The following is a 57,671-nucleotide window of genomic DNA, read 5'->3' on the forward strand; positions in this document are numbered from 1 at the left end:
GCCGAATAGCCGCCCCCGCAGCAAGCGCAACGCGTGAGGCCGGAAAAGAGATACCTGGGTCGGCGGCGATAGTTCATCTTGCGGATATCGGCGACACCGCTCTCGTCCCTCTCCGTCCGGTTTTCGCCCTGTCGCGCCTTCACGGCCTTCCAGAGATCGTCGTCGAGTATGCGCAGCTCCGGCGCCTCCTGAACGACCCAATCGGATTCGGGATTGGGGCGAGCCTGGCGCTTGCCTGTATCGGGGTCCTTCACGAAGCGCTGGCGGTTCCAGACGATCTTGCCGACATACATCTCATTGTTGAGGATGCCGTTCCCCCGCTTGGGGTTGCCGTTGATCGTGCTGAAGCCCCAATCTCCGCCGGACGGGGCGGCGATACCCGCCTTGTTCAACGCGAAGGCTATGGTCTTGGCCGACTTGCCGGCGGCATAGTCGCGGAAGATGCGGCGGACGACTTCGGCTTGAGCCTCGTTGATCGTGCGGTCTCCGCGGATCGGTTCGCCGTTGGCGTCGAACCTCTTTACCACGTCATAACCGTAGGAATTGCCGCCGCCCGATTTTCCGGCCTCAACACGGCCACGCTGCCCGCGGCGGGTCTTGTCGGCCAGATCCTTCAGGAAGAGCGCGTTCATCGTGCCCTTGAGCCCGACATGCAACTCGCTGATCTCGCCCTCCGACAGGGTGAGCATCTTCACGTCGGCATAGCGCATGCGCTTGTAGATGCCGGCGATGTCTTCCTGATCCCGGCTGATCCGATCCAGCGCCTCGGCCATGACCAGGTCGAAACGGCCGCGGCTGGAATCCATGATCAGCGCCTGGATGCCAGCGCGCTGGATCATGCTGGAGCCGGAAACGGCGTGGTCAGAGTATTCCTCGACAATGGTCCAACCCTGCTTCTCAGCATGAAGGCGGCACATCCGAAACTGGTCGGCGATGGACGCGTCGCGTTGACTGTCGGACGAATAGCGGGCGTAGATCGCGATCTTCAATGCGCGTCTCCTCTCTGCATCAAGAGGCGCGCTTCCCCCGTCGCCTCGTCGCCTTCACTTCCTCCGCGTAGCATTCCCGCGCAGCTTGCCGCGCCAAAAAGTCCACCAAACGCAAAAGCCGCGGGTCGGGATCGCCACGAGGAGTAAAGGTAAGTTCCGGTTCGTTGAGCAGAAGAGATTCGAGCAGCTCTTCGCGCTCGCTTCTCTTCATTTTCGCCGGAGTATGGGTTGATCGCACGCTCATGCCCGGTAGAGTTTGCCGGATATGAAGTATAAGCAACTGAAAACACGATAGAATGCTCGGCGACTATTGCTGTGTTCCGGCGTATGCTGGCGCGGCGCGGCGTACGTCCGCGCGCTGTGGCATAGCGAAATAACCTGTTCGCTTTTGTCTCCGAACCGACCATCGGTCGCACCGAGATGGCATTTTTCAGATCGCTCAACATGAACGCCATCGTAGCGTATTGCGTTTTACGATACAATCTCTTATCATGCGGTCAAGGAGAAAATTTATGGCCGCCAATGCCGAACGTAAGGAATATCCAATCTCGATGCGACTGCCGGAAGCGGATGTCGCGATGATCGATCGCGCGGCAACGCTGCGTGGGCGCTCGCGAACCGACTTCGTGCGTGACGCTGCGGTGCGTGCGGCCGAAGAAGTCGTCATGGAACAAAGCCTGATCCGCATGAGCCCGCAAGGGTTCGCCGGATTCATAGAGGTTCTCGCCGCCCCGGCAGCTCCGGTTCCCGAAATGGTCGAACTGGCCAGGCGGCCGGCGCCCTGGGAAGCCGGTTATGAGCCCAAGCGGTAAATCGTGGCGCTATCGGCTCCCGAACCACTCACCGCCACGCATGACGTGTCGGAGTTCTCCTGTGGAAACCCGACGCTTGATCACTGGCTGAAGACACGCGCTCTGTCCAATCAGCAGAAGGGTTTCACGGCCGTTCTCGTTGTTCACGAGGCTGGACGTGTCGTCGGCTACTACGGTCTTGCTCCGACCGCCGTTGTCCCGGGAGTGCTGCCGCGCTCGATCCGCACTGGTCAGCCGCCCGATCCGGTCCCCTGCCTTCTTCTCGGCCAGCTTGCCACCGATACGGAATGGTCGGGGCGCGGCATTGGCACGGGCCTGGTAAAGCATGCGCTTCAGCGCTGCGTTCAGGCCGCAAGTCTGATCGGCGGGCGCGCGCTGATGGTCAACGCCGTGGATAATGAAGCCGCGCAGTTCTGGCAACGGCGTGGTTTCCTTCCCACGCGGGACGATCCGCTTGTTCTTTTCCGCTCGATGGCCGCGATCGCAGCCTCACTCGCTGACGCCCAAACCGGCATTTAGCGGATGCGGGGACGCGCACCATCACGGTACTCCGGCGCCAGATCCGCGCGGCCTGCTGCCGAGCCCGTTCCGGGGCCGGACCTTGTCGGACGGTCACGCCAACATCGGCGAGATAACGGTGAAAGGCAAGAATTTCCGGTGAAATCACATTCTGTACTTGTTATCGTTTGAGGTAATATCGCGAAATCGGCTTAATACAGTACATGACGTCAAACCCTCCAACGAAGCATCACTATATTCCAGCGTTTTACCTGAGAAGATGGGCGGGTGGCGACGGCAAGGTCACGGAGTTCACCAAACCGCGTCATGACATCGTCGCGAGAAGGATCATGCCTGATCGCACCGGGTATCAGGAGCGCCTGTATGAACTGAAGGGCTTTGAGCCGAGCCTTGCGCAGCAGGTTGAAGAAAAGTTTTTCAAGCCGCTCGATACCTGGGCGTCCAACGCGCTCACCATGCTCGAACGACACGGCCACCAGGCGCCTTGGGACAGCCATAGCCGCTCGGCGTGGACGAGGTTTCTCCTGTCGCTGCTGCTGCGTTGCCCCGAGGATATCGAGGCTTTCAGGGAATGGTGGCACGAGGATTTCAGCCGCACCGACGCTGACGCTGAAGCGCGCTATCAGGCTGCGCGCGGCGCTGAAGATCCAGAGACCTTTGCCGAGTTCCTCGCCGGCCAACCGCTAGGCATCAAGGAACGCCATCAGTTCCAGGTCTTCTATTCCCTGGTCGACCACGACAGCGTTGGCGGCAAAATCAACGAAATGGACTGGCGCGTGCTGCAATCACCGCCAGCCGCCCCCGCATTCCTGACCTCCGACCGCCCGATAATCAGGACGAATGGCCTCGATCAGGAGGGTGACCATATCGCGCTGCCGATTGGTCCGCGCCTTCTCTTCATCGCCTCCCATGATCGCGGCTTTCTCGATGGAGTCCTGCGCACAAACCAGATCGCTCTCGTGAAGGAATGCAATCGGCAGGTCGTCGAAGGCGCATCGCGGTTCGTCTACGGCATGGATCAGAATCAGGCGCGCTTCATTCAGAACCGCTTCGGCAGGACGCCACAGCCGCGTCTGATGGAAAGCATCGTTCAACGGCGACGAGACGAAGCGGCGCGTCAGGCCAAATAGCGTGTTCGAACTAGGAGTGTCATAATGGGGGGAACAACAAGAATGAATTTCCTGAATCTGGACGACAAGGAACTCGATCAACACATCTATCGCATCATGCCGCAGGAGTACGTTTTCACGCTGTTCAGCGACAGCCAGAACGTCCTGAGCAAGATCAGCAATTGGAAGGATAAGTTTGAGAATTTCCAGCTCAACCTCGGCGGAACGTTGGATGGAGAACGGTTCGATTACGGTTTCAAGGATGATTTCGTCGGCCAATGCTGGACGCGGCACAGCCTCTCGGAAGCGATGTGGGGAATTTATGCGAACGATCCGAGTAAGAGGTATCTGCGTATCCGTTCGACGCCACGCAAACTGCTGACATCGCTTGCCGCAGCTCACCCTCGCATGCCTCAAGACACCTGTTTTGTAGGCGCCGTCAGCTATGAAACCGAGCCGGTCCTGAAGGAATATCTGGCCAACAACGGACGCCTGGAAATCTCGGCACGAGGACTCGTCCGATCGCTTCTTCTCAAGCGTCGGGCCTTCAAGCACGAGGCCGAAATACGCTTGCACCACTTCGGCGATGCGGGCAACTGCGATCCCCGCGGTCTTTATCGGTATCCGGTCGACCCTCACGATATGATCACACAGTGTTGGTTTCCACGCAGAACTGAGCCGGTTAGGCGCATAATTTCCATTGAGAATTGAGCCATGTGAACCTTCCCCAACGCGGAGAGCGACGGGGGCAACGGAGTGATCCACATGGGACTTTTAAATATCATTCGTCGGATGGCGCTGCGTGAGAAGCAGTCGATCCGCGAGATCAGCCGGCGAACAGGGCTGTCGCGGAACACGATCGCGAAGTATCTGAACGCTGGTACAATCGAACCAACATTCACCGTACCGGAACGACCGAGCAAGCTTGATCCGTTTGCCGACAAGCTGGCGGCCTGGCTGAAGACCGAGGCCGGGAAGTCGCGCAAACAGCGACGAACACTGAAGCAGGTTCATGCCGACCTGGTGGCTCTCGGCTTTACCGGCTCCTATGGTCGGGTTGCCGCCTTCGCCCGTGATTGGCGAGCGGAACGACAACGTGAGCAGCAGACGACGGGCCGCGGCATATTTGTTCCGCTGTCTTTCCGCCCAGGCGAAGCATTCCAATTCGATTGGAGTGAGGACTATGCCGTCATTGGCGGCGAGCGCACAAAGCTGCAGGTCGCGCATATCAAGCTATCGCACAGTCGCGCGTTTTTGGTCAGGGCGTATCTGCTGCAGACGCACGAGATGCTGTTTGACGCCCATTGGCACGGCTTCCGTGTGTTCGGCGGCGTCCCTGCTCGCGGCATTTACGATAACATGAAAACCGCGGTCGATCGCGTCGGTCGTGGCAAGGAGCGACAGGTCAATATCCGTTTCCTCGCGATGACGAACCACTACGTCTTTGCGCCTGAGTTTTGCAATCCTGCCGCGGGCTGGGAGAAGGGCCAGGTCGAGAAGAATGTCCAGGATGCCCGGCCGCGACTGTGGCAACAGATGCCGGACTTTCCTGATCTGGCGGCATTGAATGCCTGGCTGGAACAGCATTGCCAGGACCTGTGGCGCGACACAGCACACGGCACCTTGCCCGGCACGATCGCGGACGTCTGGTCCGCGGAACAGCCAGCATTGATGGCGCTCCCCGCTGCGTTTGACGGCTTCGTCGAGCAGGGCAAACGTGTCTCTCCGACATGCCTGATCACCTTCGAGCGGAACCGCTATAGCGTGCCTGCATCGTTTGCGAACCGGCCTGTCAGCTTGCGAATCTATCCCGAGCGACTGGTCGTTGCGGCCGAGGGTAATGTCCTATGCGAACATCCGAGGGTGATTGAGCGCAGCCACGACAAACCGCCGCGGACGATTTACGACTGGCGACACTACCTTGCCGTCATTCAGCGCAAGCCCGGTGCCTTGCGCAATGGTGCGCCTTTCCTGGAATTGCCGCTGGCCTTTCGACAGTTGCAGGACCAGATGCTGCGTCGCCTGGGCGGCGATCGTGAGATGGCCGATATCCTTGCTCTGGTGCTTCATCACGACGAACAGGTCGTCGTCAGGGCTGTGGAGCTGGCTCTGGATCAAGGCGTCGCGACCAAGACGCATGTGCTGAACCTGCTGCATCGTCTGATCGATGGGAAGACGACTGACGGCCCCGACATCGACACGCCACAGGCGCTGACCTTGTTGCGTGAACCCAAGGCCAACGTCGAACGCTACGATGGCTTGCGTGTCCGGATCGTGGGAGGTCGCCATGCGTCATGATCCCGCAAGTGCCGCCGTCGTCATCATGCTGCGGAGCCTGAAGATGTATGGCATGGCCCAAGCCGTCACAGACCTGATTGAGCAAGGGGCTCCAGCTTTTGATGCGGCCGTGCCGATCCTGTCCCAGTTGCTGAAAGCCGAGATGGCCGAACGTGAGGTTCGCTCGATTGCCTATCACATGAAGGCTGCTCGCTTCCCAGCCTATAAGGACATCTCCGGGTTCGACTTCGCCGCCAGCGAAATCAACGAAGCGACGGTGCGCCAACTGCACCGATGCGAGTTCATGGACGGGGCGCAGAATATCGTGCTCGTCGGTGGGCCGGGCACAGGAAAAACACATGTCGCGACTGCCCTTGGGGTCCAGGCGATCGAGCATCACCGCCGGAAGGTCCGCTTCTTCTCGACCATCGAATTGGTCAATGCGCTCGAGCAGGAGAAGGCAAAGGGCAAGGCAGGTCAGATCGCCGAGACGCTGGTCCGTCTCGATCTGCTGATCCTCGATGAACTAGGATACCTTCCGTTCAGTGCTTCCGGCGGAGCGCTGCTCTTCCACCTGTTGAGCAAGCTCTATGAGCGCACCAGCGTCGTCATCACCACCAACCTCAGCTTCAGCGAATGGGCAACCGTCTTCGGCGACGCCAAGATGACGACAGCTTTGCTCGATCGCCTGACCCACCGTTGCCACATCCTGGAAACCGGTAACGACAGCTTCCGCTTCAAGGCCAGCTCGGCCGCAGCAGCACAGAAGAGAGGAGAAAAGGCCAATCCCTTGACCAAACCCTGATCAGAAAACCATACTCAGAGGTGGCTCACTTCTCGGTGGAAAAACCGGCTCAGTTCTGCGTGGAAACCAACACTTCCAGATCACGGACGCACCTGCTGATGGTTGATTCCTGTATTTCTAACGATTTACCCGCCTTTCGAAAACTCCCTTGCTCCGCTGATGCAACAAAGTAACGCAAATGACGGATTTCAATCCAAGATTCATAGATTTTTCTAGCTTTATTGACCATGTATCCTATTTATAGGTGAGTGGAGCGGCGATAGATTTTTTAATACTATTCCAAGCAATCGTTTCTTATGACATTTTGATGTAGTCGCCTGGCGCGTCTGCAAGCGGCGTAATGACCGTGCTGGCGTTCAAGTGTCGCGCGGATGCGTCGCGCGCTTGAGACCTCTCGGCCATCCAATCCGCCCATTCCGGCCACCAAGATCCTGGCTTGACGGGCGTATTCTCCACCCAATCGTCGGGAGAGACATAGGTATCGCCGCGCGCTCGCCTACTGACCTGATACTGGCGCCGCGGGCGGCCCGGCTCACTGACGATTCCTGCATTGTGACCTCCATTCGTCAGAGCGAAGGTGACCTCCGTCGCTGTGAGAAGATGCAGTTTGTAGACAGAGCGCCATGGCGCAACGTGATCGGTGGTTGTGCCGACGCAGAATATCGGGAGGTTGATATCCCCAAGCGAAATAGGCTTGCCCCCCACCTGATATCGGCCGGATGCCAGGTCGTTCTGCAGGTAGAGACGACGAAGATATTGTGAATGCATCTTCGCGGGCAGACGTGTGCCGTCGGCATTCCAGGCCATCAGATCGTTCATCGGTCTGCGGTCACCCAAGAGATACTCATTGATGATGCGCGACCAAAACAGGTCGTACGAGCGTAGCAACTGGAAGGCCGCCGTCATCTGCTCGGCATGCAGGTAGCCGACTTCGGCCATCTGCGCTTCGAGGAGCGCGATCTGGCTTTCGTCGATGAGCAGACCGAGCTCGCCTGGCTCGCTGAAATCCGTCTGGGCTGCGAGCAGGCTCACGGATGCCAGCCTGTCGTCGAGGTCGCGGGCCATGGCGGCCGCAGCGATGGAAAGCAGCGTACCGCCGAGGCAATAGCCAGCCGCATGCACTCTGGCGCCGGCCGCAATCGTGTTGACTGTGGAGAGCGCAGCGTGGAAACCAAGGTCGAGATACTCGGCCATGCCCATGTCGCGGTCGCCGGGATCCGGGTTTTTCCAGGAGATGCAGAAGACGGTGAAACCCTGATCGACAAGGTAGCGGATCAGGGAATTGTGGGGCGACAGATCAAGAATGTAGTATTTCATGATCCATGCAGGAACGATCAGGATCGGTTCCGGATGGACCACTTCCGTGGTGGGCTCGTACTGGATGAGCTCGATCAGCCGGTTCCTGAACACGACCTTGCCCGGCGTGGCGGCGACGTCCTTTCCTACGACAAAATTCTCCGTCCCGGCCGGGGGCTGATTGGCCATTCGGCGCGCGATGTCGTCGAACAGGTTGGAGAGGCCACGCGCCAGATTGGCTCCGTTTTCATCGAGGCTTTTCCTGATGACGACTGGATTAAGCATCGCGAGATTACTGGGCGAAAGCATCTCCATCCACTGCTCCACACCGAAGGCGACGAGACGCTGATGATGCGGGTCAACGCCCCAGACATCGCGCGTGGCCTCTCCCCACCAGCGACGTTGCATTTCGAAGGACTGTCCGAACAGGTTGAACGGCCATTGGCCCCATGAGGGGTCGGCGAACCGCCGGTCCGACAAAGGTGGCAAGGCGCCAGCACTCTGACCATCGTCACTCTGGGAAAGTCCTGCCTTGATGATGGTCTGGATTCGCTCCAGTTGATCAAGCGCCAATCGCGAGAGTTCGGCGCGCTTACCCGGACTTGTCGCGAGATGGCTTGCCCAGTCCATCCACGCGAGCAAGGGCGATTCCGGTGAAATCGAAGACCATGCACGCGACCACGCTGCGTGCGCCTCTTCGTCCAGTTCCTTGCTCGATTTTTCTTCTTTTCTTGATTCCATCTCAGTCACTTCCACCCGCCGCGACCATCGGCGGGCCCGGCAAACATTTCGGTTCCTAGTTAGTTGAGGCCGCCCGAAGCTCGGGTCACGTCCTCTGGGGGCGTCCACGCCTCGGAGGAGATTTCGCTTCAGATGTGCCGGCGGCCGGCGCTTGCGTCGCCTGGGGGGACGGCGCGGCAGGTTCCGAACCCGTCACTGGCGGCGTTTCGGCCTCAACCGCTTTTGCCTGCCGGGCTTTCTCCGCTGCGCGCCCGAACATCTCCGTCACCTGCGCAAGGGCCGCATTGCCCGCATCCGGGAGCGTGTCGCCGCCAGCGTGCGCCAGTTCCGAGATGATCATTGCGACCCTGTCGATCTCGTCGGCGTCCGACCCTTCGAGCAGCGCAGGGAGCGCTTCGATGGTCGCATCGCCCTTATAGGCAAGCAGCAGGGCCTGTTCGCGCACGAGCCGCCGGAAGAAGCCGGGATCGAAACCGGAATGAGCACCGTCGTTCCAGAACCGGGCAGCGTGGTGGTAGAGACGTTCGTCGATGCTGCCCTGGTGATGGAGGACATGGAACAGGGCGCGAAGGGAGGCCTCCAGCAGCCCGCCCTTGTGCAACTGGTCGTCCAAGCGGGCGACCATCTGCCGGACCATCTCGCGGTGCTCGGGGGTATCACCTGGATGGGGCCGGGCCGGACGCGCGTCGTCCATCGTCTGTCCGGCGAGAGCCTTCAGTCCCGGCGAGCCGTACAGGACATCGAACCACATCGCGTAGATCTGGTCCCGGTGGTCGCGATATCGATCCAAGAAATGCTCGACTGCACGCGACAGGTCCTGCTGCATGACGAGGAACGGATTGTCGGAAGGCACCGGCTGACGGTTCTGGCGAACCTCGCTGGCGAGCTCGCTCACGGTGCTCGCCAGCGGATGGTCGCTCGACCATAGTTCGAACGATGCCCGCAGCGGATGAAGCGCCTGCAGCCATCGGGCGGAGTAGGACGTCGAGAAGGCCCGTATCCAGGGCTGCAGCGTGTTGCGGTAGAGAGCCAGGTTGATGTCGGAGACCCGGGCGGCCGCGGCGAAGCGGCAGTCCGATTCCGGATCCGGACGGACAATGTCGCGAACTTCCCCGATGCTGCTGCGCCTGACCGACATCAGGTGGGAGTCGGCGAAGTCGCGGACGTCCTGGGGCGTGGCGTCGACCGTCGCCCGATAGATGCCCGCGGGGAAGAGGTCGATCTGGTCGATCATGCTCGCGAACTTGCGGTGCTCCTTCTTGCCGACGCTGCTGGAGACGAAGATGCCGAGATGGCCGATGCTGTCATGCGTGGTGTAGAGGATGGTCTGGTCGTGGCTGAGCACCTCGTCGTCATCGCGATAAAGGTCGGTGATCCAGCCCAGGGCCTGCGCAGGCGGGGTGATGTTGTCGCCGTATGAGCAGAAGACGACGATCGGCGAGCGGATGTTGCGCAGGTCGATGCGCAAGCCGTCGGAGGTCATGAGTTGCGCGGTCGAGAGCTTGTTGCCGATGAACAGGTTGTCGACGATGTACTGCATCTCGACGTCGTTGAGGAAGACGTAGCCGCCCCAGTATTTCTCGAAACCGATATAGCGCTCGGCCTCGGTGTCGGCGCTTGCGTAGACGTTGTACTGCTTCGACCAGAGCGTGTTGGCGGGATCGAGGTTCTCGAAGTTCTGCACGAGCCATGCGCCGTCGAATCGGCCGGCGCCTATGTCGCCGGTCAGCGCGGTCAGCCAGCTCCCACCGAGCAGGCCGCCGGCATAGCGCATCGGATTGTTGCCCGCCCAGTAGGACAGCGGCGTGCCGGCTACGATCAGCGGCCCGAACAGGTCTGGCCAGACCGCCGCCGCCATCAGCAATTGCCAGCCGGCCTGACAATTACCGATCACCGCCGGCTTGCCCTTGCTTCCGGGATGCAACCCGCCGACTCGCTCGACGAAGGCCGAGAAGGTGCGCATGACATCCTCGATGGTCTGGCCGGGAACGGGATCGGGCAGGAAGCCCACGAAGTAGCACGGGTGACCAGCCTTGATCGCGGCGCCGATCTCGCTGTCGGGCTTAAAGCCGCCGATGCCGGGCCCATGCCCGGCGCGCGGGTCGATTACGATGAACGGGCGCCGCGTCTCGTCGGCCTTCTGGCCGCCGGACGGTACGATCCGCACGAGCGCATAGTTGGTCGGTCGCGGCAGGTCCGCCCCCGACATGACGGATTCGAAGGGGAAGTTGAGGACGCCGGGACTGCCGTCCCGCAGCTTGTCGCGATACTGGTCGCCCACCTGTCTCTCAATATCCGCATACAGGATCGAGCGCTGCCATGCATCGATCCCATAGGCATAGGCCGCTTGCAGCAGCGCCAAAGGATCGCCATGCAAATCCGACCATTGCGTTTTTGAGGTTGTTGGCTCGGACATGGGTTTCCTCCGATGCATCGCCATTTGACAAGGACAGGACGAAGGCTCGCGCCTCAACCTGACGGTTCAGTTCGCCTCCAGCGCCAGAGCCACGCCCTGTCCACCACCGATGCACAGCGTCGCCAGACCTTTCCGCGCGCCACGTCGTTGCATCTCATGAATGAGCGTCACAAGGATGCGCGCCCCCGAGGCGCCGATGGGATGCCCGAGCGCGATCGCGCCGCCGTTGACGTTGACCTTCGAAGTATCCCAGCCGAGCTCCTTGTTCACAGCCAGCGCCTGTGCCGCGAAAGCCTCGTTGGCCTCGATGAGATCGAGATCGCCGATGGTCCAGCCGGCCCGCTTGAGCGTGCGCTGCGTGGCGCTGACCGGGCCAATGCCCATGATGGCGGGATCTACGCCGGCGCTGGAATATCCTCTGATCCAACCCAGCACGGGCAGCCCGAGGGTCTTCGCCTTGGCCGCGCTGGCGAGTACGAGCAGGGCGGCGCCGTCGTTGATCGTCGAGGCATTGCCAGCGGTCACCGTGCCGTCCTTCCTAAAGGGCGGCTTGAGCTTGGCGAGTCCTTCTGCCGTCGTGTCCGCGCGCGGTTGCTCGTCGGTGTCGAAAACGACCGGGTCACCCCTGCGCTGTGGAATGGTGATCGGTGTGATCTCGTCGCGGAAACGGCCGGAAGCGCTCGCGGTGACGGCCTTGTTCTGCGAGGCGGCGGCAAACGCATCCTGATCCTCACGCGTGATCGAATAGCGCTCCGCGAGGTTCTCGGCCGTGATGCCCATGTGACAATCGTTGAAGGCGTCCCAGAGACCGTCCCGGATCAGGCTGTCCTCGATCTGTGCATGGCCGAGCCGAAGTCCCGTGCGGGCCCTGGGCAGCAGATAGGGGGCAAGCGACATGTTCTCCTGGCCGCCGGCCAGAACGAGATCGGCGTCCCGGGCGCGGATCGCCTGAGCCGCAAGATGGACCGCCTTCAGGCCCGAGCCGCAGACCTTGTTCAACGTGAGTGCCGGCACCGCATGGGGGAGGCCGGCCTTGAGGGCGGCCTGGCGCGCCGGATTCTGTCCGCCTCCGGCCGAAACGACCTGCCCGAGAATGACCTCATCGATTTCTTCGGGGGCGATTCCCGTCTCCTCGAGCACGCTGCGGATCAGCGCGGCACCGAGATCGGAGGCCGGCAGGTTGGCAAGGCTGCCCTGGAAGGCACCGATGCCGGTCCGTGTTGCTGCCAGTACGGCGACGTCCTTCGTCATTCTCAACTCCTTAAGTCGCCGGCACGCACGGGACGACGCGGGACCTTTCGCCCCGTGCGTGCCGGCGCGGCGTCAGTACATGTGCTGGCCGCCGTTCATCGCGATGTTGCTGCCGGTCATGTAGGCGGCGGCGTCACTTGCGATGAAGGCGACGAGCGCCGCGATTTCGTCGGGTTCACCGAGGCGCCCGACCGGGATGGCGCCGACGATCTTGGCGAGAACATCCTCGGGGACCGCTGTCACCATCTTGGTGGCGAGATAGCCGGGCGAGACCGTGTTGACGGTAATTCCCTTCCTGGCAACTTCCTGAGCCAACGCCTTGGTGAAGCCATGGATACCTGCCTTCGCGGCAGAGTAGTTAGTTTGCCCGAACTGGCCTTTGCTCCCGTTGATCGATGAGATGTTGATGATCCGCCCCCAGCCGCGTTCGAGCATACCGTCGATGAGAGGCTTGGTGACGTTGAACAGCGAGTCGAGATTGACCCGCAGGACCGCGTCCCAGTTTTCCTTCTCGAGCTTGCGGAACGTGGCGTCGCGGGTGATGCCCGCGTTGTTGACGAGAATGTCGACCCGATGGCCGTCGGTGCCGATGCGCTCGGCCATGCGCAGACATGACTTGAAATCGGCGACATTCACGTCGTAGGAAACGAAACTGTAGCCTTTGGCTTTCTCGGCGGATAGCCATTCGCGGGCGGAACCCTCGTCGCGTGCATGGGTCACGAGCACCTTGTGGCCTGCGTCGTGTAGAGCCCGGGCGATTGCCTCGCCCAGGCCTCCCATGCCACCGGTCACCAAAGCAGTCCTTGGTTCAGTCGACATCGTTCACGCGCCAGCGGATTTTTCAGAAGTCTTCACGCCCGGAACAGGCCAGAGGTTGGCCCACTGCTTGAAGATGTCCCGGATCGGTTGCGCCGAACCCACGCCGCCCACAGTCTCGCTGACAGCTTTCTGCCAGGTTTCGATCGCCTCCTGGAGGCCACTGGTGAACGCCGCCTGATTGCTGATCGCCACTTGGGTAAGCTCTTGCGTATCTCCGACACGCTGCTGTAACTGCCGCCAGAACGATTCGCCTGGCAGTGTCGCGAGGCTTTGCCAGTTCTCGGCTTTGCGAAGGCCTTCGATCTCGGCCTTGACCTCGGCGATGCCTTCGGCGCTCGCCTGGGAAGCAACATCGACCCACCGCTTGCCGCCCTCCTGGAGGAGGCGGTTGATCTGAATCTGCAATTCAAGGTTGGCTTTGTGCAATTTAAGGGGCACGACGTCGACACTCATGGAAACCTTCCTTCGGTTTTGATTTGCCCGGGGGCGGGATTTTAGACCATCGCTTCGATCGCCCGGCGGAGTCGCTTGCATCTCGCATCGGCGAAGCCGAAAATGGGATGCTGCGGCGAGGCATGTGGGACGAGCTGCCGCGTGATCTTTTGGCTGGACCTGTATTTGGCTCCCAGCAAACCTGCTTTTTGTCGAGATCGTGACAGAAATCTGCGGCTGGCATGTACCAGTCCGGATGAGGGAATGCCCACAAGCTCCTCCAAACGGGCCAGAGACAGACCTAAGTCTGCAGCGCTAAGGGTAGCGAGCCGGGAACAAAAGTTCTATATTTAATTAAGCCCATAAGACTTGTATTACTCGCCGTAGTTCGGAATATGTTTCAATATTAATCGCCTTGATGCTCATGCATGACTCCAGATTCTAAGAACAACTTTAAACTATAGTTACGATCAATTAGATGCCGTTCTTTATCATCGGTAGATGACGACTCAATCATCAGCTGATGACAGTGCGCGAACCATATGTAAATCGGGTTCGGCTTGTCAATAGCGTTCAAAACAATGACCGCTTGCGCATCGGGCGCCGTCGATCCGGGATCGCGGATCGAGGCGGATCAACGAACATTTCGGCGGAGTTAACAGGGTAATCCGTCGACCCGTTACGTTTGACACCAGCTACGACCTCCTACGAGCTTGATCGCGGCGAGGCGGTTTTGTGCGTGCCTGTCGTGCTTGGTTGCGATTCGTCCAAAGCTTTTGATGCGATTGGAAAAGCGCTCGACGAGATCTCGCTGGCGGTAGCGCGGTGCGAGAGGGCATAGGTGACCTTGCTGTTTGCCTTGAGGGGGAAAACGAAATCAGCAAAGGAGGACATTCAGATCGTCAGAATCGTGGAAACTGAAGACGTCCGTCGGGTTAAATCACCATAGTTTCAGCGGCCCTGCATCAGTTTATCACGAGTTATCGATGCTCCGCGCCAATGGGTCTTCGGCTATTTCTCAGGCTAGCGGGGACCTCTGTTCATCAGCGCCGCCGCCGAGATGATTTCCAGCCTCTTTCTGGCGACCGGGAAGGCTGCTCTCAGGGAATGAAACCTAAGGGGCATTGGTGCGAAGGAGGGACCGACTAACCGCCTCCGAACAACCGATCCTGTTGATTTCGACGCCGGAGCGCGATGCAAATATCAGGTGACATACCCGCAGCATCAGCTATCGTCATCAGTCGTTGACCATTGGGTGTTAGAAATATACCGTGCGGTCAGTCGTTCACTCGCGAGTTGTATCGCCAGTGATATTTGCGCAGATCGCTTCCAGTTCTTAAGTCCCAACACGATCTCGCGCTTAGCAACGTGGATGCAACAAGGAACATTATGTCGCTTGATACCAGAAAATTATCGCTAATCGATCGCTACTGGCGTGCGGCCAATTATTTATCCGTTGGCCAGATTTATCTGATGGACAATCCGTTACTCCGCGAACCGCTGAAACCGGAGCATGTCAAACCGCGCCTCCTTGGGCATTGGGGAACGACCCCGGGGCTCAACTTCATCTATGCGCATTTGAATCGGATCATCACCGAGCGCGACGCGGACATCCTCTATGTCTGCGGGCCTGGGCACGGTGGCCCCGGCATGGTTGCGAATACCTGGCTGGAAGGCGTCTATTCCGAAACCTATCCCGAGATAGGTGATGATGAGCCCGGAATGAGACGGCTGTTCAAGCAATTCTCATTTCCAGGCGGCGTTCCGAGCCACGTTGCGCCGGAGACGCCAGGCTCGATCCATGAAGGCGGTGAGCTGGGTTATGCGCTGGTTCATGCCTACGGCGCCGCGCTAGACAATCCCGATTTGGTGGTGGCTTGCGTGGTAGGCGACGGCGAGGCAGAAACCGGACCGCTCGCGGCCGCATGGCATTCTAACAAATTTGTCAATCCGGCCCGTGACGGAATGGTTCTGCCCATCCTGCACCTCAACGGCTACAAGATCGCCAACCCCACCGTTCTTGCGCGGCTTTCCGACGACGAGTTGCAGCATCTTTTCATCGGCTACGGCTATGAGCCGTTCTTTGTCGAGGGTAGCGAGCCCGCTGAAATGCACCAGCAGATGGCCGGAGTGTTCGACACTGTCTTCGATCGGCTCGCTGCGATCCGAGGGAAGGCATCCTCGTCATCGGTGCGCCCGCAGTGGCCTATGATCATTCTGCGCAGCCCCAAGGGCTGGACAGGACCTAAGGTCGTGGACGGCAAGATGGTGGAGAACCACTGGCGCTCTCATCAAGTGCCGGTCGCGAATTGCCGCGAGGACGAAGGACACCGCGCTATCCTCGAGGAATGGCTGCGGAGCTACGGCCCGGAGGACTTGTTCGATGAAAGGGGCGCACTGAAGGCAGAGCTCAAGGCCTTGGCACCCAAGGGTCCGCGGCGCATGGGCGCCAATCCGCATGCCAACGGCGGCCTTCTGCGCAAGGAACTGCGTACACCCGACTTCCGCAGCTATGCCGTGGAGGTCGGCCGGCCCGGCGCGGCGGAAGCGCAGGCGACGAAAGTTCTCGGCGATTATCTACGCGACGTCCTACGGCTCAACGATGACGAGCGGAACTTCCGTGTGTTCGGGCCGGACGAGACGGCTTCCAACCGGCTCGGCAGCGTGTTCGAAGCGACGGACCGGGTCTGGATGGCCGAAACGCTCGAAACTGACGATCATCTGTCGCCCGACGGGCGCGTTATGGAAGTACTGTCCGAGCATCTGTGCCAGGGATGGCTTGAAGGCTACCTGCTCACTGGCCGCCATGGGTTCTTCTCTTGCTACGAGGCGTTCATCCACATTGTGGACTCCATGTTCAGCCAGCACGCCAAATGGCTGAAGGTTTCGCGCGAACTGGAATGGCGCAAGCCGATCTCCTCGCTAAACTATCTTCTGACTTCTCATGTATGGCGGCAGGATCATAACGGGTTCAGCCATCAGGATCCCGGCTTCATCGATCTCGTTGCAAACAAAAGCGCCGACATCGTCCGCGTCTATCTGCCCCCGGATGCGAATACCCTGTTGTGGGTCGGCGATCATTGCCTCAAGACGTGGGATCGGGTGAATGTCATTGTCGCTGGCAAACAGCCCGCGCCTCAATGGTTGACCATGACGGAGGCCGAGCAGCACTGCGAGGCGGGCCTTGGAATATGGGACTGGGCTGGAACCGAGGACGGATTGGAGCCAGACATCGTGATGGCCTGCGCCGGCGACGTGCCGACCATGGAAACGCTCGCCGCTGTCGACCTCTTGCGGCAGGCTCTGCCACATCTGCGCATCCGAGTCGTGAACGTCGTGGACCTGATGGCGCTGCAATCGCCGCAACACCACCCGCATGGTATTTCTAACGAGAAGTTCGACAGCATCTTCACACGCGACCGACCGGTGGTCTTTGCGTATCACGGCTATTCTTACCTTATCCATCGCCTTGTCTACAAACGCGCCAACCATCCAAATTTCCATGTGCGCGGCTTTATCGAAGAGGGGACCACGACGACGCCCTTCGATATGGCCGTCCTCAACGAGTTGGACCGGTTTCATCTGGCCATCGAGGCGATCGAGCGTCTTCCCGTCCTGAAGGAGAAGGGAGCGGAGATCGTTGCAGCACTCCAGGAGAAGCTCGTCCTGCACAAGGCGTATGTGTATGAACATGGAGAAGATATGCCCGAAATCCGGGACTGGACGTGGCCTTAACGCTGACGAAATCATCTCAGGAACCGGAGAATGCTGATACTGTTCGGTGCCTTACTGGAGTTGCCCCCAAAAGACCGGACATGCTCAGGTTTGAGATTGCGAGCTGATGAACTCGCGCGGTGATTGATATCCTAAAGCACTGTGCGGGTGAAGATTGTTGTAGTGCTCGAACCAGAGCGGCAGTTGCGCGATGACGGTTTCGGCATCCGGGGTGGGGTTCACCGCGACGTAGTCGCGCTTGAAGGTTTTGACGAAGGCCTCGGCCATGCCGTTCGATTGCGGGCTGCGCACGGGCGTCGTGCACGGCTCCATGCCGATGTCGCGGAGCAAGGATGCGGTATCCCTGGCGACGAAGCACGAACCGTTGTCGGTGAGCCATTCGATGGGCTCGGACAACATGTTGATGCGACCGAAGCGGTTCTCGACGGCGGTGATCACGAGGTCCTGCACGTCCTGGCTCTTGATGCCCTCCGTGGTGGCGACATGGGCGATTGCCTCACGGTCGCAGCAGTCGAGGGCGAAGGCGACACGGACCTTCTCCTTGTTGTCGCAGCCGATCTCGAAGCCGTCCGAGCACCATCGGATGTTGGAGCGTTCGACAGCGACCTGACCATCGTGGCGGCGATCATCGACCGCTCCGGTGTGGCGCACCAGAAGCAGGTTGTGCAGCTTCATGACCCGATAGACGCGCTTGGCGTTGGGCCACGAACGCCCGTCTTTCCGGGCATTCCGGCGCAGGATGGCATGGACCCGCCGATAGCCGTAGGTGGGCATGTCGGCAATGACGGCCCTGATTTCTTCCACCAGCTCCCGATCCGGGAGTGGCGGCCGTCCTCTGGCTCTGGAAGCGGAACCCGTGGCACGCGCAGCGATATTCGAGCGGGCGACACCCAAGGTTTCGCAGATGGTCTTCATTCCAAAATCCCTCTCGGCAGAGAGATCGAGCGCAACATCCGTTTTTTTGGGCCACCGGCGATTTCGAGGGCTTCCTTGAGGATTTCGCTCTCCATCGTCTTCTTGCCCAGCAGGCGTTGCAACTCCTTAACCTGGGCCTGAAGCGCCCGGTATTCGGATGCCGGAACGACCTCCTCTTCGGCGGCCGTCGCCGTCAGTGCTCCCTGGGATGCCAGCTTGCGCCAGGCGAACAACTGGTTCGGCTGGATGCCGTGCCGACGCGCGACGATGCTCACCGTTGCGTCCGCCTCGTAGGTCTCTTGAATGATCGCCAGCTTCTCTGCCGTGCTCCAGCGCCGCCGACGTTCCGGCCCGGAGAGAACTTCCATCTTAAAATTGCTACCAGTCATATTACCAACATTACTCCTACCCACTTAGCTAAGTGGGGGAGCATGTCCGGGCCTTTCGGGGGCTAATTCACTTACCTTGCATCGCTTCCAAGCCGGGGCGGATCATTCGTGTAGCCACTTGTGCGGCTTGATGACAGGTCGTCACCTGTCTCGATGACATTCTTCCCCACTCGGATGGGCTAAAACGCTCCTTGTGGGCATGAGGTCGATGTCTCCCCAGCAGGCCCGCTGATCAATTGGTTGGTGCCTGCCTGGAAACGAGACATGGAGAGATCACAGAAGGGACTGCTGAATGAAGGGCGACGGAAATCCCTGCGGTCGCGCCCCGCAGACACCGGATGACTACTCGCTCCGCGTCGCGGAGGAAGTCGTAGACAAACTCGCCAGTGACGCCCAGCGCGGTCTGACAAGAACGGAAGCAGCACGCCGGCTGGCAGAAAATGGTCCCAACGAACTGCGTGCGGTGCCGCCGATTCCTATCTGGCAGCGCCTGCTTTCCCAGTTCCGGGATCCACTCGTGTATCTGCTGCTCGGAGCAATTATTATCGCCCTCGCGGCATGGGCTATTGACGGGCATGCGGGCTGGCCTATCGACGCAGTCGTGATAGCCATGGTGGTCCTGGCGAATGCAGCTCTTGGCTTCGTGCAGGAAACAAGAGCTGCTGATGCCGTGGCCGCGCTGGCGCGAATGACCGCCGTTACCTCCTCCGTTCTGAGGGACGGCGAGCGAATCCGCATTCCCTGCGCCGAGCTTGTGCCGGGCGACATCCTGCTGCTTGAGGAGGGTGACGCCGTCGGAGCCGATGCAAGGTTGCTTAGCGCAGCAAGCCTTCGCGTGCAGGAAGCCTCGCTCACCGGCGAAAGCGAGGCCATCCTCAAGGATGCAGCCATTCTGCATCATCCTGCCCCGCTGGCCGAGCGTTTCTGCATGGTGTTCAAAGGGACCGCGGTGGTTCAGGGAACTGGTCGTGCAATTGTCACCGGAACCGCAATGCGGACCGAAATCGGCACCATTGCGCAGATGCTGGACGCCAGCAAGGAGGAAACGACACCCTTGCAGAAGGAGGTCGCCCGGGTCGGCCGCGCGCTCGGGATTGCCGTTGTCGCCATCGCCATCGTCGTGGTCGCGACAGTGCTTTTGGTTTCCGACATCCACGGCCCTTCCGACGTAATTTCCGTTTTGCTGATGGGCGTTTCGCTGGCCGTCGCCGCAGTCCCGGAAGGCCTCCCCGCCATATTGTCCCTGGTGCTCGCGCTTGGCGTCCAACGCATGGCGGGACGAAAAGCCGTGGTCAAGACGCTCTCGTCGGTCGAGACGCTCGGCTCGGCTTCCGTCATCTGTTCGGACAAGACAGGAACGCTGACCCGATCCGAAATGACGGTCGAGCGCATCGTAACGGCGTCCGGCAGCAGCCGTGTCACTGGCGTCGGGTATGCGCCTGTCGGCAATCTGGAAGTTGAGGGCGGTGGAGGTTTCAAGGGGCCTCTGCGCGCCGAGCAGATCGTGGTTCTGAGCGGCGGCAGTCTGGCTGGCAATGCTGCCCTGCGCCAGGCGGAGAACGGAGTCTGGGAAATTCAGGGCGATCCCACTGAGGCCGCTTTTCTGGTTGCCGAGCGTAAGCTCGAAATTGACGACCGCCGCAGGCGACGCTTCGAACGCATCAACGAAATTCCGTTCAGTTCAGACCGCAAGATGATGTCGACCATCGAGATCGACCATGAGCATGGCAGCGAGCGGATTCTCGTTACCAAGGGAGCACCGGATGTTCTGATGGCTCGTTGTACGCATGTACGGATCGGTATGGATGTCGTTCCATTCGACGCCGGACAGCGCGCGCATGCCGCCGCCGAAGTTGAACGGCTCTCCGACGACGCCTTGCGCACTCTGTCGGTCGCCTATCGGCCGCTGGCCGATGGCGAAGACACGGAGGAGGGCGAAGACCTTGAACATGATCTGATCTTTGTCGGCACGGTCGGGATCATCGATCCGCCTCGGCAAGAAGCGGCCGTCGCCATATCGAAAGCCCGCCGGGCCGGAATACGCGTGATGATGATCACCGGCGACCATCCGCGTACGGCATCGCGCATAGCCGCTTTGCTTGGCATCGTCGATCGCGGCGCGAAGGCTTTGACCGGGGCCGATCTCGACGCAATGGACGATGCCGCGTTCGCGGCGGCAGTTCGCACGATTTCGGTCTATGCCCGCGTCGCTCCCGTGCACAAGCTGCGCATCGTCGATGCTCTGCAGGCCGATGGCAATGTCGTGGCGATGACGGGCGACGGCGTCAACGACGCGCCGGCGTTGAAGGCGGCGGATATCGGCATCGCAATGGGAATCAACGGGACGGAAGTTACCAAGGAAGCGGCCAATATGGTGCTGGCCGACGACAATTTCGCCACGATCGTCGACGCCGTGCAGGAAGGACGCGGAATCTTCGACAATATACGCAAATTCCTGCGCTATCTCTTGTCTTCCAATATGGGCGAGGTGCTGACCGTCTTCCTCGGCGTCATCGGAGCGGGCATGATAGGATTGGCTGACGCCGGCGGTGGCGAACTGGTTCTTCCGCTGCTGGCAACTCAAATCCTTTGGATCAATCTGATCACGGACTCCGGCCCTGCTCTTGCCATGGGTATCGATCCGGAAACGGACGACGTGATGGCGCGACCGCCTCGCAAATCCAACGAGCACGCAATCGACGCGCAAATGTGGCGGAGCGTTATCGCGCTCGGCCTGGTGATGGCGCTGGCAGCGCTTCTGACCATGGATTTCTATCTGCCCGGCGGGCTCATCGAAGGGTCTCAGAGCCTGGAACGAGCACGCACGGCGGGGTTCACCGTGTTGGTTTTCTCCCAACTGTTCAATTGCTTCAGCGCCCGATCAGAATCCAGCAGCGCGTTCAGCTATTTGTTCGCGAACAGGTGGCTTTGGGCGGCGGTCGGCTTGTCTGTTGTCCTGCAGATAGCAGTCGTCAATGTGAGCTTTCTCAACGCCGCGTTCGGAACGGTGCCTTTGTCACTTGATCAATGGTTGCTCTGCCTTGCGATGAGCAGCAGCGTCCTTTGGTTCAGCGAAATCCGGAAGTGGATCACCCGACGTTACAACAAGAAGCGGGACTTCGTTGCCGCCTGAGACAGCCGGTGGCACTAGGGCATCTTCGATAGAGAAACTAATGATCGTAACAGGCTTCGCATGACGCCCCGATAGCTCGCGTTCCACCCCCTGACGGTCCACGGCGAGGAATCCACATGACTATAAGCCCTTGCCGGATATCCAACGGCTCCTTGGGCTCGGCTTCTCACTATCGAAACCGTGCCCGCGGAGCACGACGTGGATCTTCTCAGGTTCGATGCCTGCGGTATGCTTCAAAGATGAGCATGGCTAGGAACGATCATGATGTCACACTGGACCTCATGGAGAATATTGCCTGCCACACTGTCGATAAACAGGTTCAGGATCGTGCTCCTGCTTTCTGTGCCGGCAATCACCAGATCAATATCGTTATCGTCGACATATTCAGCCAGTTGCCCCGCTGGATCGCCCTCCAGCGTGACGACTTGAACCTGGCAAGCTCCGCCTGTCATCAGAGATTGATCCAGGGTGTCTCTGGCTCGTTGGGCGATATCTTTTGAGAACTGGTGACTATAAGCCTCTTTGTTCTCGACCCAGTTCTTGAACGGAGGATCGAATGCATGGAACAGAATAAGGGTTTCAGGTCGGAAGAACCTGACAGTGGTTTCGAGCACGGCAGACGCAGCCGGGGAAACATCTGTCGCTACGACAATCCGGTCGCCTGTATCGACCGACTTCTTTTTCACCACAAGCACGGGCAGTCCGCTCTCTCGCAATAGAGACGTCGTCGTGCTGCCCAATAAGGACCGACCATCGGTTTCGTTGCGCGATATTCCCGTGACGATCAGATCAGCTTTATCCCATAAAGCGATCTCCTTGATCTCGACGAGTGGACGGCCTCGTCTGACGACGACGGCGCTTATGAGCCCATCAATACCTGTAAGCTCTTCACGCAGGCGTATAGCGTTGCGCGAAACGGCGCGCGGAACAGAGCTCATCTCAGGCTGCTCAAGGAAGTCGTCTTCGTCTTCGATCACATGAACCACCGTCAGACGCGCCTGCCACTGAAGAGCCAACTGAATGGCGCGCTCCTGTGACCTGTCGCAACGGGCCGAGAAATCCGTTGCGAAAAGTATATGTCTCGGGGGGCATGTTCTCCATGCCGTCCTCACCTTCAGTTCGCGGAGCGCTCGGTCGTCAGCTATCAATGGGAGGGACGCCCGTAGGCATGCCCTGTTCGGCAGAACGAATGTGCGAAGGCCGAAATATGATATCCGGCCGGTCTTCGACTGAAACGAAGCCCTCCGAGGCGTGGAGCCATTCCTGTATCATCAAGTCGATGACTTCCTTGCGCGGAAGGGCGAGGATCTCCGCCACAGCGTCGACCGCCATGGCAAGGTCGTGGTCGAAGGTGACCTCGCCGGTATTCCATGCGTGAGCGGCAGCAATGAACAAGGCTTCCCGCATTTCCCGCGGCACGACCAGTGCGACCGCCTGGTCAAGCCCAGCTATCGCAGTTTCAGAATCCAGCACATCTCACTCCTCAGTAATGCAGAACACGGCCGTACGCATATATTGTGCGACGCAAACGCAAGAGCGGGCCTGTCGAAACGCCGCCAATGAATACTTGCGATATCAGCTCGCTTGATTGATCGCCTGAAGCGTCACCAACGTGCCTTGCCGCCCTTCCAGAATCCCGCGCGCATCTTCAAGCCGGCCTATTCCAGCAATCCCGCCCGCGTTCGCAAAATCGCACGCCGCTTCGACTTTCGGTCGCATGGACCCGGCCGCGAACACGTCGCTGGTCAACTCGGCAGGCGTTACTTTGCGGATCGGCCGCCTATCGACCGTTCCCCACCCCTCATAAACAGCGTCCACGTCGGTCAGCATCAGGAAAGCGTCGGCCCCGAGCGCCTTGGCGAGAAGCCCGGCTGCTCTGTCCTTGTCGATCACCGCTTCCAGTCCCCGAAGCGTCCCATCGGCTTCGCGCATGACCGGGATACCTCCACCGCCGGCGCAGATGACAGTGACGCCAGCCTCGACAAGGAGCCTGATCGTCTCGATCTGGGTAATATGCTGAGGTAGTGGTGACGGGACGACCCGGCGCCAGCGGCCCTGCGCTTCTTCTACCACAGGCCAGCCATGTGCCTCTTTCGCCTTTAGCGCCTCGTTCTGCGTGTAGACCGGACCTATCGGCTTTTCCGCGCGAGCGAAGGCGGGATCGTCCCGGTCCACCTCTATCTGGGTCAGCAGTGTCGCGATCCTTGAACCCGCAGGCATCGCATTGGTCAGCTCCTGCTCGACCAGATAGCCGATCATGCCGACGCTCTCTGCACCCAGGACATCGAGCGGATAGGGGTCGACGTCTTTGTAGGCCGCCGCCTGTAAGGCGAGGAGACCGACCTGTGGTCCGTTTCCATGGGCGACCACGATGTCATGGTCGCGCGCCAGATCGGCCATCGCTGCGGCCGCCTTGCGAACGTTGGTGCGTTGCGCATCGGCCGTCATTGGCTCGCCGCGCTTGAGGAGCGCATTGCCGCCCAGTGCTATCACGACCCTCATGTCACGACCCCAAGGTTGCGACCAGCAGGGCCTTGATCGTGTGCATTCGGTTTTCCGCCTGGTCGAAGACGATGGACGCTTCGGACTCGAAGACCTCTTCGGTCACTTCCATGCTGTCGATGCCGTATTGCTGGAAGATCTTCTCGCCGACCTCGGTCTCGCGATTGTGGAACGCGGGCAGGCAGTGCATGAATTTCGCATGCGGATTGCCCGTCGCCGCCATGATGCCAGCGGTGACACGATAGGGTGTGAGCAGTTCAATGCGTTCCTTCCAGACCGAGTCCGGCTCCCCCATTGACACCCACACATCGGTGTAGACGAAATCGCAGCCGTTGACGGCCTCGTAAGGATCTTCGGTCAGGGCGATCTTCGCACCGGTCCTGGCTGCGATCTCCTGGCACTGACGCACCAAATGGTCCTCAGGCCAGCAGGCTTTCGGCGCGCCGAGGCGCACATCCATGCCGATCTGCGCGGCGCCTGCCAGCAGCGAGTTGCCCATGTTGTTTCCGGCGTCACCGAGGAAGGCGAAACTTACCTGGGACAGGTGCTTGCGCGTGTATTCCCGCATGGTCAGGAAATCGGCGAGAATCTGCGTCGGATGGAACTCGTCGGTCAGTCCGTTGTAGACCGGAACGCCGGCATAGGCCGCCAAGGTTTCCGCCTGTTCCTGTCCGAAGCCGCGATACTCGATGCCGTCATACATCCGCCCGAGAACGCGGGCGGTATCCTTCATCGACTCCTTCTTGCCGATCTGGGTGCCGGTTGGCCCGAGATAGGTAACGTGGGCGCCCTGGTCATAGGCGGCCACCTCGAAACCCGTGCGTGTGCGCGTCGAATCCTTCTCGAAGATCAGCGCGACGTTCTTGCCTTTCAGGCGTTGCTCCTCGTAGCCGCCATATTTCGCCTGCTTGAGCGAAGCTGACAGTTTGAGCAGGAAACGGATCTCGTCCGGCGTGAAATCGAGCAGCTTCAGGACACTGCGACCTCTCAGGTTAACGGGCATGATAGACCTCCTTTAAACCGGATCCCGGATGAGGGGGCACGTCATGCAATGACCGCCACCCCTGCCGCGGCCGAGTTCGGCGCCCGGCACGGTGATGACCTCTACGCCTGCCTTGCGCAGTTGGGTGTTGGTGTAGGTGTTGCGGTCGTAAGCGACGACGACGCCAGGCTCGAGCGCCACGACGTTGTTGCCGTCATCCCATTGCTCGCGTTCAGCGACATAGGCATCGCCGCCCGTCTCGACCACGCGCAACTGCTTCAGCCCCAGCACCTCGGCCGCGACCTCTACGAGCGGCCGCTCTTCCTTGCGTACATCGATCGTGCCTTCGCGCTCGCCCGGACGAATGGAATAGGGCTCGATCTTGTGGGCGACATCCGCAAACAGCGTCACGAGATCGCGGTCGCAGAAGCTGAAGACGGTGTCGAGGTGCATGGAGGCGCGCTCGATAGGCAGTTTGCAGGCGATCACTCTTTCCGCGCCGCCCTGTGCGAACAGCGACCGCGCGAGCTGACCGACGGCCTGTGGTGTCGTCCGCTCGCCCATGCCCACAAGAACCGTTCCGTTGCCGATCGGCATGACGTCGCCCCCCTCGAGAGTGGCAAGGCCGTGGTCCTTGTCGGGATCGCCCCACCAGACCGGGAAGCCCATGTCGCGGAAATCCGGGTGGAAGCGATAGATGGCGGCGATGTTGACGGTCTCGAGCTTGCGCGCGTTCCAGCGCATCGGATTGAGCGTGACGCCGCCATAGATCCAGCAGGTCGTGTCACGGGTAAAGAGGTGATTGGGAAGCGGCGGCAGGACAAAATCCTCCGGCCGCAGCGTTTCGGCGAGAAGGCCGGCGCTTTTGATCGGTAACTCCGTCTTGCTCAGTCCGCCCAGCAGGATCAGGGAAAGGGCGTCCGCCTCGATCTCCATCAGATGCGCCCTGAGATCATCGGCGAAGCCGACGCCAACCGTGTCGTCATTGACCCGCCGTTCAAGAAGCCATCGGCGAGCCTCGGGAATCTGTAGCGTTTCTACCAGCATCTCGCGCAGAAACACGACCTCGACGCCGCGATGGCGCATGGCGTCCACGAAGGTCAGATGCTCGACGCGGGCCTGCTTGACCCAGATGACGTCGTCGAAGAGCAGTTCGTGGCAATTCGACGGGGTGAGCCGGGCAAGCGCTGCCCCAGGTCGATGGACCAGAACGCGCCGAAGCTTGCCGACCTCGGAATGGACTCCGTAGGCGTGGGGCATGACAATCTCCTTCAGACGATGATGGCGGCGATGCTGAGGCTCGCCATGATGATGACGGTGAGGATCACGAGAAGCGGCCACATGAAGCGCAGCCACCGTTCGTATGGGATGCGACCTATGGCGAGCGCACCCATGACCACGGCGAAGGTCGGATTAATGAGATTCACGATGCCATTCGCCGACTGATAGGCAGTGACCACCAGATCGCGGCCCACGCCGGCAAAATCGGCGACCGGGGCCATGATCGGCATCGACAGGACTGCAAGACCCGACGACGACGGCACGAAGAACGACAGCAGGATCTGAAGCCAGTACATCACGTTGATAAAGGCGACCTTGCCGAGGCCTGCGACCGAACCTTCGGCCCAATGCAGTATGGTGTCGGTAATCTTGCCCTCATCCATGATGACAACGATGCCGCGCGCCAGACCTATGATCAGGGCAACACCGAGAAGGTCGCGTGCTCCGTTAACGAAGGCATCCGTGAAGTTCTTCTCACCCGTTCGCGCAATGACGCCTATGACAATGGCGGAGGCGAGGAAGAGACCGCTCATCTCGCCCATCCACCAGCCGCCCTTGAGCACACCCCAGATCATCACCACGAAGGTGATGCCGAAGACCGCAAGCACGACCTTGTGTACCAGGGTGAAGTCGATCGTCCCCTCGTGATGAGCGCTGAGGAAAAGCTTCTCGTTGTCGGCTTTCATGTCGTAGACGAGCGATTTGCTCGGATCGAGCCGAACCCGTTCCGCATACCGCATGACGTAGGCAACGCAGGCGAGCCAGCTCAGCCCGAGAATGACGACGCGCAAAACCAGCCCTTGCGTGAACGGCACGCCGGCCGCGTCAGAGGCGATAACGGTGGCAAATGCGTTGACCGTGGACCCCAAGACACCAACGCCTGCTCCAAGGAGGATGATGGCGACGGCGGTAACCGCGTCATATCGCGCGGCGATCATAATCGGGATCAGCAGCATATAGAAAGCGAGCGTTTCTTCGGCCATTCCATAGGTGGTGCCGCCGAAGGCAAACAGCGCCATCAGGAACGGGATCATCCACTTTTCCCGTCCCTTGAGCTTGGCCATAGCGCGCTCGATTCCGGCATTTATCGCGCCTGTCGAGGTGACGACCCCGATGAACCCGCCAATCACCAGGACGAAAAGAGCGACATCGATGGCGTTTGCGGTGCCGGCTGCGGGGTCGTAGAACCCGCGGATTGGCGCCATGATGATGTCGACTATCCCCTGCGGCGCCGGCTCAGCGACCGCATAGGTCCCGGCGACGGGCACTTGCTTGTTCAGGGCCGCATTCTGAACACGGTCGTACTGCCCGGCCGGTATGATCCATGTGAGTGCGGCGACTAGAACGATCAAGCCAAAGAGGATGGTGAATGCGGTTGGGAACTGAAAACGTCGTTCCTCCGGTGCTTCAGAAACAGTGCTCATACCCCCTCCCAGGAAATAGTTGACAAGCTAAGCTGGCATCTGACCGCAAGCGAATGCTCCGGAACAGAGAAAGGCTTCTCCATCGAGCCAAAGTGACCATTGCTTATTTTCTAGGCCAGGGAATTGATCTGAGTCAACAGATGATGACTAGTAGAATTCAACGCTATGGCACTTTCCCGAAGGCTGATTCCTGGGCTGTTGTGTTCAACCAAGGCGTCGGTCAACGATCTCGCGCTGCATTGTCTGCTTGCTGACCGAATTCTGGGAAAGGAGCCGCGCTTCGATATCCGGCGCAGTCAGGTAAGGTATACCGGATGCCAAGCGTAGATATCGATCAACATCGGTTTGGGCGAAGACAATATCAAGTCGGTTTGCCGGAGAAGCTCGCACCCGGTATGCCCTCGATGACACATTTCACGGCCCGGAGTTGAAGATCTGTCAAATGTACTCCGGTGACCGCGACCGTCCCGCCGTGCACGTCGATCTTCAGCCTTTCCGGATCAAATCCGAGGTCATTGCGGATACGCGCCGAAGCTGCAAGCCTGATACCTTCGTCTCCACGCGCAATGTGTTCGATACCCGAAAAGGAGGTCGCCTTTAAAAGGTCGCGGCGGCTGACGATCCCGATAACCGCACGGTCGGACGTTACCGGAATACGCTTGATGTTGCGGCTCAGCATCATCTCGGTCACCGTCGCCAAGGAGGTGGTATCAGCTACTGTCACAACTTCCGGGGACATGACATCACCAACGCGCCAGCTGTTGCAATGAATGTAATTTTTAAGATCGTTCTCATCGGTCATCGGATGGTCCTGCCGATCGAGCAAAGACCTTCCGATCTCCTTGCGGGACATCAGATCGCCTTCCGTAATGATCCCAACGAGCTTTCCGTCGCTATCCGTCACCGGCAGACCGCTGACGCCACGCTCCAGCATGACTGAAACAGCGTGACGCACATGAGCATCCACACTGATCGTGGCAACGTCCCGCGTCATGATGTCGGATGTGATCATGTCTAACCCCTTTTCAAAAACCGCAGCGCCAAACTGATCAGGCTGCCTTGCCTGTCATGTCGAGAACCACACGGCCGTCGACGCGGCCGGCTTTCAGCTCCTGAAATATCCGGTTGATGTCCTCAAGCGGCGCCGGCGTGACCTGAGCCTTGATTTTGCCTTCGGCAAAAAAGGCGATGGCCTCGTCAAGATCCCGGCGCGTGCCGACGATTGAGCCCCGCACGGTTATGCGCTTCAGGACGACATCGAAAATAGGGGTCGCGAATTCGCCTGGCGGCAATCCGACCAAAGCAACGGTGCCTTTTCGTCGAACGAGCTGGAGCGCCTGCGAGAACGCCGGAGGCGATACCGCGGTGACGAGCACTCCGTGTGCTCCGCCGCCTGTTGCTTCGAGGGCCTCGGCGATGGCGTCCGGGGACCGCGCGTCAAGCGCCAGATCGGCTCCGGTTCTTCTGGCCAATGTGAGCTTCTCAGACGCCAAATCCAGTGCAACGACCTTCAGTCCCATTGCTTTGGCGTATTGGATGGCTACCTGGCCCAGGCCGCCGATGCCGGAGATTGCGACCCATTGCCCGGGTCGCGCTTCGGTTTCCTTGAGCCCTTTGTAAGTCGTGACCCCGGCGCAGAGAATAGGCGCGACCGCCGCGAAATCAACGTCGTCAGGCAGTCTTGCGGCGAATGCAGCATTGGCAATCGCGTATTCCGCGAAGCCTCCATCGCAGCTGTAGCCCGTATTGTGTTGATGCTTGCAAAGCGTCTCCCAGCCGGTTTCGCAATGTTCGCACCGCATGCAGGCGTCATGGAGCCATGCGATGCCGACGGCATCGCCGATTACAAAGTCCGTGACACCTGGACCGAGTGCCGCGACGGTGCCTGCTACCTCATGGCCGGGAATGAAGGGCAGGGATGGCTTGACCGGCCAGTCGCCGGAGGCGGCATGCAGATCGGTGTGGCACACGCCACAGGCGGCCACTTTCACCAGCAGTTCGCCCGGGCCGGGTACGGGTATCGGAACGTTTTCGATCAACAGTGGCTTTCCGAATTCATGAACAATTGCAGCTTTCATAAGTCCTTGCATGACGACAAACCTCCCGTTCGAATAAATCGCTGCTGTATTTCGATCGATTACCTGGATAAGGCTGCGCGGATCACCGCGGCCTCACTTATTGCAAGAAGGTTCGGAAGCGGCGGAGCGCAAACACAAAGAGCGCCGCGCCGATCAGCACGAGAGCCAGCAGCTGTGGCCAGACCACATCGAGGCCCGCGCCGCGAAACAGGATCGATTGTGCAAGGATCACGAAGTGGGTGTTTGGCGCCGCGAGCATGATGTCCTGAATGATCTGCGGCATGCTTTCGCGCGGTGTGAGGCCGCCCGAAAGGACCTGAAGAGGAAGCAGGACCAGCATCAGCAGCAGGCCGAACTGCGGCATCGAGCCGGCGATGGTGGCAAGGAAAATTCCCATGCATGTGGTGGCGATGAGCTGCAACGCTGCACCCGCCAGAAAAAGGCCGACGGAACCCTGGATCGGCACCTGAAGAACCCCCTGCACGACGAACACGATCGACACGGCGCAGGCAACAAGCACGACCAGCCCCATCGACCATATTTTGCTCAGCATGATCTCTGTCGGCGTCACCGGCATCACGAGAAGATGCTCGATGGTGCCATGCTCGCGTTCACGTATGAGCGCCGCGCCCGTGAGCACGATCGAAAGCATCGTGATCGATGAGATCACATTGGAAATGGCGCCGAACCAACCCTTGTTGAGCTCCTGGTTGAAGCGAGAACGCAGAGCGAGATCCACAGGAACCTCGGTGGTTCCACGGTAGCGGTCGAGATACTCGTTGACTTCGCTGGAAACGATGGACTGGATATAGCCGCCGCCGCTGAAGGCCTGCGACATGCGGGTGGCGTCGACATTGAGCTGGATCGTCGGCGTTCGACCGGCAAGCAGATCACGCTGGAAATTCGGGGGAATGTCGAGGGCGAAGGTGTCGAGCCCCGCATCCATGCGACTGTCCATCTCATGCTGCGATATGATCTTGGGAATGGAAAAATAAGGCGGATAGAACGCGGTCAGGATCCGGGAGGAGACAGGCGACTGGTCCTCGTCGACGACGGCGATGGCTGCCTTGTTGAGCGTCTCGGGCATCGAGGTCGAGGCCGTGTAGATCGACAGGGTGAAGGCATAGAGGATAAGGACGACAAGCATAGGGTCCCGGGCGAGACCGCGTAGCTCCTTGACGCCGAGTTGAAGGATATTGGCCAAGCGCATGGATCACCCCGCCTGTTTCTTGAGGAGCGCCGCGCTGCTGGCGAGAAGAACCGGGACAGCGATCAGGAGCGGGATGAAGGACGCTGCGAGATCGCGGAACTCCAGCGCTTTGGAGAACGTACCGCGGGCGATTGTGACGAAGTAGGTCGCCGGATAGATCTGTCCGATAAATGCGCCGGCCCCCTCTAGGGAGGAGACCGGATCGATCATTCCGGAATACTGGACGGCCGGAATGAGTGTGATCAGCGCGGTCCCGAAGATCGCAGCGATCTGGCTGCTCATGAAGGTGGAAATGAGAAGTCCCAGCCCGGTCGCCGCCGTGACGTAGAGAAGTGCAGCACCGGTCAGCGTCAGGAAGCTGCCTGTCACCGGCACCCGGAACACGAAGATCGCGAAGGCCGTCAACATGAAGAAGTTGAGCATGGCAAGCGCGGTATAGGGTAACTGCTTGCCGAGGAGGAACTCCACCCGAGTGACGGGCGTCACGTAGAAATTGATGATAGAGCCGAGTTCCTTTTCGCGCACGACGCTCAGAACGGCGAGCATGGCGGGGATCATCATCAACAGCATCGGGATGACGGCCGGCACCATGGCCTTGAGGCTCTCGACGCTCGGATTGTAGCGGTATCGAAGGGCGATCTGGAAGGTGCCGGTGGTTGCCGCGTCGCCATAGAGTTCACGTGCCTTCTGGGTGAGCCATGTCTGATGCATGCCTTGCACATAACCCCGCACAGTCTCGGCCCGCGAAGGCATTGCACCGTCGATCCAGGCGCCGATTTCGACCTTGGTGCCCCGCGCGACATCGCGCCCGAAGCCTGGCGGGATCTCCAGTGCGAGGCTGAGTTCGCCATTGCGCATGCGTCGATCGAGGTCGTTGTAATCGACGATCGGCGCCTTCTCCGTGAAATAGCGGGATCCGGCGATCTGGAGTGTGTAGTCGCGGCTGATCGTGGTGTCGTCCCGGTCGAGCACGGCAAAGGACAGGTTCTCGATATCCATGTTGATGCCGAAGCCCACGACGAACATCAAAATGACGCTGCCGAGAATGGCGAGCGTCGCGCGGATCGGATCCCGGCGCAATTCGAGCGATTCCCGCCGCGTATAGGCGAGCATACGGCGTAGGTTGAAAGTCGAGCTGGCGGATGAAGCCGGCGGGGGCGCGGCGGCTTCATCCGCCTCTTCACGCTGCGCGATTGGGGCGGACGCAGGTGAAGTCTTGTCGCCGATAGCCTCCTCCAGATAGGAAATGAAGGCTTCCTCCAGCGTCCCAGCTGAACGCTTTTCGATGATGCCGCGTGGCGTGTCGCTGACAAGCACTTTGCCGGCATGCATGAGTGAAATACGGTCGCAAAGCTCGGCTTCGTTCATGAAATGGGTCGAAACGAAGATCGTCACGCCATCCTTGCGCGACAGGTCGGAGAGGATCTGCCAGAACCCGTCGCGCGCCACCGGATCGACGCCCGATGTTGGTTCGTCCAGGATCAGAATGTCGGGCGCGTGGATCATCGCTACGGCGAGCGACAATCTCTGCCGGATGCCGAGCGGCAACGCATCCGGCAACGTATCCATGATTTCATTGAGGTCGAAGCGCTCGGCCATGTCCGCAATGCGCGCCGGGATTTTATCGGGCGGCAGGCTGAACAGCCTGGCGTGCAGGTCGAGGTTCTGGCGGACCGTAAGCTCGGTGTAGAGCGAGAAAGCCTGGCTCATATAGCCGACCTTCCGTCTGACCTCGATATCTTTCGGATCGACCTCGTGGCCGAACAGCTTTGCGGTTCCCTCGGTCGCCGGCAGGAGGCCGGTAAGCATCTTCATGGTCGTGGTCTTGCCGCAGCCGTTCGAGCCGAGGAAGCCGAAGATTTCGCCGCGCGGAATCTGGAAGCTGACATTGTCGACGGCGGTGAAGTCGCCGAACCGCATGGTCAGGTGTTCGGCTTCGATGGCGAAGTCCGCCCGCCCCTCGTCGGATCGGGGCGGTATGACCACCTCGTGGTGACCGGAACGTCTCTCTTCCGGAAGAAGGGCGACGAACGCGGCATCGAGGTTGGCCGCTCCGGTGCGCGCGAGCAACTCCTGCGGCGTTCCGGTCGCAAGGATCTTGCCGTCATCCATCGCCACCAGCCAGTCGAAGCGCTGCGCCTCCTCCATATAGGCGGTCGCGACAACCACACTCATCGACGGGCGGTCGCGGCGGATATCGTCGATCAGCTCCCAGAATTGCCTGCGTGACAGGGGATCAACGCCTGTGGTCGGTTCGTCGAGGATCAGCAGATCCGGGTCATGGATCAGGGCGCAGCAAAGTCCAACCTTCTGCTTCATTCCGCCCGACAATTTACCGGCAGGGCGATCGGGGAAGGGGGCTAACCCGGTGCGCCGGAGCAGGTCGCCGATGCGGATCTCACGCTCACGCTTGTCCTGGCCGAACAGGCGCGCAAAGAACTCGATATTCTCGAACACCGACAGCGTCGGGTAGAGGTTTTTTCCGAGGCCCTGGGGCATGTAAGCGATCTGCGGGCAGGTCCGGTCGCGGTGCTTCTTGTCGGCGATGTCGCCGCCCAGCACCTCGATATGGCCGTCCTGAACCTTGTGCGCGCCCGCAATCAGGCTGAGCAGACTGGATTTTCCGACGCCGTCGGGACCTATCAGCCCGACCATGATGCCGGCGGGAATGTTGAGGCTGACAGCATCAAGCGCGCGAGTCTTGCCGTAAGACAGGCTGACATCCCTGATTTTGACGACGGCGGAAGGAGATCCCTGCGCGTCGTTCTCTCCCGGCGATAAACTGCTCATTTCACCAGGGCCTCGGTGAAATGTGCAGGCCATTCGGCATCCTGCGCAATGCGGACATAGGCCATACCGGGGAGCCCAGTCTTGACGTACTGAATATGCTCGCGCAGCAGTTCAGGCGATATTTTCGCCCTGATGCGGAACATCAGTTTTTGCCGCTCCTCCTCGGTCTCGACGGTCTTGGGTGTGAATTGTGCGACGTCCGCCACGAAGCTTGCCGTAGCGGGGATGACGTATTGAGGGGCGGCGTCGAGAACCAGACGAACCTCGGATCCCATCTGAATGCGGCCCGCCTGTTCGGTCGGCAGGAAGAAGGTCATGTAAACGTCGCTGAGATCGACGATATTGAGGACGCGGCCACCAGACGACAGCACTTCGCCAGGCTGGGCAACGCGGTACTGTACGCGCCCTTCGCGGGGTGATCTCAGCGTGCTGTCATTGATATCCGCAACGATGCTTTCGATGGCCGCCTGCGCAGCCACGACGGAGGCCTCCGCATCGATGATCTGGGCCTTGGCGGCGCCGATGGCGGCCTCGGACGCGGAAAGCGACGCCTTCGCAGCCGCGACAGCTGCCCGTGCTCTCTGTGCCGATGCCCGGTCATCGTCAAGTGTTTGCAGGGATGTCGTATTGGTTCTGATCAGTTGCTCGGTGCGTGCGAGTTTGCGCTCTGCGGCATCCTGTTCAGCTTCGCGCTGGCCGATCACCGCTGCGGCAGCTTCCCGCTCCGCCTCGCGCTGGGACTGAAGGCTTCTCGCGGTGTCGACGCTGATGATAGCGCGCTGCAACGAGGCTTCGGCCTGCTTCCGCTGCGCTTCCAGTTGCTGGGTATCCATGATGGCCAGCACCTGGCCGGCGCTGACGAACGCGCCTTCGTCGACCAAAATCTCCTTGATGCGTCCGGGGGTCTTCGTGGAAATGTCGATTTCGGTGGCCTCGATCCTACCGTTTCCGCCGGCGATCCCGGCCGGAAGCCCGGATCCGTCATAAATGCGCAAGCCGTAATAAGCGCCGGCGACGCCGGCAAGGACGACGATCGCGACAATCCAGTTCTTGAGAGATTTCATGCGCGGACCTCCCCTCGCGGAGCGGCCGCACGAGCGTACCGCGGATGGCTATGGAGATTATCTGAGGTCATCATGCGAAATGTCATTGCCATGGAAAAGAGCCTGTGTTGGTCACGGAAAGCCGCGCTCGGGCAAATACGAGACGGTCCCGCTTCCCTCCCCGGTTGCGAACGAGTGGTTGATTGCGCGCGATAATCGAGAGAGCGAGGAAGTCGGGCGAGAATGAGTCGTCGCAGCGATCTGCTGCCTTCGCACGGCTTGCAACTAATCTGCCTTGTGGTCTCGAGATTCAAACCTAATAGAAAGCTCGCCGTAGACGGGTTTTTTTGCACGTTCTTCATGGTTCACCAGAGTGTTTGCGTGAAGAACTGCTATTTGCCCCAGCCTCATCAACGCTTGTCTTGAAATCGCGAGCATATCATCACTCGATGACTAAAATGTCAACGGTGGACGCCGATTTGTCTTGAGCGGATGGTTCGGGCGTAGGATTGCGAGCGCCGCCGCCGCGGCGGCGAGGGATGGCCAGGTGACTGGTGGCTCAACCTGATGCCAGATCGCCAGCATCGTCCAGATCGATACCGACACGACGACGAGGACCAGCAAGGCGCCGCCGACACGCGAGCGTGAGCGGCTGTCGGTCGGGAGGGCGAGGCCCGGCCTAATGCGGTCGTGCATTCCCGTCTCCATGGCACGCGCCCTCCCAAAAGGTGGCAAAAGAAACTCAAGCGGGTGACTGTGGTCGCCGTCTCAGCGCAAAGGCAAAAATGATCATGGCCAAGCCGTTGAAAAGGAGATCGAACGCCAGCAGCGCCCCGATCAGCCACAGGCTGTTGACAGGCCATCCGGCAATAACGATCGCCCCGGCGACGAATGCAATAATACCCGCCAGCACGAGCCAGCCCCATCCTTGCGCGGGTCGCAACGCAAAGCCGGTAACGATACGCATAGCGCCCGCCGTGATGATGCTCAGAGAAAAAAGCAGCGTCAGGATCGTCGAGGCGAAAAGCGGGTTGGCAAATGCGAACAGACCGGCGACGATGTAAAAGGCACCGATCAGCAGCCAGCCGGCGAACTGTCTCCAACCTTTGACGTTGAAGGCGCAGATGACCTGCACGGAGCCTCCGACGAGCATCATCGCACCGACGAAGAAAACTGACGCCACAGTGGCCATAAGGACATTGGCGAGAGCCAGTACTCCAACTGCCGCAAGGGCGATGCCTGCGCCGACCAGCACCCCCATCTCGATCGCAGACGTTCGAGATCGTCCCGAGTGAGCTTTAATGAGTTCAATGCTGCCATGCAGCTCTCCTTATGTCTGTGCAGCGCAGAGCGATTCGCGGTCGCCGCACCCCACCCTAAAACCCTAGATGCAAACCGGTTGAGATTCCCCGCTAAACAGAGTAAACGACACCGTATCGTTTAACAAGCCAACTCGTCAAGGAACGCCAACTGAAGGAGTGTTCCGTCTCCGGGGGCATTCCCTGCCAATCCCTGTGACGTCAGAAAGGGCCGACTTTGCCCGCAAGCCCCTCCGTTCATAAGGCAACGTTGCAGAAAGCGCTTCAATGACGCGGACCGACAAGATCAATCACGCGCGTGTGGCGAGCCACCACGGCGGACGGCCGACACCGGCGGAGTCTGAACGCATATCGGCCCGGATCATGGCGGCTGCGCGCAAGCTGTTCCTGCGAGACGGGTTTGCGCAGACGAGCATGGACGCGATCGCCGCGGAAATTGGAATTTCCAAGCGGACTCTTTATTCGCGCCATCCAGGCAAGGCCGCACTTTTCGAAGCGATTGTCCTCGATGTTGTAAACACGGGCCTATCGAATATCGTCACGGAGCAGTTGTCGGGCAAGACTCCGCGGGACAAGCTGCTGGCTTTGTCGTTGCGCATTCTAGAAGTAGCGACTGATCCGCTCATCATTTCCCTGGAAAGAGTTGTTGTTGGCGAGTCGTGGCAGTTTCCGAAGTTGGCGAGTCTCGTCGGCCAGTATGGAATGCCGCCGATCCGCGAGGAGGTAATGGCCGTGCTGCGCGACCACGGTGCAAGTGAACCCGGTCTGGCCCGTGATGCGGAGATATTCCTGTCCATCACGATGATACCGCAACTGCGGCAGGCCGTTCTTCAGCGGACGCCGCCGGGGATCGCGGGGATAGACCGGGCCGCCCTTGAACGCACCATCGATATCTTCGTCCGAGGAATTGAGATGGAACTATGAGTGGCATCCACACGATCGGAAAACGCCGCGCAATAACACGCTGGCTGCCTGTTTCGGACTGTGCTTCCCGATCTCAGGACACAATGGTTCCGAGCAGAGCCACGGTTGAAGGCGTCACGCAGGTGGGTGCGCTGGGGGCGGCGACGAGACACGCGAGCATCGATGCCGACGTTGGTCTGGGGGACCACCTCGGGGCGGGGGCGATGCAAGCAGCGCAGACCGTCGGCGTAGCGGCGAGCGTGGCCGTCAGTGCGCCGATCACTGTTTTCGAATCGACTATGCGGCGCAGCATCGGCGAGCAGGTCGAAAGACTTGGCCGCGCGGCAGGTAACGCGCTCGGATCGGCAGTAAGCCGATGACCCGAGCCTCTTCTGCAAACGCATGGAATCGAAAGGCCACCACTGGAATGGGTTGTCTGCGCACGCTTAGGGATGGTCCCGCCAGAAATCAATCAATGGAAGTCCGCCGAAAAAGATGATTCAAGTTAGCCCCTTTCTATCTTTCACGATTGCGGTCCTGCTCCTCATCGTGGGCAAGATCTTGACGATGAACATCGCGGTGCTGCGAAAGTACTCGATACCGGAGCCTGTTGTCGGCGGCATTTTGTGCGCCTTGCTAGTGGCTTTGGCCTACTGGATTGCGGGCTGGAGAATCCAGTTCGAACTCGGCGTGCGTGACCACCTGCTGCTGCTGTTCTTCGCCAGCATCGGTCTGAAGTCGGATACGGCCACCCTTTTGCAGGGCGGCAGGCCGCTCATCGTGCTGCTCGCGCTCGCAACCGCGTTCATGCTCATCCAGAACGTCACGGGGATGGGGATCGCCGCATTGTTCGGGCTCGATCCGAAGGCCGGCCTGATGGTCGGGTCCGTCTCGCTGACGGGCGGGGTCGGCACCACGGTCGCCTGGGCGCCGATCTTCGTCGGGGACCTCGGGATCGCCAACGCGATGGAGCTCGGCATCGCCAGCAACACGGTCGGGCTGATCGCGGCATGTGTGATCGGCGGCCCCATGGCCGCCCTGCTGATCCGCCGCAATGGAATCGTCACCTCGGGCGACGCAGATATCGACGTCGGCGCCGCCCATGAGGAGCCGGAGCCGAAGATGGACTATTTCTGCCTGCTCTGGGCGATCCTGGCGCTCAATGTCGCGGTCATGCTCGGCATGGCGCTCGACTCCCTGATCGCGCTGACGGGCTTCAGACTCCCGACCTTCGTCAGTTGCCTGCTGGCCGGCATTGCAATCCGCAATCTGATGCCGCTGGCAGCCGGGGCGGCCATCACCCGCATCTGGCCCGGCGTGCGACAAGGATTGTCGCTTCTGTCCGACCTCTCTCTCGGCCTGTTCCTGACGATGGCGCTGATGGGCCTGCAACTGTGGCAGTTGAGCGGCGTCTTCACCTTTGTCGTCGCCGCGCTCGCGGTGCAGATCGCGCTCACGATCGTCTACACGGTTTTCATCGTCTTTCCCGCCATGGGGCGTGACTACGAAGCGGCCGTGATATCTGCCAGCTTCGGAGGCATCACGCTCGGATCCACTGCCACTGCCATCGCCAACATGACGGCCGTCACCCAGCAATATGGCGCGGCGCACAGGGCCTTCATCGTCGTGCCGCTCGTCTGCGGCTTCTTCATCGACCTCGTCAATGCGGTCGTGATCGCCATATTCGCAGGATAGCGCCGGCTACGTTTCGTCCGAACCCCAAGAGAAAAAAATGGATGATAAGAACCAACATGACCTGCCGACAGGCTCTTCTGAGGACAGGCCCGCCGACCGTGCCCCCGAAGCGTTGGCTGACGCTCCGGTCGAGGCGGGGCCGACCAGGACGGGAGTCCGGGTCGGCGTGCTCGTTATCGGGCTCATGGTCGCCTTCGTAGCCTGGTACGCCGTTTCCGACAAGCTCGCCCCCTATACCGACCGCGGCACGGTCAGCGGCTACATTGCCCGACTAGCGCCCCGTGTTTCAGGCCCGGTAATCAGCGTCCACGTTGAGGACAATACGATTGTCCAGGAGGGCGATCTTCTTTACGTGGTCGACCCGCGCCCGTTCGAGATCGCGGTCCAGCAGGCGGAAGTCGAACTCGAACAGGCGACCCAGTCAATCAACGCCTCGTCGGCGGCGCTGATCGCTGCACAGGCCAAGGTGTCGCAGGCCAGGGCCAAATTCGAAAACGCCAAGACCTCGAACGCCAGGACGCAAAGCCTTGTCCAGCGTGGTGTTGCCGCGCGGAAGCAGGAGGAAGCATCTCGCGCGGAACTCGAGGTCGCGCAGGCGGAGGTCGATGCGGCGGAGGCTGATCTGTCTAGCGCGGAAGCCGAGTTGGGGGCGGCGGGCGCCAGCAATCCGCGCATCAAGGCCGCTCGACTCAAGCTGGAAAGGGCGCAGCTCGACCTGATCTACACACGGGTCGTGGCACCGACGCTCGGCGTGGTCACGAATCTCGATCTAGCAGTCGGCCAGTACGTGAGCGCGGGTTCGGCCGCTCTCACCTTCATCGACGGAAGGGGAGCCTGGATCACGGCCGATATGCGCGAGAACCAGCTCGCCAATATCGAGCCGGGCAACAAGGTGGGCCTGCTTTTCGATGCCTTGCCGGGGCAGATTTTTACCGGGACCGTACACAGCGTCGGCTGGGGCATCGATACCGGACGGACCGCATCCAGCGGTCTGGTGCAGAACGAGCCGGAAACGCGCTGGTTCGAGCCGGCCCGCCGGTTTCCCGTGCGCATTGAACTCGATCGAGCGCTTTCGGAATGGCCTCGCACCGTCAGGGTGGGCGCGAAGGCCACCGTCGTGGTCTACGCCGCAGGCGAAAGCAATCCGTCAGCGTGGATCGCAATGGCCCTGCACCGCGCCCAGTCGCTTCTGTCCTATCTGTATTGAGGTGGGGCCATGTATGTTTCGCCCCGGCCGAGCTTTCGCGACGACCCAAATTTTCCTTTGCGCATGGCGCTGCTTGCGGTGATCTCGGTGGGCGCGATACCCTTTGTCATGCCCTCTATGCCGGCGCTGATGGCGGCCCTGCCGTTTGGCCTGATGGCCGGCATGCGCAAGGCCTTCGATCCGAAGAAAGCCATAGGAGGTCCTCTGGCGCTCATCATGATGATTTGGTTGGCAAGCGGCGTGCTCACCCTTCTCATGTCTTGGCCGGTGGCGTTCCTGATCGCGGTCGGCAGCCTCTATTTCGTCGCGTTCTATCTCATCCAGAGCACCGGCAACCCGATGGGGATGCTGATCCTGGTGTCCGTTGGCCTCGCCTCTATCCTGGGTATGAACTCCATCACTGCGCTCGACGCCCTAAGTGATTCGGTGGTCGAGGCGGGCATCCTCGCATTGATCGCGATTCCGGTCCTTTACCTCCTCATTCCGCCGGCTACCCAGGAGAAAATGATCGACGAATATACGCCCGCACCGGGCAATCACGTGCGATCGGCGCTCATCCGGGCGGTCGTCCTGCTCGGGCTCAGCTTCTGGCTCTACAGCTTCATCGATATGTCCAACATGATGATGGCGATCGCCGCGATATTCGTGCTGTGTTTCCCGACACGCGAGCAGTTGTTTGCAGAGGCCCGGGAACGGATCTTTGCGACGGTGCTAGGTGCATCCGCAGCGGGTGTCGCCCTGTTCCTGATGACCCTGAACGCCCATTTCTTCATGCTGGTCGGTCTGGTCTTTCTCACGGTGCTATATTTCGCCACCATGATGATGATCGGCCGCCATCCTCCGATGGTCTACCAGTTCAGCGCATCGGCCGCTCTGTCACTGATCGTTGGTGCCCTTACCACGCAGGAACCTTCCTATGCAGCGTTAACCCGCCTGGCACTGACCTTCGTCGGAACCGCAGTCGCAGCGCTGATGACGGCGACGCTCGAAAGCATGGCCAATGCGTGGGAACGACCAACCCTGCGGCGCTGAACGAAAGCAAGGGTTTGAACATTTTAAATGACTCGCGATCAAGCGCTCCTCTCTCAAGGTAATTTGGCGCGATTACTCCGAGTTTGTGAAAAAACGCGAAACGAAGAGCACATCACAGCGTCGGTCATCGGCTGTTGACTGCCTTTCGTTGCGCCGATAGACTGGACAACCGTTTATTTGGAGAAATTATGCCCAACCGAATGATCCGGCCCGTCCCGGAAGACACCACCCGTGAGCGCATCCTGAAAGCCGCGATACTTCGCTTCTCCACCCACTCCTATGAGGAAACCGGGTTGCGAGACATTGCCGCCGATGTCGGTGTCGACATGGCCTATGTTCATCGTTCCTTCGGTTCGAAGGAAGAGCTGTTCCGGGCAGCAGTCAAGGCGATACTTCAACCGGAGGCCTGGCTCGTCGGCGAGGCGAGCGAGTTGCATATGACGCTCGCGCAAGACATCCTCGCTGAGAAGGGCGCCAACGAAATCCGGCCTTTTGACATCCTCGCGCGATCTTTTTCCAGTCCAGAGGCATCGCGTGTTTTTCGTGAGCTCATCGACGACGGGTTCGTCAAGCCGTTCGCTTCCAAATGCCCGCTCATGTCCGAGCGGCGCGCGTCAATGGTCGCCGCGTTTCTGGCCGGGGTCAGTATTCTTCGTGACGTCATCGGCACACCAGCCCTCCAGAAGAGCGGAAGTGATCGTGAACTGATGGCTCTGGTCTCCCAGATTGTCGAGTTCATCATGAACGAAGACAAGGAATGCCAGACCATGAGGGCCACCGTGCCGATCAGTCGGGAGACATAATGAATGATTTGAGCAGGTCAGGAATGAGGGCGGCAGATGTCCCTCACGATACTCTCGGCACGGAGGCCTTCCGCGCCATTGATCGGATGCGCGAAGCCTGGAGCGCGCGGATCACCGGCGGGCTTTCGCCCGCGGCGCTGGCGCTAGCATTGTTCGACTGGTCGATTCATCTGGCCTCGGCGCCGGGGAAGCGTCTGGAGCTTATCGACAAGGGGGTGCGGAAAAGCGCCCGGCTGTCGGGCTATCTCTGCGCCGCCAGTCTCGGTGACGACACTCCATCCTGCATCGAGTCCTTGCCGGGCGACTACCGCTTCACCGGGGAGGCGTGGAAGGGACTCCCCTTTGCGGCCTATGCCCAGGCGTTCCTGCTCGCCCAGCAGTGGTGGCACAATGCGACGCGGGAGGTGCCGGGCGTCGCTCCTCACCACGAGGACGTGGTCTCCTTCGCCGCGCGGCAAGTGCTCGACATGTTCTCGCCCTCCAACAACCCGTTCACTAATCCCGAGGTGATCAACAAAACCATCACCACTGGAGGGGCAAACTTCCTCTCGGGGTTCCAGAACTGGTTCGAAGATGTGAACAGGCTTGCAGGCGGCCGCCCGCCCGTCGGTGCGGAAGGGTTCGCACCGGGCCGGGATGTCGCGATCACTCCCGGCAAGGTCATCTTCCGAAACCATCTGATCGAACTGATCCAGTACAGCCCCACGACCAACACCGTGGTGGCGGAGCCGGTGCTGATCGTGCCGGCCTGGATCATGAAATACTACATCCTTGACCTGTCGCCGGAGAACTCCCTGGTACGCTATCTGGTCGGGCAGGGGCACACGGTGTTTGCCGTTTCCTGGCGAAACCCTGGGGCAGACGATCGCGATCTGACGCTGGACGATTATCGCCGTTTGGGTGTCATGGCCGCGCTCGACGTGATCGCCGCCATCGTTCCCGACAGCAAGATCCACGCCACTGGCTATTGTCTAGGCGGTACGCTTCTCGCGATGGCGGCGGCTGCGATGGGGCGCGCCGGCGACGGGAGGCTGGCAACGCTCACCCTTTTCGCAGCCCAGACGGATTTTTCCGAACCCGGCGAACTGGCGCTGTTCATCGATCCGAGCCAGATGCATTTTCTTGAAAGCATGATGTGGGATCGGGGCTATCTGTCGGCGAGCCAGATGGCCGGCGCCTTTCAAATCCTGAAGAGCAATGACCTCGTCTGGTCGCGACTGGTCCACGACTATCTCATGGGCGAACGCACGCCGATGAACGACCTTATGGCCTGGAATGCCGATTCCACGCGCATGCCTTACCGCATGCATGCCGAATACCTCCAGCGTCTCTACCTGGACAACGAGCTTGCATCCGGCCGCTTCATCATCGATGGCCGTCCGGCGGCGCTGCAGAATATCCGCGTGCCGATGTTCGTCGTGGGAACGGAACGCGATCATGTCGCGCCATGGAGATCGGTCTACAAGATCCACCAGCTAGCCGATACCGATGTTACCTTCGTTCTCGCCAGCGGCGGGCACAACGCAGGCATTGTCAGCGAGCCGGGCCATCGCGGTCGCCGCTATCGCATCGCGACCAGGCTGGCAGCCGACATCTGCCTCGGACCCGACGAATGGGCAGCAGAGGCAGAGGAGAGGGGCGGTTCCTGGTGGGAGGCGTGGCTGCCGTGGCTGGCTACACATTCAGGCAAGGTTCGTGTAGCCCCGCCTCAGCTTGGTGCCGCCGAGAGGGGTTTTCCTGCCATTGCAGAAGCGCCCGGTGCCTACGTGTTCCAGAAGTGAGAGTGCGATGGCGGAAAAATTACTGACAAATCATACCTTCGCCGATTTACAGGTCGGCGATACCGCAAGCCTCACACGGGTGGCAGGTGATACCGACATCGATCTGCTGGCAGCGATGCTCGGCAAAAGGCCGGCAGTTGGTGACGGGGCAGCGGAGGCAACGACGTTCTTCAACGATATCGTTGCCAACGGGCTTTGGACAGGCGCGCTGGTCTCTCTGGTGATCGGCACAAGGCTTCCGGGGCCAGGGACGATCTATCTGGGACAGGATTTCCGTTTCGTGAAGCCGGTCGCCGCCGGCGACACGATCACGGCAACCGTGCGGGTGGTGCAGAAAAACCCGGACAATCGCACTGTTGCACTGGAGACGATCTGCGCAAATCAGAAAGCGGAACTTGTCCTGACCGGTAAGGCCATGGTGATCGCGCCCGACAAGTCGGTCGAATGGACCGCAACACCCTCCTCCGTCGCATTGCAGGATACAGGGCGAGCAAGCCGATATGAGGCTTTTGTTGCCGAAGCTCGTAGTCTCCCCCCGGTTCGGGCCGCCATTGTACACCCGTGCTCCGCCGGAGCAATCCTGGCTGCGGTCGAGGTCCGCCAACAGGGCCTGTTCGACCCGCTGCTGGTCGGGCCGGAGGCGAAGATTCGCGCAGCCGCCGAAGCCTCAGGGATCGATCTCGGCGACATGGCGATCGAGGACGTTGCGCACAGCCATGCGGCAGCCGCGCGCGCCGTGGAACTCGCGGTCGGCGGTACGGTTTCGGTTCTGGTCAAGGGCAGCCTGCATACCGACGAGCTTCTGGGCGCCGTCCTCGCCACCGGGTCCGGTCTCAGAACGGAGCGGCGCGTCAGCCACGTCTTCGCCTTCGACGTCCCGGCCTATGGCAAGCCGCTGATCGTCACCGACGCTGCGATCAACATCCAGCCGACGCTCGACCAGAAACGCGACATCTGCCAGAACGCTATCGACCTTCTTCTAGCTCTTGGCGTCAAAGAGCCGCGCGTGGCGGTGCTCGCAGCAGTCGAGACCGTCAACGCGAAGATGCCATCCACCCTTGACGCCGCGGCGCTGACCGTCATGGCGGCGCGTGGCCAGATCATCGGTGGACGTGTCGATGGCCCGCTTGCCTTCGACAATGCCATCGATCTCGATGCGGCGAAGACGAAGGGCATTGTCTCTCCCGTCGCGGGCGAGGCCGACATCCTGCTCGTGCCGGACCTTGAGGCTGGCAACATGCTCGCCAAGCAACTGATTTATTTCGCGGGGGCGACCGCGGCCGGCATCGTGCTCGGCGCGCGCGTGCCGATCGTGCTGACCAGCCGCTCCGATCCGCTTTCGGCGCGCATCGCCTCGGCAACGCTCGCAAGACTGCTCGTCGCCCGCAATCAGGTACCCGGAACGGGGGCCATCTCATGAGCCAGCAACTGCTTGTCACCTTCAATGCCGGCTCCTCCACGGTCAAGATCGGCCTGTTCGCCGTTGAAGGCGGTGGCCTCACGCGAATCGGCAAGGGAATGATCGATTTCCGCAAGGCCCCGTTGCGCTTCGAGCTTTCCGAAGGCCCGGATCGCTTCGATGTTGAGCTGGAAGCCAAAGCGGAGGAAGAACTGGACGAGGTCTTGCGCGAAGCGTTCGACCGGCTGTCCTGGCACTATGATTTATCCGGCATCGCCGCTATCGGCCACCGCGTTGTGCACGGCGGTGACCTGTTTGACGGACCGGTGCTCATCAACGATCAGGCGATGTCGCAGATGGAAGCGCTGATACCGCTTGCGCCGCTTCATCAGCCCCAGGCGCTGCGCCTTGTCCGGGCGATCGCGCGCCTTCGGCCAGAAATCAGGCAGACCGCCTCCTTCGACACGGCTTTCCACCGCTCGCATGCCGACGTCGTCCGCCGCTTCGCCCTGCCGCGGCAGCTCTACGAAGAGGGTATCAAACGCTATGGCTTCCACGGCCTTTCTTATCGATCGATTGCCAACCAGCTTATCAGCAAATGGCCGGAGCAGGCGGCGGGCAAGGTCATCGTCGCCCATCTCGGTTCCGGCGCCAGTCTTTGCGCGATGCACAACTGCGTCAGCCGCGACACCAGCATGGGTTTCTCAACGCTGGACGGCGTACCGATGGCGACGCGCTGCGGGGCGCTCGACGCCGGCGTGGTCATACACCTCTTAAAGGCCGGGCGAGATCCTGGCGAAATCGAGGATCTCCTCTATCACCGTTCGGGTCTGCTGGGCGCTTCCGGCATCAGCGCCGACAGCCGCGTGCTTCTGGAGAGTGATGAGCAGCAAGCCAAGGAAGCAATCGAGCTGTTCACCTTCAGGGTCGCCGGTGAGATTGCCCGGCTTGCCTCGACGCTGGGCGGCCTCGACACTCTCGTATTCACCGCCGGGATCGGCGAGCATCAGCCGACGATCAGAGCTGATATCTGCACCCGGCTGATGTGGCTCGGCATTGATCTCGATCCTGGAGCGAACGCCGGGAGCGGTCCCGTCATCAGCAGTCCTGCCAGTCGTCTTACCGTCCTTGTCATCCCGACCGATGAGGAGCAGGTGATCGCCACTGACGCCTTGAGAATCTCGGGAGGCTGAGCGATGGCTGCGATCGTTGATATATTCGGAAGACGTGGCCTCGTCGTCGGCATCGCCAACGATTCCTCCATCGCAGCCGGCTGTGCAACCGCGTTCAAGGCTGCCGGCGCCGATCTGGCGGTCACCTATCTCAACGATAAGGCTGTCCCGTTCGTACGCCCGGTCGCCGATGCCCTGGGCGCGTCGCTGTTCATGCCCTGTGACGTTCGCATTGATGGGCAGCTCGAGGCGGTTTTCGACACCATAGCAAATGAATGGGGCCGCCTCGATTTCTTGCTTCATTCGATCGCCTTCGCGCCACGACAGGACTTGCAGACGAGCATCGTCAACTGCTCCGCTGACGGTTTCGCGCAGGCCATGGATATATCGTGCCATTCCTTTATCCGAATGGCGCGGCTCGCCGCCCCGCTGATGAAGGAAGGCGGATCCTTGATAACCGTCAGCTTTTTCGGGGCTGAGCGCGTCGTCGACAACTACAATCTGATGGGACCGGTGAAGGCGGCCCTGGAAGCAAGCGTACGCTACCTGGCCGCCGATCTCGCAGCGCGGGACATCCGCGTCCATTGCCTGTCCACCGGGCCGATCGCCACCAGGGCAGCTTCCGGAATCGAGCGTTTCGATGAGCTCATCGACACGGTGCGTGAGAGAACACCATCGCGACGCCTCGTGAGCATCGCTGAGGTTGGGCGTATCGCCGCATTCCTGGCAAGCGAGGCGGCAACGCCTCTGTCGGGGTCGGTGGTATACGCCGACAACGGTTTCCACATCACGGCCTAGCCAGAAGGCGGGCTGATGCAAACTAAGTCGGGGTCGCCGCTCGCGCGGCGACAGGGTGAACTCTGTCATATCGAGAGCGCGATGCTTCGAATGCATAAGTAAGAAATCGGTTCAGTCAATGCGTGAATTCAGTCTACGCCTTACGCTACTTCTTCTCACAAGCCTGCTTGCAGCCTGTGCCGGCCGCCCCGGCCCGGAACTGCTCGCCCAGAGGGCCGAAGCCGTTCCGGGGGCCAAGCTCACGACGGTTTATGTGGCGACCACGCGCAAGCGTGATGAGAACGGTATCTACACGTCGGGTCGTAGCCGCGAGGTTAGCTATATCCGCTACAGGGTCTCCATCCCGCCAGGTCACAAGACGGGCAATGTCGAATGGCCGAAATCGAAGCCGAACCCGAAGACGGATTTTGTCACCGTCGACCAGCACATTCTCGACGCGGCGACATTCGAGGCGGAAGTCACGCGTAAACACAACGGCAAACCGCCGAGTGTCGGCGTGTTCGTGCATGGCTACAACACCAATTTCACCGAGGCCGTGTATCGCATAGCCCAGATGACAGCTGACGCCGGCGTCGATGCCGCCCCGATCCTGTTTGCCTGGCCGTCCGAAGGCGCTTTGAGCGGCTACGTCGCCGACAAGGACGCGGTGACGTTCTCGCGGGACCAGTTGGCGGATCTGCTCAGCACCCTGGCGCGCAAACAGACCCAGGGTCCCATCACGCTCGTCGGCCACAGCATGGGGGGATGGCTGACGACGGAAGCCGTGCGCCAACTGCGGCTTACCGGCAAGGACGCGGCGATCCGTCGACTGCAGGTCGTGCTTGCGGCGCCCGATATCGATGTCGACGTGTTCCAGGCACAGCTTGCGACGATCGGGACACTGAACCCGCCGATGACAATCCTTGTTTCCAAGGATGACAGGGCGCTGAAGGTCTCGGAATTTCTATCCACAGAACGTCAGCGCCTGGGCAGGATTGACGTGACGGATCCGAAAATCGAGGAGGCGGCGCGCAGGGCGAATGTGCAGGTGATCGATATATCGGATATCGAGGCCTCAGACAGCTTCCGCCACAATCGTTTCGTCGGTCTCGCTGCCTACTATCCGAAGCTTTCGGGCCGGGATGGAACGAGCGACCCCCGAAATCTCAGGCAAGCCGGAGCGTTTGTATTCAATTCGGCTGGCGCGGTCCTTTCCAGCCCGTTTGTCCTTGCCGGCAAGATCGTCGGCGGAAACTGACACGACGCGAAGCAGCTTTCTTCACGCAACTATCGCAGGAGAATACTTATGATATTCAATTACACCGCAAGCCTCGACGCCGCCGACCTGCAACTGTTGCGATCGCGATGGCGATGGCTGCTGGTCGCCGGCATCGTGCTCGTGTTGATAGCTCTTGTCGCCCTCTCCAACCTGTTGCTGGCCACGGTCGTTTCCGTCCTCTTTGTCGGTGTCACGATGCTACTGGCGGGTGCGGCGCATATCGTCTTCGCATTTCAGATGAAGCGATGGGGCCAAACTGTCGGTTTGCTCGTTGTCGGTGTGCTTTATGTCGCGGCCGGTGTGATGACATTCTGGAACCCGGTCCTGGCATCCACTTTCCTGACACTACTGATGGCTCTCAGCATGCTCGTCGCAGGCATTGTCAGGACTGCCGCCGGTCTGGCGATCCGCCCGGCTTCCGGTTGGCTATGGCTCGCGGCGGCCGGCGCCGCGACGGTGCTTGTTGCACTTGTCATCCTTGCGGGCTGGCCGGTCAACAGTTTGTGGATCATCGGCGCACTGCTGGCGATCGACGTCATGGTGACCGGCTGTGCCCTGAGCGCATTGGCGCTCGCGCTGCGACGGTCCCTCAGGATCGACCGCAATCACGAATAAGAACCGGAGGTTGGAAACGACAATGAAGCAAACAACACCGTTCACCGTGGAGGTCCGAAAGAAACGCCGGATGCAACAGCACGAACTCTCTCCAAGCCGCGCCCTGAAAAAGACAGACGAGACCAGATCCGCGCCGGAAGGGGAAAACACAGCCCCGAATGAAATCACGCCTCAGAACGACCCTGCGGCCCACCGTCCCCGCACACGGTAAGGCTGAACGCTGGCCCGCCGGACTCCCTGACACAATCGTGAGGCACAAGAAAAAGGATTTTCGCCCTCTCAATCATCAGCTGTTGACTCACGGAGTATGTTCATTAGGGTAAAGCTGATGTTTGGTGACGAGGGGGGGAATGAAGACGCCAAAAGATATTGTCGTTTATATCGATACAGCCGATGTTTCTGTTTGTCGGGTTTATATTGATTATGCTGTCTCACTCGCAAGCGCATGGGATGCGCATGTCGTTGTGGCCTTCGTGCCGGAAGATTTAATCGCCACTCCCTCCCATGGCTTCGCCCGAGGGCAGGCGATCAACAGCATGATAACCTCCTTCGAAGGGCGCCGGCATGACGCCGAAGAGCAGCTGCGGGGGCTCCTTTCGGATGTAGCGTCCGCTACCGGCGTGAATTGCGAGCTTCGCATATGTTCCGGTGAAACGGGCGAGGCGCTGATGCTGCACGCCCGCCACGCAGCCTTGGCGATCGTCGGAACGGGGCGTGACCCGGACCGCGCTGAGACGGCTCTCACCGTCTCGGAGGATATCATCTTCGCCTCCGGTCGCCCTTCGATCCTTTTGCCCACATTCTGGCAAAGCGATGGCGCCGTGCCCGAGACGATCGTGGTTGGATGGAATGCCAGCCGGGAAGCGGCCCGCGCCATTGCCGATTCGATGGCGTTCCTGGCCACCGCTCGCGCCGTCCACGTCGTCGTTGTTCCCGAGCCCAAGGTCGCGCGGCTTCTGGGGGAGGACCCCGGAAGCGATATCTCTCTCCATCTCGCGCGCCATGGGATCAGGGTGACGCTTGACCGCCTGGAAGGCAGCAATGCCGGTGATCTGATCCTGTCGCGCGCGGAAGAGGTTGGCGCCGACCTGGTGGTCATGGGCGCCTATGGGCAGTCCCGGATCACCGAGTTCGTTTTCGGCAGCGCAACACGCACCATTCTGGCCAATCCGAAAATCCCGATCTTTCTTTCGCGATAAGACGTGATCGTCCAACAGGGTGGGTGGGCCCCGCAGGCCGTCGGCAAAAAGAGATTACAACACAGGAGAAGAAAACATGTCCGATCTGGTCGTCGTCGGTTTCGATACGGTTGATGAAGCCGACAAGGTGCTTCTCAAGCTCGCTGCTCTCAGAAAAGAATATCTGGTCGATCTGGAAGATGCCGTCGTCGTCGTTCGTGACGGCGAAGGCAAGGTCCATCTCAAGCAGAGCCTTAACCTGGCGGCTCTCGGCGCCACATCGGGCCTTCTCTCGGGAACGATCTGGGGCGGCCTTGTGGGCCTGCTCTTTCTCAATCCGCTTGCCGGCATCGCCATTGGCGGCCTGACGGGAGCGGGTGTCGGCGCCTTGTCCGGCTCCCTTGCCGACTATGGCATCGACGATACGTTCATCAAGTCTCTGGGCGAGACCATTCCAAGCAATTCGTCTGCGCTGTTCGTTCTTGTCCGCAAGGTCCAGCCGGAAAAGGTGCTGGCGGAGTTCGAAGGCCTGCGTGGTCGAGTTCTCAAGACGTCCCTGTCGCCAGAGCAGGAAGAGAAGCTGAGGATCGCCTTGTCCGAAAATGTAACCGGGTCAGGCAACGCCTAGGTGGCCACGCCCGGTTGATGTCCGATCGGGAAGGGAAACGTCCAGCATCGCTTACGTGGGAGGGGTATTTTTTGCAGGTACATATCAGGGGCGGGATCGATCTTCGATGGGAAGGCAAGCCGATAGACACGATTGAAGATGCGGTCGTGGCTCGCTCGGTTGCGCTTATGGGAGAAGATTACCCGCGCCTGCGCCCGGTTATCGATGTCGCGATCGGACAAGCCGTGCGAGCCGGCGAGCGGCTGTTTACGGATCGTCACCGCCCTCATCTGACGTTTACAGCCCCTGTTGCTGGAACAATCCGCGCAATCTCGCGCGGCGCGCGTAGAAGCCTCGATTCCATTATTATCGACGTCGAGGACGAAGCCGCCGTCGAATTCGACAGGCCCTCACGGCCAGATCGCATGACCATGCAGTCGCTCCTGCTCCAAAGCGGTTGCTGGCAGTCATTTCGCACCCGGCCATTCGGTCGGCTCGCCGATCCCCGGCAGGCTCCTGATGCGATTTTCGTAACAGCCACCGATACCGCGCCGCTCGCAGGTGATCCGGCCCCCGTCATAAGGCGCTTCGAATCATGGTTTCGTCTCGGCGCGGAGGCGCTGCGTCACCTGACCGACGGTCCCGTTTACGTCTGTCACGGGGCCGATGCCTCCCCGGCCGTTCCCGAAGCCGTCAAGGCTGTCTGTTTCGCGGGCAGGCATCCGGCGGGTCTGGTTGGAACCCATATCCATCATCTCAATCCTGTCGGTGTAAACAGGATGGTTTGGCACATCGGCTATCAGGACGTAATCGCGCTGGGATGCCTGCTCGATACGGGCCGGATATGGACACGGCGCGTCGTTGCGCTGACCGGACCGGGGACGTGCAGTCCGCGCCTCGTTGTCGCTCCCGCAGGCGCGAATCTGAAAGATCTTTTCGGCGCCTCGCTCACCGGTCCCTCGGTTCAGTTGCTTTCGGGCTCTCCGCTCGGCGGAACGGTCGAGCATTTCCTGCGGCGTTATGACGTGCAGGCCACCGCCATCCCACACAGGCATCCGCTCCGGCGCTCCTTTCTCATGCGCTACCTGACCTCATTCAACGAGCAATTTCCGGCGCCGCTCATTCCCAATGCCGTTCATGAACGGGCCGCGCCTTGCGGGATCCTGCCCGCGCCGTTCCTGCGCGCCATCAGCACGGGCGATGTGGAAACCGCCGCGAAACTTGGTGCGCTGGAACTTGTGGAAGAGGATCTGGCGCTCCTGAGCCATGTCGACGGGTCGGGCACGGATTATGGCGCCCTGTTGCGTGCGACGCTCGATGAGTTGGAGGAAGCGATATGATCGCCTTCTTCCATGACCTGCAGGCGGGCCGCGTCGGCCGCACCTTGTTGTCCGACAGCGCCACGCCCGCGCTGCTCGGCGTGATCGTCCCGGTCGTGTCCGCGCTTGTCGCAGATACGGAACAGTTCGCAGCGCGGCTGCTGATCTCTGTCAGCCTGACCCTTGCGTGGCAGCATGTCTTCACACGTGTCCGGGGTCTCAGGCCGGGACTTGACGGTATTGTCGCCGCCACGCTGATCGCCCTTCTTGTCCCGGCCGATGCGCCGCTCTGGCAGCTCGCTTTGGGCGTCAGCTTCGGCGTGGTGATCGCCGAACAGGTGTTCGGTGGGCGCGGGCGCAATTTCGTGCATCCTGCCGTCGCCGCCCTTGCCTTCGTGATGTTCTCCTTCACTGAAATCGACTATCGAGCCGGGCCAAACATTCCTCTGGCGGCATTGCTTCCGGCTTTGGTTCTCCTGCTCCTCAGCGGCCAGGCGTCATGGCGATTGCTGCTTGCGGCCTACTGCACGATGGCCCTCATGGTTTGGGCGCAGGGAAGCGATCCGTCGGTCAACCTGCTTTCGGGTGCGATCGGCTGCGCGATCCTCTTTCTGGCGGCAGATCCTGTATGTTCCTGCACGACAAATCCAGGTCGTTTTGCACAGGGCATTCTGACCGGCGTGCTCATCGGCCTGTTCTCGCAGGCCGGATCGACTTTTGGAGCCGCGATCTTCGCGATCCTGATGAGCAGCATTTTCGCACCATTGATCGATTACGTGGTCGTGGCGATCCATGTAAGGCGGAGGGCAAGGCGACATGGCTGACGCTCGTCCTCCCAGCCCGCGCCCGGGCATGTGGCGCCGCTTTCTGAACCGTCCGAACACCGATGGCGTCAAGACGATCGGCATGTCGCTTCTGGTGGCCATTGGCTGCGGCTTTACCGTCTCCATCGCAGCGGTCGTCCTGCGGCCGATCCAGCAGGCCAATATCGTCGCCCAGCAACAGGGCCGCATGGTGCAGATGCTGGAAAACGTTCCGGGCATCGGGGAGATATTGAAGGAATCTGGCGCAAGCGGCGTCGAAACGCTCGTCATCGACCTCGCAAGCGGAACGGTCGCCGCCGATGTCGATCCGGGAAGCTTCGATCAGCGAGCGGCGGCGGCGGACGCAGAGCGAAGTTCGGCCCTGCCGCGCGCTGACGACCTCGCTGGTCTCAGCCGCCGCGAAAACCACGCGCTTGTCTATCTTCTGCGCCGCGGCGAGGAACTGGCGCTCGTTGTGCTTCCGGTCCGCGGCGCCGGCTACCAGTCGACCATCCGGGCCTATCTGGCGCTGGAGGCCGATCTCGACACCGTTGCCGCCTTCACGGTTTATGAGCAGGGTGAGACGCCCGGCCTCGGCGCCCGCGTCGCCGAGGACGGTTGGCAGGCGCAATGGGCAGGCAAGCGCATCTTCGACGATGGCGATTTCGCCATTTCCGTGGTGCGCGGCAATGCCAGCGGCCCCAATGAAGTCGACGGCATCTCCGGCGCCAGCGTCACGAGCTATGCGATCTCGGACATGCTCGAATTCTGGATGGGCGAGCACGGCTTCGGGCCGTTTCTCGACAGGCTGAAGAAAGGCGAGATCGAATGACTATCCCTTTCCGCAACCTGACAGATCCGCTCATCGACAAGAACCCCGTCACCGTCCATATCCTCGGCATCTGCTCGGCACTGGCGGTCACGACATCGATGTCCACCGCTCTCACCATGTCGATCGCCCTGACCGTCGTGCTCGGCCTGTCGGCAGGCGTCATCAGCGCCATCCGCCGACACATCCCGTCCTCCGTGCGCATCATCCTGCAGATCACCATCATCGCCTCGCTGGTCATCGTCGCCGACCAGATGTTGCAGGCTTTTGCCTATGAGATGAGCCAGCGGCTGACGGTGTTTGTCTCGTTGATTGCCACGAACTGCATCGTGCTCGGGCGCACCGAAGCCTATGCGCTGCACAATCCGGTCGTTCCCAGCATCGTGGATGGCGTCGGCAATGCACTCGGCTACAGCCTGGTGCTGCTCACTGTCGCCGCCATCCGCGAGTTGTTCGGCGCCGGAAGCCTGTTCGGCGTCGGCCTGCTGCCACTCGTGGCCGACGGTGGCTGGTACCAGCCACTCCGTCTTATGCTGCTCGCGCCGAGCGCATTCATCATCCTTGGCCTTCTGGTCTGGGCTGTTCGCAGCCTGCGCCGGGGCCAGAGGGAAGCGCCTGAATTCGAGTTGCGCGAGCAGCAAAGGACGACTGAGACATGATCGAACTGTTCCAGCGCTCCATTTTCGAAGAAAACCTCGCGCTGTCCTTCTTCCTCGGCATGTGCACCTTCCTCGCCGTCTCCAAGCGCGTGGAAACAGCCTTCGGCGTGGGTGTTGCGATGATCGTCGTGCAATCGCTCAGCGTGCCGGTGAACTACCTGCTGCACGCCTATATCCTGAGTGCCGGGGCGCTCGCGTGGATGGGGCTGCCGGATGTCGATCTCGGTTTCATGCGGCTGATCACCTTCATCGGCATCGTCGCGGCGATGGTGCAGATCATCGAGATGCTGCTCGATCGTTACGTGCCCGCCCTCTACGGCGCGCTTGGCATCTACCTGCCGCTGCTCGCCATCAACTGCGCCATTATCGGCGGCAGTCTGTTCATGGTCGAGCGGCAATATGATCTCACTGAAAGCACGGTCTATGGGATCGGCACCGGGATCGGCTGGGCGCTGGCCATCGTCGCGCTCGCGGCGATCCGCGAGAGGCTGCGCTATGCCAATGTCCCCGAAGGATTGCAGGGCCTCGGCATTGCTTTCATCGTCACCGGTCTCCTGTCCATGGCGTTCTCCGCCTTTGTGGGAGTGCGCGTGCTATGACGGAGATCCTGCTCGGCATCGGCTTCATTTCCTTGCTGCTCGTCGCGCTGGCAGCCGTTGTCCATAAGGTTCGGGAGTATCTGCTGCCGTCGCGACCCGTGGCGGTCACCGTTAACGGCGGGCGTGAGATTGGCGCTCTGGCGAATTTCAAGCTTCTCGATATTTTGAATTCCAACGGCATCGCCGTGCCCTCGGGCTGCGCCGGCGCGGGAACGTGCGGCCTGTGCCGCGTCAGCGGCGTCACGGGTACGGGAGAGCCGTTGCCGACGGAACGCGCCCGGCTTTCTCCTGCCGACGTTCGGGCTGGAATGCGGCTCGCCTGCCAGATCGTGGTGCGAAACGACCTCGCCGTCACCGTCCCGGACGAGGTGCTCGGCATCACCACGATGAACTGCCGCGTGGCATCGTCGCGCAGTGTCACGCCTTTGATCAAGGAAATCGTGCTCGCCTTGCCGGAGGGCGCGGAATTCGACTTTCGTGCGGGCAATTTCGTGCAGGTCACCGCACCGGCCTATCGTCTCGACTTCTCCGGCATCGCGCTTGAACCGCAGCATGCCGCCGAATGGAAAAAACTCGGAATTGACAAGCTCTCGTCGCAAAGCCCTCAGCCCGTCTCTCGCGCCTATTCGGTTGCCAGCCGACCCAAGGATGTCGGCATGATCGTGCTCAACATCCGTCTGGCCACGCCACCGCCAGCCAAACCGCATGCACCTCCCGGCATCGTCTCGTCATGGCTGTTCGGTCTGCGCGAGGGCGACCCGATCGAAGTGGCGGGCCCGTATGGTCACTTCGGGGCGCAGGATACCGGGCGCGAGATGGTGTTTATCGGCGGCGGCGTCGGCATGGCGCCCTTGCGCGCCATCATAACGGACATGCTCGAGCGTCAGGGAAGCCGCCGCAAGATCAGCTTCTGGTACGGCGCGCGAAGCCGTGGCGAACTGTTCTACGCCGACGAATTCGACGAGCTTGCCCGGCGTCATGAGAACTTCCGCTGGGTGCCAGCCCTCTCCGAACCAGCCAGAAACGACCCCTGGGACGGTGAGTTAGGCTTTGTCCATGATGTCGTCTTCCGCGCCTATCTGAAGGATCACCCGGCGCCGGAGGACTGCGAATATTATCTGTGCGGCCCTCCGCTCATGATCGAGGCCATCTACGCGATGCTCGATGAATGCGGTGTGGAGAGCGAGAGCATCTTCAATGACGATTTCGGGATCTAGGAGCATGACGACAAGGCGCGAGATCGTATTTGGACTGGGAGCCCTGGCCGGACTGATGTCCTTGCCGTCTTTGGCCCGAGCCGGTGCCGATGATCTCACGCGCATCTCCGGGCGCGCTTTCGGCACACGATGGCAGGTCACCGTTCCGGCCGATGCCGATGCCCGCAAGATTGGCGCGGATCTCCGGCACTTACTGGCCGGGATCGATCATTCGATGAGCCCGTTTCGTGCGGGTTCGGAGCTTTCGCGCTTCAACAGCCGTTCGGAAATCACACCGTTCGCAGCCTCCGAGCCGCTTCGGACGGTTGCTAGCAAGGCACTCGAGATTGCGCGATTGACCGGCGGCGCGTTCGATCCGGCCGTCGGGCCCGCTGTCCATCGTTACGGTTTCGGGCCGATCGCTGCCGGGCGGTCCGGTCGCTACACCGCTTTTGCCGTCAGTGCCGAAGGCCTCTCCAAAGCAGAGCCGGAACTTTCGCTCGATCTGTGCGGCATAGCCAAGGGCTACGCCGTCGACCGGCTTGCAGGACACCTGAGAGATCAAGGGCTGCCGAGTTTCCTGATCGAGGTGGGTGGCGAAGTCTATGGTTTCGGTGCGCGCCCTGACGGCCGTCCATGGCGCGTCGGCATTGCGGACCCGCTTCGCACCGGTGTCCACACGACGCTTCCCCTGACAGGCGTGGCGATGGCGACCTCGGGCGATGCGATCAATGCCTATGAGATCGCGGGCCGCCGCTACAGTCATACGATCGATCCCGCAACCGGAGAGCCGGTTCGCAACAGCGTCGCCTCGGTTTCCGTTCTGGCCCCGACAGCGCTGGAGGCCGACGCGTTTGCGACCGCCCTTCTGGTAATGGGTCCTGAAGGCGGCCTTGCATTCGCCTCCGCCAACCGTCTGCCCGCGCTTTATCTGCTTCGCGAGGCGGGAGGTCTTAAGGCCAGAGCCAACAGGTTGTTCATCGACCAGGGGAGGGCATAAAGCCATGCAGACCATTTTCGCCGCTGTTCTTCTGACCGGGCTTGCCATGCTCGCGCTGGCCGCCGGCCTTTTTGCCGGCCGCGCACCGCTCAAGGGATCGTGCGGCGGCGCGGCCTGCGGCGGCAAATGCCATGCTTGCGAACGATCCGAAGGAAGCGGGACATGAAACTCGACACGGTCGCCGATCATATGCGCACGGACCTGATCACGCTAACGCCGGACATGGAGATAGTACGGGCCGTGTCCGTGCTCATGCAAAACGGCGTGTCGGGTGCATGCGTCATCGACGGCGCCGGCGATCTCGTCGGCGTTCTGTCCAAACGCGATTGCCTGAAGGCCGCACTCAACGCCTCCTACTACAAACAATGGGGTGGCAGTGTCGCCGACTATATGAGCACCGAACTCGAGACGCTCGATGCGGGTATCGACATCGTCGAAGCGTGTGAGCGCTTTGTCGCAAGCTCGTACCGGCGGTTCCCCGTCACCCGCCATGGCCGACTTGTCGGCCAGATCAGCCGTACCGACGTCCTCAACGCCCTTTCACGGCAGTG

The 57,671-nt window shown here is 60.7% G+C and carries 50 protein-coding genes and 1 pseudogene (2 of these 51 cut by a window edge); 29 read left to right on the forward strand and 22 right to left on the reverse strand.

The genetic code is table 11. The features are described from left to right. Nucleotides 1–989, reverse strand: partial view of a recombinase family protein gene (locus shn_RS20315; protein WP_084438349.1) — the 5' portion only. It extends 667 nt beyond the left edge of the window; only the first 989 of its 1,656 coding nucleotides appear in the window; the start codon lies at nt 987–989; its stop codon lies beyond the left edge, outside the window. Nucleotides 990–1,501: 512 nt separating this feature from the next. Between shn_RS20315 and shn_RS20320 the strand changes: the two genes are divergently transcribed. From shn_RS20320 to istB, 6 genes are all read left to right on the forward strand, one after another. Continuing rightward, entirely contained in the window at nt 1,502–1,801 is a 300-nt protein-coding gene (locus tag shn_RS20320; RefSeq protein WP_064332035.1) for a DUF1778 domain-containing protein, read from the forward strand. 3 nt (nt 1,802–1,804) lie between these two features. Continuing rightward, nucleotides 1,805–2,320 (forward strand): GNAT family N-acetyltransferase, encoded by a 516-nt coding sequence (locus shn_RS20325; RefSeq protein WP_064332036.1) that lies wholly within the window; start codon nt 1,805–1,807, stop codon nt 2,318–2,320. A 203-nt stretch (nt 2,321–2,523) separates the two neighbouring features. Continuing rightward, the gene (locus tag shn_RS20330; RefSeq protein ID WP_064332037.1) at nt 2,524–3,450 is read left to right on the forward strand and encodes a DUF4238 domain-containing protein; all 927 of its coding nucleotides are present in this window, start codon (nt 2,524–2,526) and stop codon (nt 3,448–3,450) included. A gap of 42 nt (nt 3,451–3,492) precedes the next feature. Further along, nucleotides 3,493–4,140 carry a hypothetical protein gene (locus tag shn_RS20335; RefSeq protein ID WP_064332038.1) on the forward strand — a complete coding sequence of 216 codons (648 nt, stop codon included), beginning with the start codon at nt 3,493–3,495 and terminating at the stop codon, nt 4,138–4,140. 54 nt (nt 4,141–4,194) lie between these two features. Next, on the forward strand, nt 4,195–5,727 hold the full coding sequence (istA, locus tag shn_RS20340) for an IS21 family transposase (RefSeq protein WP_145925847.1): 1,533 nt from the start codon (nt 4,195–4,197) through the stop codon (nt 5,725–5,727). Continuing rightward, the gene (gene istB, locus shn_RS20345) at nt 5,717–6,511 is read left to right on the forward strand and encodes an IS21-like element helper ATPase IstB (protein ID WP_064328778.1); all 795 of its coding nucleotides are present in this window, start codon (nt 5,717–5,719) and stop codon (nt 6,509–6,511) included. The genes istA and istB overlap by 11 nt, the downstream gene beginning before the upstream one ends. A 49-nt stretch (nt 6,512–6,560) precedes the next feature. Here istB and shn_RS35140 read toward each other — a convergent pair whose 3' ends face one another. The 7 genes and pseudogenes from shn_RS35140 to shn_RS37100 all read right to left on the reverse strand — a co-directional run. Continuing rightward, the gene (locus shn_RS35140; RefSeq protein WP_084438195.1) at nt 6,561–6,740 is read right to left on the reverse strand and encodes a LysR family transcriptional regulator; all 180 of its coding nucleotides are present in this window, start codon (nt 6,738–6,740) and stop codon (nt 6,561–6,563) included. 65 nt (nt 6,741–6,805) lie between these two features. After that, complete coding sequence (locus shn_RS20350) at nt 6,806–8,548, reverse strand: alpha/beta hydrolase (protein ID WP_064332039.1); 1,743 nt, start codon at nt 8,546–8,548, stop codon at nt 6,806–6,808. 85 nt (nt 8,549–8,633) lie between these two features. After that, nucleotides 8,634–10,964 (reverse strand): DUF3141 domain-containing protein, encoded by a 2,331-nt coding sequence (locus shn_RS20355; RefSeq protein ID WP_084438198.1) that lies wholly within the window; start codon nt 10,962–10,964, stop codon nt 8,634–8,636. Nucleotides 10,965–11,030: 66 nt separating this feature from the next. Further along, nucleotides 11,031–12,215 (reverse strand): acetyl-CoA C-acetyltransferase, encoded by a 1,185-nt coding sequence (locus shn_RS20360; RefSeq protein ID WP_064332041.1) that lies wholly within the window; start codon nt 12,213–12,215, stop codon nt 11,031–11,033. 72 nt (nt 12,216–12,287) lie between these two features. Further along, a complete protein-coding gene (gene phbB, locus shn_RS20365) occupies nt 12,288–13,034 on the reverse strand; it encodes an acetoacetyl-CoA reductase (RefSeq protein WP_064332042.1) in 747 nt (248 codons plus the stop codon). A gap of 3 nt (nt 13,035–13,037) precedes the next feature. Further along, on the reverse strand, nt 13,038–13,487 hold the full coding sequence (locus shn_RS20370; protein WP_064332043.1) for a phasin family protein: 450 nt from the start codon (nt 13,485–13,487) through the stop codon (nt 13,038–13,040). Nucleotides 13,488–14,145: 658 nt separating this feature from the next. Then, nucleotides 14,146–14,289, reverse strand: a pseudogene (locus shn_RS37100) (IS5/IS1182 family transposase); the annotation flags it as partial. 566 nt (nt 14,290–14,855) lie between these two features. On the opposite strand from shn_RS37100, the gene shn_RS20375 reads away from it, so the two are divergent. Further along, a complete protein-coding gene (locus shn_RS20375) occupies nt 14,856–17,201 on the forward strand; it encodes a phosphoketolase (protein ID WP_064332044.1) in 2,346 nt (781 codons plus the stop codon). 84 nt (nt 17,202–17,285) lie between these two features. Here shn_RS20375 and shn_RS20380 read toward each other — a convergent pair. Further along, a protein-coding gene (locus shn_RS20380; RefSeq protein WP_145925838.1) for an IS3 family transposase occupies nt 17,286–18,505 on the reverse strand; the annotation gives its coding sequence in 2 pieces (ribosomal slippage) (nt 17,286–18,169 and nt 18,169–18,505; 1,221 coding nt in all). Nucleotides 18,506–18,797: 292 nt separating this feature from the next. Between shn_RS20380 and shn_RS20390 the strand changes: the two genes are divergently transcribed. Beyond that, the gene (locus shn_RS20390; protein ID WP_064332045.1) at nt 18,798–21,638 is read left to right on the forward strand and encodes a cation-translocating P-type ATPase; all 2,841 of its coding nucleotides are present in this window, start codon (nt 18,798–18,800) and stop codon (nt 21,636–21,638) included. A gap of 233 nt (nt 21,639–21,871) precedes the next feature. Here shn_RS20390 and shn_RS20395 read toward each other — a convergent pair whose 3' ends face one another. The 13 genes from shn_RS20395 to shn_RS20455 form a co-directional block, all read right to left on the reverse strand. Continuing rightward, nucleotides 21,872–22,750, reverse strand: a complete 879-nt coding sequence (locus shn_RS20395; RefSeq protein WP_234189395.1) for a universal stress protein — start codon at nt 22,748–22,750, stop codon at nt 21,872–21,874. Between the two features lie 25 nt (nt 22,751–22,775). Next, the gene (locus tag shn_RS20400) at nt 22,776–23,111 is read right to left on the reverse strand and encodes a hypothetical protein (RefSeq protein ID WP_064332046.1); all 336 of its coding nucleotides are present in this window, start codon (nt 23,109–23,111) and stop codon (nt 22,776–22,778) included. A gap of 102 nt (nt 23,112–23,213) precedes the next feature. Then, complete coding sequence (gene arcC / locus shn_RS20405) at nt 23,214–24,140, reverse strand: carbamate kinase (RefSeq protein WP_064332047.1); 927 nt, start codon at nt 24,138–24,140, stop codon at nt 23,214–23,216. A 1-nt stretch (nt 24,141) separates the two neighbouring features. Continuing rightward, nucleotides 24,142–25,143 (reverse strand): ornithine carbamoyltransferase, encoded by a 1,002-nt coding sequence (gene argF, locus shn_RS20410; protein WP_009450513.1) that lies wholly within the window; start codon nt 25,141–25,143, stop codon nt 24,142–24,144. A 12-nt stretch (nt 25,144–25,155) separates the two neighbouring features. Then, nucleotides 25,156–26,382, reverse strand: a complete 1,227-nt coding sequence (gene arcA, locus shn_RS20415) for an arginine deiminase (protein ID WP_009450512.1) — start codon at nt 26,380–26,382, stop codon at nt 25,156–25,158. An 11-nt stretch (nt 26,383–26,393) separates the two neighbouring features. Next, nucleotides 26,394–27,827: a YfcC family protein gene (locus shn_RS20420; RefSeq protein ID WP_009450511.1), complete on the reverse strand. Its 1,434-nt coding sequence runs from the start codon at nt 27,825–27,827 to the stop codon at nt 26,394–26,396. A gap of 361 nt (nt 27,828–28,188) precedes the next feature. Then, the gene (locus shn_RS20425) at nt 28,189–28,839 is read right to left on the reverse strand and encodes a CBS domain-containing protein (protein ID WP_009450508.1); all 651 of its coding nucleotides are present in this window, start codon (nt 28,837–28,839) and stop codon (nt 28,189–28,191) included. Nucleotides 28,840–28,876: 37 nt separating this feature from the next. Continuing rightward, the gene (adhP, locus tag shn_RS20430) at nt 28,877–29,917 is read right to left on the reverse strand and encodes an alcohol dehydrogenase AdhP (protein WP_040672457.1); all 1,041 of its coding nucleotides are present in this window, start codon (nt 29,915–29,917) and stop codon (nt 28,877–28,879) included. An 85-nt stretch (nt 29,918–30,002) separates the two neighbouring features. Next, nucleotides 30,003–31,115, reverse strand: coding sequence for an ABC transporter permease (locus shn_RS20435; RefSeq protein ID WP_009450506.1), 1,113 nt, complete (start codon nt 31,113–31,115; stop codon nt 30,003–30,005). Nucleotides 31,116–31,118: 3 nt separating this feature from the next. Further along, nucleotides 31,119–33,905 carry a ribosome-associated ATPase/putative transporter RbbA gene (gene rbbA / locus shn_RS20440; protein WP_064332048.1) on the reverse strand — a complete coding sequence of 929 codons (2,787 nt, stop codon included), beginning with the start codon at nt 33,903–33,905 and terminating at the stop codon, nt 31,119–31,121. Next, the gene (locus shn_RS20445) at nt 33,902–34,969 is read right to left on the reverse strand and encodes an HlyD family secretion protein (protein WP_064332049.1); all 1,068 of its coding nucleotides are present in this window, start codon (nt 34,967–34,969) and stop codon (nt 33,902–33,904) included. The genes rbbA and shn_RS20445 overlap by 4 nt, the downstream gene beginning before the upstream one ends. A gap of 432 nt (nt 34,970–35,401) precedes the next feature. Further along, nucleotides 35,402–35,644, reverse strand: a complete 243-nt coding sequence (locus shn_RS20450) for a hypothetical protein (RefSeq protein ID WP_191856007.1) — start codon at nt 35,642–35,644, stop codon at nt 35,402–35,404. 46 nt (nt 35,645–35,690) lie between these two features. After that, nucleotides 35,691–36,203, reverse strand: coding sequence for an HdeD family acid-resistance protein (locus shn_RS20455; RefSeq protein ID WP_245337330.1), 513 nt, complete (start codon nt 36,201–36,203; stop codon nt 35,691–35,693). Between the two features lie 331 nt (nt 36,204–36,534). Here shn_RS20455 and shn_RS20460 point away from each other — a divergent pair, with 331 nt between their 5' ends. The 21 genes from shn_RS20460 to shn_RS20565 all read left to right on the forward strand — a co-directional run. Further along, nucleotides 36,535–37,191, forward strand: a complete 657-nt coding sequence (locus shn_RS20460; protein WP_064332052.1) for a TetR/AcrR family transcriptional regulator — start codon at nt 36,535–36,537, stop codon at nt 37,189–37,191. A 477-nt stretch (nt 37,192–37,668) separates the two neighbouring features. Next, complete coding sequence (gene gltS, locus shn_RS20470) at nt 37,669–38,865, forward strand: sodium/glutamate symporter (protein ID WP_035224722.1); 1,197 nt, start codon at nt 37,669–37,671, stop codon at nt 38,863–38,865. Nucleotides 38,866–38,902: 37 nt separating this feature from the next. Beyond that, nucleotides 38,903–40,072: an HlyD family secretion protein gene (locus shn_RS20475; protein WP_009450498.1), complete on the forward strand. Its 1,170-nt coding sequence runs from the start codon at nt 38,903–38,905 to the stop codon at nt 40,070–40,072. A 9-nt stretch (nt 40,073–40,081) separates the two neighbouring features. Continuing rightward, complete coding sequence (locus tag shn_RS20480) at nt 40,082–41,104, forward strand: FUSC family protein (protein ID WP_009450497.1); 1,023 nt, start codon at nt 40,082–40,084, stop codon at nt 41,102–41,104. A gap of 188 nt (nt 41,105–41,292) precedes the next feature. Next, entirely contained in the window at nt 41,293–41,907 is a 615-nt protein-coding gene (locus shn_RS20485) for a TetR family transcriptional regulator (protein WP_233290649.1), read from the forward strand. A 23-nt stretch (nt 41,908–41,930) separates the two neighbouring features. Further along, complete coding sequence (locus tag shn_RS20490; protein ID WP_245337331.1) at nt 41,931–43,688, forward strand: alpha/beta hydrolase; 1,758 nt, start codon at nt 41,931–41,933, stop codon at nt 43,686–43,688. Between the two features lie 7 nt (nt 43,689–43,695). Continuing rightward, nucleotides 43,696–45,108 carry a bifunctional enoyl-CoA hydratase/phosphate acetyltransferase gene (locus shn_RS20495; protein ID WP_064332055.1) on the forward strand — a complete coding sequence of 471 codons (1,413 nt, stop codon included), beginning with the start codon at nt 43,696–43,698 and terminating at the stop codon, nt 45,106–45,108. After that, a complete protein-coding gene (locus tag shn_RS20500; protein ID WP_064332056.1) occupies nt 45,105–46,280 on the forward strand; it encodes an acetate/propionate family kinase in 1,176 nt (391 codons plus the stop codon). Before shn_RS20495 ends, shn_RS20500 begins: the two co-directional genes overlap by 4 nt. A gap of 3 nt (nt 46,281–46,283) precedes the next feature. Further along, complete coding sequence (gene fabI, locus shn_RS20505; RefSeq protein WP_009450492.1) at nt 46,284–47,057, forward strand: enoyl-ACP reductase FabI; 774 nt, start codon at nt 46,284–46,286, stop codon at nt 47,055–47,057. Nucleotides 47,058–47,175: 118 nt separating this feature from the next. Beyond that, a complete protein-coding gene (locus tag shn_RS20510; protein WP_009450491.1) occupies nt 47,176–48,294 on the forward strand; it encodes an alpha/beta hydrolase in 1,119 nt (372 codons plus the stop codon). 48 nt (nt 48,295–48,342) lie between these two features. Further along, on the forward strand, nt 48,343–48,930 hold the full coding sequence (locus tag shn_RS20515; protein ID WP_009450490.1) for an HdeD family acid-resistance protein: 588 nt from the start codon (nt 48,343–48,345) through the stop codon (nt 48,928–48,930). Between the two features lie 350 nt (nt 48,931–49,280). After that, nucleotides 49,281–50,129 carry a universal stress protein gene (locus shn_RS20520; RefSeq protein WP_009450489.1) on the forward strand — a complete coding sequence of 283 codons (849 nt, stop codon included), beginning with the start codon at nt 49,281–49,283 and terminating at the stop codon, nt 50,127–50,129. A 76-nt stretch (nt 50,130–50,205) separates the two neighbouring features. Continuing rightward, nucleotides 50,206–50,736 (forward strand): DUF1269 domain-containing protein, encoded by a 531-nt coding sequence (locus shn_RS20525; protein WP_009450488.1) that lies wholly within the window; start codon nt 50,206–50,208, stop codon nt 50,734–50,736. Between the two features lie 71 nt (nt 50,737–50,807). Continuing rightward, complete coding sequence (locus shn_RS20530) at nt 50,808–52,055, forward strand: Na+-translocating NADH-quinone reductase subunit A (protein ID WP_009450487.1); 1,248 nt, start codon at nt 50,808–50,810, stop codon at nt 52,053–52,055. Beyond that, nucleotides 52,052–52,858 carry an RnfABCDGE type electron transport complex subunit D gene (locus tag shn_RS20535; RefSeq protein ID WP_009450486.1) on the forward strand — a complete coding sequence of 269 codons (807 nt, stop codon included), beginning with the start codon at nt 52,052–52,054 and terminating at the stop codon, nt 52,856–52,858. Before shn_RS20530 ends, shn_RS20535 begins: the two co-directional genes overlap by 4 nt. Continuing rightward, nucleotides 52,851–53,669 carry an NADH:ubiquinone reductase (Na(+)-transporting) subunit C gene (nqrC, locus tag shn_RS20540; protein ID WP_009450485.1) on the forward strand — a complete coding sequence of 273 codons (819 nt, stop codon included), beginning with the start codon at nt 52,851–52,853 and terminating at the stop codon, nt 53,667–53,669. The genes shn_RS20535 and nqrC overlap by 8 nt, the downstream gene beginning before the upstream one ends. Then, complete coding sequence (locus tag shn_RS20545; protein ID WP_009450484.1) at nt 53,666–54,325, forward strand: NADH:ubiquinone reductase (Na(+)-transporting) subunit D; 660 nt, start codon at nt 53,666–53,668, stop codon at nt 54,323–54,325. The genes nqrC and shn_RS20545 overlap by 4 nt, the downstream gene beginning before the upstream one ends. Then, on the forward strand, nt 54,322–54,924 hold the full coding sequence (nqrE, locus tag shn_RS20550) for an NADH:ubiquinone reductase (Na(+)-transporting) subunit E (RefSeq protein ID WP_009450483.1): 603 nt from the start codon (nt 54,322–54,324) through the stop codon (nt 54,922–54,924). The genes shn_RS20545 and nqrE overlap by 4 nt, the downstream gene beginning before the upstream one ends. After that, nucleotides 54,921–56,141 carry an NADH:ubiquinone reductase (Na(+)-transporting) subunit F gene (gene nqrF / locus shn_RS20555; RefSeq protein ID WP_009450482.1) on the forward strand — a complete coding sequence of 407 codons (1,221 nt, stop codon included), beginning with the start codon at nt 54,921–54,923 and terminating at the stop codon, nt 56,139–56,141. Before nqrE ends, nqrF begins: the two co-directional genes overlap by 4 nt. Nucleotides 56,142–56,145: 4 nt before the next feature. Further along, nucleotides 56,146–57,120: an FAD:protein FMN transferase gene (locus tag shn_RS20560; RefSeq protein WP_009450481.1), complete on the forward strand. Its 975-nt coding sequence runs from the start codon at nt 56,146–56,148 to the stop codon at nt 57,118–57,120. A 162-nt stretch (nt 57,121–57,282) separates the two neighbouring features. After that, nucleotides 57,283–57,671, forward strand: the 5' portion of a protein-coding gene (locus shn_RS20565) for a CBS domain-containing protein (RefSeq protein WP_009450480.1). The gene runs 7 nt beyond the window's last position; the window shows 389 of its 396 coding nt (coding positions 1–389); its start codon is at nt 57,283–57,285; its stop codon lies beyond the right edge, outside the window.

This window comes from Shinella sp. HZN7 (assembly GCF_001652565.1).
Lineage (GTDB): Bacteria > Pseudomonadota > Alphaproteobacteria > Rhizobiales > Rhizobiaceae > Shinella > Shinella granuli.

Bases quoted from the DNA above. Each gene is read 5' to 3' on its own strand.
- shn_RS20320 (WP_064332035.1), top strand. From the start codon at position 1,502: ATGGCCGCCAATGCCGAACGTAAGGAATATCCAATCTCGATGCGACTG.
- shn_RS20330 (WP_064332037.1), top strand. From the start codon at position 2,524: ATGACGTCAAACCCTCCAACGAAGCATCACTATATTCCAGCGTTTTAC.
- shn_RS20335 (WP_064332038.1), top strand. From the start codon at position 3,493: ATGAATTTCCTGAATCTGGACGACAAGGAACTCGATCAACACATCTAT.
- istA (WP_145925847.1), top strand. From the start codon at position 4,195: ATGGGACTTTTAAATATCATTCGTCGGATGGCGCTGCGTGAGAAGCAG.
- istB (WP_064328778.1), top strand. From the start codon at position 5,717: ATGCGTCATGATCCCGCAAGTGCCGCCGTCGTCATCATGCTGCGGAGC.
- shn_RS35140 (WP_084438195.1), bottom strand. From the start codon at position 6,740: ATGGTCAATAAAGCTAGAAAAATCTATGAATCTTGGATTGAAATCCGT.
- shn_RS20350 (WP_064332039.1), bottom strand. From the start codon at position 8,548: ATGGAATCAAGAAAAGAAGAAAAATCGAGCAAGGAACTGGACGAAGAG.
- shn_RS20355 (WP_084438198.1), bottom strand. From the start codon at position 10,964: ATGTCCGAGCCAACAACCTCAAAAACGCAATGGTCGGATTTGCATGGC.
- shn_RS20360 (WP_064332041.1), bottom strand. From the start codon at position 12,215: ATGACGAAGGACGTCGCCGTACTGGCAGCAACACGGACCGGCATCGGT.
- phbB (WP_064332042.1), bottom strand. From the start codon at position 13,034: ATGTCGACTGAACCAAGGACTGCTTTGGTGACCGGTGGCATGGGAGGC.
- shn_RS20370 (WP_064332043.1), bottom strand. From the start codon at position 13,487: ATGAGTGTCGACGTCGTGCCCCTTAAATTGCACAAAGCCAACCTTGAA.
- shn_RS20375 (WP_064332044.1), top strand. From the start codon at position 14,856: ATGTCGCTTGATACCAGAAAATTATCGCTAATCGATCGCTACTGGCGT.
- shn_RS20390 (WP_064332045.1), top strand. From the start codon at position 18,798: ATGAAGGGCGACGGAAATCCCTGCGGTCGCGCCCCGCAGACACCGGAT.
- arcC (WP_064332047.1), bottom strand. From the start codon at position 24,140: ATGAGGGTCGTGATAGCACTGGGCGGCAATGCGCTCCTCAAGCGCGGC.
- argF (WP_009450513.1), bottom strand. From the start codon at position 25,143: ATGCCCGTTAACCTGAGAGGTCGCAGTGTCCTGAAGCTGCTCGATTTC.
- arcA (WP_009450512.1), bottom strand. From the start codon at position 26,382: ATGCCCCACGCCTACGGAGTCCATTCCGAGGTCGGCAAGCTTCGGCGC.
- shn_RS20420 (WP_009450511.1), bottom strand. From the start codon at position 27,827: ATGAGCACTGTTTCTGAAGCACCGGAGGAACGACGTTTTCAGTTCCCA.
- shn_RS20425 (WP_009450508.1), bottom strand. From the start codon at position 28,839: ATGATCACATCCGACATCATGACGCGGGACGTTGCCACGATCAGTGTG.
- adhP (WP_040672457.1), bottom strand. From the start codon at position 29,917: ATGCAAGGACTTATGAAAGCTGCAATTGTTCATGAATTCGGAAAGCCA.
- shn_RS20435 (WP_009450506.1), bottom strand. From the start codon at position 31,115: ATGCGCTTGGCCAATATCCTTCAACTCGGCGTCAAGGAGCTACGCGGT.
- rbbA (WP_064332048.1), bottom strand. From the start codon at position 33,905: ATGAGCAGTTTATCGCCGGGAGAGAACGACGCGCAGGGATCTCCTTCC.
- shn_RS20445 (WP_064332049.1), bottom strand. From the start codon at position 34,969: ATGAAATCTCTCAAGAACTGGATTGTCGCGATCGTCGTCCTTGCCGGC.
- shn_RS20450 (WP_191856007.1), bottom strand. From the start codon at position 35,644: ATGCACGACCGCATTAGGCCGGGCCTCGCCCTCCCGACCGACAGCCGC.
- shn_RS20460 (WP_064332052.1), top strand. From the start codon at position 36,535: ATGACGCGGACCGACAAGATCAATCACGCGCGTGTGGCGAGCCACCAC.
- shn_RS20475 (WP_009450498.1), top strand. From the start codon at position 38,903: ATGGATGATAAGAACCAACATGACCTGCCGACAGGCTCTTCTGAGGAC.
- shn_RS20480 (WP_009450497.1), top strand. From the start codon at position 40,082: ATGTATGTTTCGCCCCGGCCGAGCTTTCGCGACGACCCAAATTTTCCT.
- shn_RS20485 (WP_233290649.1), top strand. From the start codon at position 41,293: ATGCCCAACCGAATGATCCGGCCCGTCCCGGAAGACACCACCCGTGAG.
- shn_RS20490 (WP_245337331.1), top strand. From the start codon at position 41,931: ATGAGGGCGGCAGATGTCCCTCACGATACTCTCGGCACGGAGGCCTTC.
- shn_RS20495 (WP_064332055.1), top strand. From the start codon at position 43,696: ATGGCGGAAAAATTACTGACAAATCATACCTTCGCCGATTTACAGGTC.
- shn_RS20500 (WP_064332056.1), top strand. From the start codon at position 45,105: ATGAGCCAGCAACTGCTTGTCACCTTCAATGCCGGCTCCTCCACGGTC.
- fabI (WP_009450492.1), top strand. From the start codon at position 46,284: ATGGCTGCGATCGTTGATATATTCGGAAGACGTGGCCTCGTCGTCGGC.
- shn_RS20510 (WP_009450491.1), top strand. From the start codon at position 47,176: ATGCGTGAATTCAGTCTACGCCTTACGCTACTTCTTCTCACAAGCCTG.
- shn_RS20515 (WP_009450490.1), top strand. From the start codon at position 48,343: ATGATATTCAATTACACCGCAAGCCTCGACGCCGCCGACCTGCAACTG.
- shn_RS20520 (WP_009450489.1), top strand. From the start codon at position 49,281: ATGAAGACGCCAAAAGATATTGTCGTTTATATCGATACAGCCGATGTT.
- shn_RS20525 (WP_009450488.1), top strand. From the start codon at position 50,206: ATGTCCGATCTGGTCGTCGTCGGTTTCGATACGGTTGATGAAGCCGAC.
- shn_RS20535 (WP_009450486.1), top strand. From the start codon at position 52,052: ATGATCGCCTTCTTCCATGACCTGCAGGCGGGCCGCGTCGGCCGCACC.
- nqrC (WP_009450485.1), top strand. From the start codon at position 52,851: ATGGCTGACGCTCGTCCTCCCAGCCCGCGCCCGGGCATGTGGCGCCGC.
- shn_RS20545 (WP_009450484.1), top strand. From the start codon at position 53,666: ATGACTATCCCTTTCCGCAACCTGACAGATCCGCTCATCGACAAGAAC.
- nqrE (WP_009450483.1), top strand. From the start codon at position 54,322: ATGATCGAACTGTTCCAGCGCTCCATTTTCGAAGAAAACCTCGCGCTG.
- nqrF (WP_009450482.1), top strand. From the start codon at position 54,921: ATGACGGAGATCCTGCTCGGCATCGGCTTCATTTCCTTGCTGCTCGTC.
- shn_RS20560 (WP_009450481.1), top strand. From the start codon at position 56,146: ATGACGACAAGGCGCGAGATCGTATTTGGACTGGGAGCCCTGGCCGGA.